The following is a 57,671-nucleotide window of genomic DNA, read 5'->3' on the forward strand; positions in this document are numbered from 1 at the left end:
ATATCGGTGTTAGTACAAAGAACAATAATGAGTGAAATTGGCCTGCTGATGACAGGCGTGTTAGCAACAGGACAACCATCATTGCCCAGTTTACCGGAGCAGCAACCACTTCATATAGAAAATGGCTTGGAAAATTCCATACAAGAGCAGTCATCGCAGGTAATTATAGCTGCTCGAGTTACGCCACCAGAATTTATGGAGATAGATGGAACTTCCTTAGCTACCCCGCCATCGCTTAATATTAATAAAAAAACTCTAGTTGATAAAAATTATCAGACTGTAATTGCAGACAGTATGAGACTTAAAGCCAGAGTTAAAAACTATAGTAATCAATTGCCAATTATTCGCTTTGGTAGCTCAGGGAGTTCGGTTAGAGTCTTACAAAAGTTGTTAATTTCTCATGGTTATGGAATGCGAGTTGATGGGGTTTTTGGGCCATTAACCGAGACTGCTGTCAAAGCATTTCAAAATCGGCGGAGTTTAATAGTCGATGGAATTGTTGGTAATAGAACATGGCGTGAGTTGACAATTTAGATAAGAGTTGCAGAGACGCGATTAATCGCGTCTGTACAAAAATTGCAGAGACGCGATTAATCGTATTTGTACAAGAGTCAAGAGTTAGTAGTATTTACTAATGACAAATGACTAATGACCAATTAACGATACTGATGCTGCTCTAATAAATGTTGTGCTCTCGGCTTGTAAATTAAGTAGAATAAAGCCTCTATATAGCGCAACAAATCTTCTCGTTTTTCTTGGGAACTAAAGTTCCAAAAACCGTAGATTCTTGCTAAAGTGAGCAGCTTGGTGGTGTGTATTTTCCAGGTGTATGTACTGTAAACTCGCTCAATACTTTTCTGAGAAATGGTCTGCCAATAGTCAGGATTATGTTCACACTTAGTGACAAATTCTATGATTTTATCGGCAGTTTCTTCTAAATTTGTAGGGTTGATGTAAAATCCATTCACCTTGTCTTGAATAATTTCTAATGGCCCACCAAATTGTGTAGCAAAGGTGGGTACTCCAGAAATCATAGATTCCAAAATTGTTAAACCAAAAGCTTCAAATAAAGCAGGTTGGACAAATATACCTTGTTGATCAGCAATGACGCGGTAAATTTCCCCAGAATCAGTTTTAGATAAGCGCACACCTAACCAGCGAATTTTACCGTGGAGATTGTACTGGTCAATAATGTGATAAAGTTTGACAATTTCTTCTTTTTCTTCATTGTCGCTTGATTCTTCTACACGCAGTTTACCTGCTACTAAAATCAAGTTACAATGCTCTTGTAATTCTGGACTCTTACCGAAGCATTCTGCTAAACCTGTGAGGTTTTTAATCCGATCCAAACGTGCCATAGAAAAGAGAGGGCGTTTGTTGGGATCGTCAAGTTTACCAAAGATTTGCGAAGGATCATCTAAGGTAAATAGCATTTCTTTAATACGTTGGCGATCGCTCTCTACTCGGTCTTGAGTCCGGGTGTAGGGAAAATAGTAATTTTCATTCACTCCCGGCGGTACCACATTAAACTTAGGACTGAATAATTCAATGCCATTAACAACATGATATAAGTCCGGCATGGTGAAGCATTTATAAGATTCATACTGTCCCACACTATCAGGTGTACCGACAATTTCTTGGTAGGTGCTGCTAATCACAAAATTGGCAGCATTCATGGCAATTAAATCGGCAGTAAATTGTAAAGAGAAGTGATATTTATCTTCCAAATCATTCCAGTACAAATTACTGAACAAATATTTCGATTTTTCTAAAGCATGGGCAATATTACACTGGGTAACTTTCATGCGTCGTGCTAGTAAAAATGCCACCAAGTTACCATCAGAATAGTTACCAACAATTAAGTCTGGTCTACCGTGGAATTCTGCGCGCAGTTCTTTTTCCGCATCAATGGCGTATGTTTCTAAATAAGGCCAAAACTCAAACCGGGAAATCCAGTTTTGCGTCATATTAGGATTAAAATCCCGCAAGGGTACGCGCAAAATCCAGGCGTTTTCTGTACCGTGGACTTTCTCTAAGCGTTGGTTACAAAGAGTACCATCGCTATTGGGTATGAGGCGGGTAAGAATAATTACCTTGGGCTGGACGTTTAGCCCCTCTAAACCCGCTAATCTTGCATCTTCTTGTAGTTGCGTTTCTAAAGACTTAGCCTGATCGAGGACGTAAACCACCTGACCCCCAGTATCGGGTCGTCCTAATACTCCCTCTTGACCAAACCAACCGTGAGGAGACACGAGGACGATTTTAAAAATCATCGGAATCCGAGAGATGAAGGCTTCTAAGGTTTGGGGATCGGGAGAGTCGATTAATTCATCAAGAATATTTAGAGTCTCTTGGGTACGCTGTGCTGTGTTACCCCAACCCGGTTCAAAACCCATTGCTTGTAAGTTAAACCGGAATTCTTCATAGGGTTCATTACTGGGGCGAGAACTGACAAAAGCTAGGGCTTTCTTAACTTGCTGAGAAAGCTGCTGCTGGGATTTGATGCGATCGCTAATTAGCAACTGCACACCATTATATTGATGTAGGCGCAAAAAATTAAATAGGTTTTCTAGCCACTGTTGGGAGTCTTGGAGTAGTTTGCTAGAGAGGTAGCGGTTGAGGAAGTTTACCCCTTTACCAATATTTTTCGGGTCGCGGATTGTGGGAGAGTAGTCATAAAACGGCCCAAAGTCTAGTTCTAGTAAATCACCTTCGTTGGGATGAAATCGGTTGACTATGCGATCGCGCATATCCAAGAGTTCTTGCACAGTCATTTGTTCGACTTTCAGGTCTTCAGTTAGGCGATAAACTTCTTGAGAGGCAATCTTGGGGCGGATAATAAAGCAGAGGTTGGAGTCCTCTTGAATAATTTCTTGAGTATAGTAAATGAGTTGAGCTAAATGTGAAGAACTGCAAAACTCTTCTGATTTTTGGTATTTGGAGCAATACTCGCTATAAACATTAATTATATCGTTACGTAAAAAGTATTTCTTTTCTTGATGACGTAACTCACTAATAAAGGAACGTAAATCGCTTTTCTCTTCGCTTTCTAGGAGTGTTTGGATCAATTCAGACATAGCAACTCCACAAGATAATTTTGTATTTTTAACATCAAGCTAAAGTCAAGGAAAGTATGACGTATAAAGTATGAAGTATGAAATCAGCTCGCTAATCGAGCGAAAAGTCTAGCTACTGGTTACACGAATATTTTGTTTGCAGCACAGGCGCAAAGCTGTCTAGCTAGCCCACAGAAAGGTATTTTTGACATTACTTTCCTTACGCCTCATAGCAATTCTTTTGCATACTTCATCCTTATAAGCAAATATCCTCATAGTACTGAGGCCAGCCTACATACTTTACTTAAAGTATCTATTACTAAGTACTTTTGGCTCTAACTTAAGGCATAGAAATTTACATACTTTTTACAGATGCTATAAGCGTTAGTCTGTCTGGTAAAAGATTTGAGGCTATTTTATTTATTAGGATAATAATGTATTTGTGTTTGGAATCTGATAATTGAGGCTCTATTGCAGATTGAGATGTACTAACTTGAAAATGGGCATGGGAAATATAGATTTCCATGCGTATTTGTGCCGAAACCTGATGTGAATAGCTGTCCAGAACTGCTTGTTTCATAACTAAATATAATTATTGGATTCACTATCAATTAAGTAAATTTTTGTCAGGTATGAACATCAAGCAATCTTTGTTAGCGTCATACAGAGAAACTACTCTATTACTCGATTAGAGGCTATCAATTAGTAAATAAATCAGGAATAGGCTAATGCTGAGTATCAAAATTCTCAACAAAACTTAATTTTTAAATTTTAAAATCAAGCAACCAAATTGTACTTAGATAAACTAAGATTAATTTTTACTTTTAGCTGAAAAACCTCAAGCCAACCTAGCTATAATTACATTACAAAATTATTTGAAGCGGGTCGATTAATATGGCTAACAATACCCAAGACTTGGCTCATGTAGACCACAGCATTGGTAATATGATGATTATCACTTTGCTGGCTTTCTGTGGACTAACTTTTATCATTCTTCTGGGAATCTTCTAATAGTTTATATTGTGACGAAAAATTATGTGGAAGCAGATAAGCTATCTAGTTGTGTCTGCTTCCACTATTTATTTGGGAATATAGCCGCATCAATGGTGCGTTACGGCTAAATTTCATTATCTCTATGTCCCAAATCCTTTCATAGCCGTAACACACCCTACTTAAAATTTACTAATGTACCATTCATACGGCGGTGCGTTACTGCAAATTGAATTTTGAAATTATTAATCAAAATCAGCTTTCAGATGACTGAGAGATTAAACCTGTCTCTATATAGATGGGATGTAGAATTTTTTTGATTTGTGGTAACTTTCTCGCAAAATATAAAGCTCCCAACGCACAACAAACTCCACCAAATAATAAAGAATTAGCAACTCCAATATAACTGGCTAAAGCCCCAAAAAATAAATTTCCAAAAGGTAGAATTCCTAAAAACCCTGTCGTGAATATACTAGTGACTCTACCTCGTTTATTCTCATCTACAAGCACTAGTTGCACAAAATTACTAATCGCAGCTAGAGTTAAAGTATTAGTCATCCCCACAATAAAAATTAACACTAGACAAATTTCTAACCTAGTTGCATGAGAAAACAGCATTAAACTGAAACCAAGAATTATTGTTGAAATTGATATAATTTTTTCCAATCCTATCGCTTGTCTACGAAGAATTAAATAAAAACCTGCTACTATAGAGCCTAATGCCGAAGCTGTCATGATAAATCCCATAGTTTCAGCACTGCCATTTAAGATTTCTTTGGTAAAAACTGGCATTAAGTTCACATGGGTCATCACCATAAAACAAATCAAAACTTGTAAAATTAGTACATATTTAATAGGCAGAAATTCGTAAGAGAAAATAAATCCTTCTTTTAAATTTTGCCAAATATTATATTTTGGCGACATAGATTTAGTAGAAAAAGAATTTATTTTGACAGTTAGAATTGCTGAAATAAAAGGTAAATAGCTAATGCTATCTACCAAAAAGCAGGCAGATGCCCCAATTCTTGCCAAAAACGCACCAGCAATCATGGGGCTTACAAACTTAGCTGTATTAATTAAGAATGAATGAATAGAAATCGCACTATAAGTATCTGCTTTGTTATCGACAAGTCTAGGAATAGTTACCAGACGCGCTGGTAAATCAAAGGCTTTCACAATTCCTTGAAGGATTCCAATGATGATAATCCACTCAACTGTGATCCGTTCGCTAATACATAAAAAAGTGAGAGTTCCAGATAAAACAATAGATACTATCTGTGTAGTTAGTAAAACATATCTTAAGTTCCATCGGTCTAATAATACTCCTATCAAAGGAGTAATAATTAAGCCAGTAGCTTGATTGCTAAATCCCGCTATTCCAACTAACATTGCTGAGTTGGTTAGTTGATAAACCATCCATACTAAAGCAAATTGAGTCATCCAAGAACCGAAAAAAGATACGCTTTCTCCAATTACAAAACAACATACATTTGCGGATTTAAGCGCAGATGGAATCTGAAAAAAACTCGACTTTAGCCTGTTTTTTCCCGAATTTACTTGATTAAGTTGTGCCATATTTCCCTTTTTGGTATTTACACCCTGTTTGATGGAGATTTACTGCTCAGGTTTACCAGCTCGATTTGCACTGAACATGACTGGCTTAGTTGAGGTAACTGACTCATTGTGCCCAAATTTTAGGTTTGCTTAAATTTAGACAATCATAAATTTAGAATACTTATTATTTTTTGACAACAATAGGAATTAAACCAATTAACTCTTGTGGTTATTGGCTGCATACTTAATACTGTAATTTGATAAATTAACCGTATTATATAGGAGATACAATAAAAATCCAATAGAGCGGAACTTAGCCAGGTACAGCGCTCACTTTAGGGATGGAAAGTTATGCGGTGTTGCTCATTCTACTGGACTGACACTAATAATCGTTTCCTACGGACAGTTCCTACAACTCTTGGAAGCCCCGAACGGACTTTCCTCCTCCGCAGACAACCAGTGAATCCAATGGACTTTGCGTTAGCGATAGCTGAGATTTTTTCATAAATCAAATTGGATTTCTCTATAGCATTCATATTTAATTTGTGAAAGCAAAAGTATATTTTTAGCTGATTCTTTCCTGCTCCCTACCTTAATGAGTAATTTCGCAACTAATACATAGATTGATATAGATTCTCATTCTTAAATTAGTAACTTGTAAAAACTCATTTTTTTTATTACATTTGAACGATAGATCATATATCTAATAAATTACTAATTGGCAGCAAAATGAAGCGGGAAATACATTCAGAATCTGACCATTGCTGTAATTGCGGACATGATGCTCATGAGAATCATCATCATAATCATACTCACGAACATGATGAGAATCATAACCATGACCATCATCACGATCATGGTGGAGAATTTAATCTCAAAAATGAGATATTTCCGTTAGTTTTAATTTTAGGTTTGTATATACCTGGTGTAATTTTTGAAGGGCAATTACATAATACTTTCTACTCTATAGGTGAATATTTACTGTTTATCCCTGCTTATTTATTAAGTGGCTGGAGTGTACTAAAAACTGCAGGTAGGAATATAATTCGCGGTAGGGTATTTGATGAAACATTTTTAATGACAGTAGCGACATTGGGAGCGATCGCCATTCATAAGTTACCCGAAGCCGTGGGGGTAATGTTGTTTTATAAAATAGGTGAGTTGTTTCAAGATATTGCCGTCAACCGTTCCCGTAATTCCATTAAAGCTTTATTAGAAATCCGTCCAGATTATGCCAATGTACAAATAGGTGGAGAACTCCAGAAAGTATCGCCAGAGACAGTAAATATCGGTGAAATTATTGTAGTTAAACCAGGGGAAAAGATTCCCTTAGATGGTGAGATTATCGATGGTAGTTCCCAGGTTGATACATCTGCTTTAACCGGAGAATCGGTACCAAGAACGGTAAGGATTGGTGAAACAGTTTTGGCGGGAATGCTTAATAAAATGGGTGTCCTCACAATTAAAGTTACAAAGGTATTTGATGAGTCTTCCATTGCTAAGATTTTAGACTTAGTACAGAATGCCAGAAGCAAAAAAGCAGCAACCGAGAAGTTTATTACTAAGTTTGCCAGATACTATACACCAGTAGTAGTTTTTGCTTCTCTAGCAGTTGCGTTATTACCACCTTTATTTTTGGCTGGTGCTACATCTGCTGAATGGGTTTATCGTGGTTTAATACTATTAGTAATTTCCTGTCCATGTGGATTAGTGATTAGTATTCCCCTCGGCTACTTTGGAGGTATAGGTGGCGCTGCTAAACGTGGAATTTTGGTGAAAGGTTCCACTTTTTTAGATACTTTGACAACAGTAGATACAGTTGTATTTGATAAAACTGGTACCTTAACTCAAGGAGTATTTAAAGTAGTAAATATTAGTCCTGAAAAGGGTATAAATCAGCAAGAGTTACTAGAATTAGCCGCCAAAATAGAATTACATTCCAATCATCCCATCGCCCAATCGATTCGGGAGGCGTATCAGGGAAAAATCGATGCGTCGAGTGTGGAAGATTATCAAGAAATCGCTGGTTATGGAATTAGCGCCAAAGTAGAGAATCAGTTAGTGCTAGCAGGAAGCGATCGCCTATTACATCGCGAGAACATTACTCATGATGTTTGCAATACAGAAGGCACAGTCATTCATCTAGCAGTCAATCATATATATGCAGGGTATATTGCGATCGCAGACGAGGTGAAATCCGACGCTAAACAAGCTATTCAAGCGCTCAAACGCATCGGTATTCGCAAAACCGTGATGTTGACAGGAGATAATCAAGCGATCGCCTCCCAAATTGCTCAACAACTGGGTATAGATTCTTACGAAGCCGAATTATTGCCAGAAGAAAAAGTCAGCGCCATTGAAAAGTTACTCAGCACCACTCCCAAGCATCATACAGTCGCCTTTGTTGGTGATGGAATCAATGACGCACCAGTAATTGCAAGAGCCGATGTTGGTATTGCAATGGGTGGTTTAGGTTCAGATGCGGCGATAGAAACTGCTGATATTGTGATTATGACGGATAGTCCCGCAAAAGTAGCCGAAGCCATTCAAATTTCCCGAAAAACCCGCAGCATCGTCTGGCAAAATATCATTTTCGCCCTAGGAATCAAAAGCATATTTATTGGCTTAGGCATTTTTGGAATAGCAACAATGTGGGAAGCCGTTTTCGCCGATGTCGGTGTAGCACTGCTAGCGATTTTTAATGCAACTAGGGTGATGGGGAGTGGGGATTAGGGATTGGGGACTGGGGACTGGGGACTAGGGATTGGGGACTGGAGATTGGGGACTGGGGATGAGGAAGCAGAGGAGAAATTTTCAATTACCAATTACCCATTACCAATTACCCATTACCAATTACCCATTACCCAAACCCCAAATCTGGAATTAACTGCTGAGAACTTGTAGAACATAAAAGCAATGAAGCGAAACTATGTTCATTGAACACTCCTAACTTCAGTACAGGCGCGAGCGATCGCGTCTGTTTATTTCTCAGCTTCCAGCGTAGAATCTATGAAATCCTCTATTACACGTATCGCTACAACGACGTTAGCTTTAATACTCAGCTATTCACTAAACCCAGTATTCGCCGTACCGCAGACAAGCCATCAGTCTGTTACCGTTGCTCAAGCCAAAAAAGCCGCAGACAATTTAATTATTCCTGGGGAAAGGGTGGGTTTTGTAACACGTAAAACTACCAAACAAGATTTAGTCAAACTGTATGGTAAATCACGTTTAATAGATAAAACTATATCTGGCCCGGAAGGAATTGGTAGTTTTGCTGCTACTCAAGTCAACCTCGGTAAAGAGCGTTCATTTCTAGTAGTTTGGAGTGATAAAACTCGTACCAAACCCCTAGATGTGCGCGATCTCGGTTCTGCTTGGAAAACTCCCGAAGGTTTAGCTACAGGTACTCCTTTAAGTGAGTTACGCAAAAAACTAGGCGACTTCAAACTCTCCGGGTTAGGTTGGGATTATGGCGGCGCAATTTTCTTAGAGACTAGCCGATTATCTCGCTATCAAGGCAAAATTTTCTTCAGTGTAGATGCTGCTTCCAACGCTTACGAAAAATACCCAAACGATTACCAAGCAGTATCAGGCGATCAAACTCTTTCTGCTAGCAACCCTCACTGGAAGCCTTTAGGGATACATATATCGCAAATCATTGTTGTGCTTAATCCAGAGCAGTAGTCATTAATCAGCAAATATAGTTCGTTAAGAAAATTATATTGATAACAAAACCAAAAAACTAGTACAACAAGGCAAAAGTCAAAAGTCAAAAGTCAAAAGAAAGAATTATTATACTGCAAGCTTTTTACTCTTTCCCAATGGTATGTTTATTTCCGCCGTGACGTACTAGTTACTCAACAAAAAACAGAACAATCATTTTGGAGGGGGTTTGGGGGACGCAACCGTCACCCAATCGGGGGTTTGGGGGAGAATCCCCCAATTCTTCTGGCTTCTTTAATCAGTGAAAAATCAACGCTAAATTCTCAGCAAGATTCTACCCTACCAACTATCAAACTGGACGACAACCAGATAGAATATCGTGCAGATTCACCACAGAGCCAATAACTGCGATCGCAGGTGCTTCAAATCCAGTTTTTTCTACCTGCTCAATTATTGTGGCAATTGTACCAATTAATTCTTCCTGTTCTGGTCGCGTACCCCAACGCACTAAGGCGATTGGTGTTTCTAAACTCAAACCAGCACCAGTCAACTGTTCAATAATATAGGGCAGATTGTGAATCCCCATATAAATTACTATAGTTTCCGAACCGTGAGCGATCGCACTCCAATTAACTGCGGGTCGATACTTACCTACTGATTCATGACCAGTAACAAAGGTAACTGATGAACTATACAGCCGATGGGTTAAAGGTATACCTGCATAGGCTGGAGCCGCAATACCTGATGTAATTCCTGGCACAACTTCCACATCAATCCCAGCAGCTACCAACTCCGCCATTTCTTCGCCACCACGACCGAAAATAAACGGATCGCCCCCTTTCAGCCGCACCACAATCGCATTATCTTGTGCTTTTTCAATTAGCAGTTGGGTGGTAACATCTTGCAACAGAGAATGTCGCCCCATCCGCTTACCTGCATTAATTTTTTCTGCTTGGGGGTTAATCATCTCCAGAATTGCTGGACTTACCAAAGCATCATAGATGACAACATCGGCACATTCTAGTAAACCCTTGCCTTTGAGTGTCATCAGTCCAGGATCTCCTGGCCCCGCACCTACTAAATAAACCTTGCCCAAAAACTTGCTCTCCTGTGTTGCTGTGCGGTTCATCTATCTATTAAATCCCCAATTAGCTCGGCTAATTTTGTACTGGCTCCTAGGGGTTGGGCCATGTGAAAATTTACCAGAGGAAACTGTAATTTTAACGTTTCTATTGATTGCGCGATCGCATCGGTTATGCCACCAGCGAATAAAAAATATGGCAAAATCGCAATCTCCCACTTACTCACAGCAATCAACTCTTTCACCCGTGATTCTAAACTAGGAGGTACAGCCCAATAAGCTGTAATTGCTGCCAAATTTTGCGCCATTGCTTCCACAGGCTCTAAAGAATTAGGGCGGCGACTACCATGCGCTAATAAAATCCATGCAGCTGTCTTTTTTTCAGCTATTTGTTGAGCGAGTAAAGTTTGTAAGTTGGGATTACTACCTAAATATGGTTTTAGCTCAATCTTCATATCTTGACCTAAAGCCTGTTGAGCCAGAGCAATTTCATCGGGAATATCTTTCATGACATGAACTCCCGGCAACAGAAATATAGGTAATATATTGATGCGATCGCAACCAGCTGCCAAAGCCTGTTCACCAAATTTTTTGATCTGCTCGTGCAAAGGTTCCGGACTCAGCTCTAAGTAACCTACATCTAACAGAGGTTCCTGGTTATTACTGTTTCTTAGCTTGTCACGCATCAACCCCGCCAACTGCTGCATAGCAATTTCTGGACGCGGATCACGACTTCCATGAGATACCAAGAGATACGCAGAAGGCATGGGCAAAGGTAAAAATTTCAATAGTTGTTTAAATATCTTAATAAATAGTTGTGGGGTAATTGTCATTTGGTAATGGGTAATGGGTAATGGGTAATGGGTAATTGCTATTCTCCCTTTGTCCCCTCATCTCCCTCATCTCCCTCATCCCCCTCATCCCTAATCCCCAATCCCTAATCCCCAGTCCCCAGTCCCCAGTCCCCAATCCCCCCAATCCCTAACACCTCCCCAATTTTTCAACTAACGCACTAATCTGTCGCCCTACTTGAGTACCGCCAGCCCAAATGTGAGAGGGGAGATGTCCCATAGGTGCAGACAAATGAAAATATAATTGCTGCAGCAGAATAGGAGAAGTGGCGCGGGGTAGATTCCAGCCAATATTCGCGCAAAATTTACCATAGTCACCATCAACGCTTTCGTAAATTTGCTTCTGAACGCTGAAACCAAAACGTCCTTTGCTGTACTTCAGCCACAATTCGTCAATTATTTGTAAATCCTCACAAGGCAAATTCTCAATATCACTAGTAAAAAGATAACTACTACTGGGCTTGTTGAGTGCTTCACACATTAATACCCAAGTTAGTTTATCGGCAGATTGCCATTGTTTTGCTGCTAATAAGTCGCGTAATTGATGATAATCAACTCCTACCTCAGAATTTAAGCCGTAATCTGGCTTTTTCACTATAGCTGGAGAAGAATCAAGTTTTATAGCCGAATTAAGCGCCTGCAAAGCTTCTGCAGCAAATTTATAGCGTTGGGGAAGGGCATTTTGCAGCAGTTTATCGAGAATATTACCCAGACGAGTGTTGATTTTACCTTTATTGGGTACATAATCGCGCCACACCCAGCGATCGCTTGTGTCATCAAATAAATCAAAGGGAGAAATTCCCGTTAATAAGTGAATACAACTCACGCCTAAGCTATAAAGGTCACTAGCTGGTAATGCTTTACCTCGCATTTGTTCAGGAGCCATATAACCTGGGCTTCCTACCGTAGTACCAGTATGGAGCAAAGCTGTGGCTGTAATCTGTTTGGCGACTCCGAAGTCAATCAACACTAAATCCTTACCCTTTCCCGCCAGCGATGCTCTACGCATGATATTTTCTGGCTTAATATCACGGTGGATCACTTGTCGGACATGGATAAATTGCAACACTGGTAATAAGTCTTTCAGCAGTTCCCAAATTTGGGTTTCGCTAAAAACCCCTTGCTGTTGCAATTCCTGTGCTAGCGTTTGTCCTGCAATCCATTCTTCCACCAAGTAAAGTTGATTTTCATGTTCAAAATAATCCAACAATTGGGGGATTTGCGGATGCTGCAACTCACTCAGGCGCACTGCTTCCTGGCGAAATAATTCCACAGCCTTCTCAAAGCCTTTCCCGTTGTTTTCTGGAAAACAAAATTGTTTAATAACGTACTTGGTTTTTTCTGGATGGTGTTCGTCTACAGCTAAAAAGGTGATGCCAAAACCACCACGTCCAATCAATTGCAGTAAGTGATAGCGGTCTTTAAGCAATAGTGGTTTACCACATTTGGTACAAAACCTTGCTGTGTCAGAATTATAAGCATACAAACAGCCAATGTTAGGACAGAGTTTCATTACAAAGTAGAGCTTTGCCTGGGTCTACATTATGCATTATTCCCAACTCATACCTGCTTCTTCCCTACTTAAGAGGGAGATGAGCCACTATCCCCAGCCGGAAGCCTCCAAATCGCTGCTTCTTTTGGCTTTTGCAACATTAATTAAGTACAAGCAGATTCATTAGTAGGGTAATTCATTTTGAATTTTGAATTTTGAATTTTGAATTTTGAATTCCCCTCTAGGGGGTTATTGCTGCTGTGCAGAATAAGTATAAAAGCTGTTAAATGCTCCCACTGTCTGAAAACTGTAAGAAGGTATAACTGAATTTAGTTTTAAATTTGTACGGTAAATGCTAAAAAGCAGAAAATCTTGCCGTTCTGTAGTTCCCGCAATAATTCCCCGCATTTGAGGGTTAAAAGAATCTACCGTTTTCTCACAATTGAAATTGATTAAATTTTGCAATATTCCTTGTGTTTTCTTACAAACATCCGTTTTTAAATATTGTGACAACCTCTCTGATGCATAATCTTCATATTGCGTCTGGTTAGGATTTGTGCTTGCCATTGCTATGCCCAATGCGGCTAGTCCTGCAGCTGCTAAATATGCAATAATTGTTGTGGATTTCATGTTTTATCAGCTATGATTTGTTTTAGTCATGAGACTGGAAATAAACTGAGTCCGTTCCGAAAATAAAAATTTTCTGGACTAAATAGCAAAAAGAGTGCTATACTCAGATAGTTAATGGCGAGCGTAGCCAAGTGGTTAAGGCAGTGGTTTGTGGTACCACCATCCGTGGGTTCGAGTCCCATCGTTCGCCCTCTACAGTTACAAGTGTTTTTATTCTCGCTAATTAGTTAGAGAAATATTGTTTTTCTCAATACTAATCAGCTTAACTAGGTATTTAGGAAAAAGCATTTTCATCCTTTCATAATGAATACGAGCATCCTTAAGGAGAAGCTAGACTCAAACCCTTAAATGTCTAGCAATAATTTACCATTCATAACTTAATCAGCATAGAAGATATAAAATCTGCTTATAGCATTAATTTAAATTATTAATTTTTCAATATTTATAAAAAAAATGTTATTTTTCATCACGAAGTTAGACAAGACTGTTAAAGTCCTCTAATTCTCCTGAACCAATAAAACCGACTTCACAGGTCGCTGAATAGGCTTTCTGACAATATTTAGTTTCCCGTAAACAGTTTTGCCATTGTAATAAAGTGAAGACGAACTCCCGCCATCTAGGTTCATGGCTTTTTTTACACCAAGGGTTTTCATGAAATCTGCCAATTCTGATAAGGTCATCCCAGATTTAGCCAGACGGACGTTTGGCTTTTGAGCTACCATCAGCAAAACAATATTGCCATCATCTGTAATCCCTACAGCGCTTCTAGAACTAGGTTGATTAGTACCAATTGCATCTCGTCCATTGCTTTTATCCACAAAGCCTTCTTGTTCTGAAGTGATTTCTGGTAAGAGTCCTGGGCCACCACCTACAGCATCGAGTAACTGACAGCCAGCTAAGGGTGATTCATTGTGCAAGACAATATCGTAAGTGACAGTATCCCCGCATTGATAGCGGCGAAATTCTGCGCGATTGAAAATTTTACTGAAGTAGGGTTTTAAGCTGGGATTATTCACCAACCGTTCATTGTCTTTGGGATTGCCTACTTCACGACCAGAAATAACTACATAAGATGTAGATTTTTGGTTAACTGGATCAAAAAAGCCTGCATTCAAGATTGCCTTGGCTTGATACTGCTGGGCAAATTGTTGGACAGTCGCCACCTTGGGCGATATTGCTGGAGTGACAACAAATTGGCTATCAGTGGGAATTGACAGGATATGAACTATACTTTGCGGTAGGGTACGCTGCTCGTAGCGGATGGTTTTTGGTGGTGAGGGTGGAACGGTTGGTACTACCGATATAGAAGAATGCAACTTAAATAATAGCGGTATCCCAAAACTCACTGTTGTCAAACCCAGCAGCCAAATTTTTCTCACTTGTCTACCCTAATCCTTTGATCAGTTTAATTTTAATGACTTGAATATGATCAGCAAAGACACGCAACATCTTGTTACGGCTAGATTGCATCTCTCTAATAGTTCAACACACAAATATTGACAGGTGTCGATTGGGGAAAGGGAAAAGGTCAAAGGGGAAGGGTTTAAAGGCTTTACCCTTTTCCCCTTACCCTTTCCCCCGCCTGTCAAAAAGACTTTGGCAGACTACTAGACGATTGAATGCTAGTGATAGTTGCGTGTCAAAAGTCATCTAGGCGATCGCACCAGAGGTTGATTCATGTAGCGTTAAAATAAAGGCGATCGCACTTACTAAATAGCTCTGCTTGATGCTGGATAGCTATGAGGCTTTGGGTTGATACCACAGCATCAGCTTCAAAGTTGAGCAGTAGCAATCCCCCTCACTAATTTCTTGCTCATGCTCGGCTATCCAATCATATAATTGTGCAGCTTTGGCTAATGCCACCCGTTCTGACCGATAAAGCTTAGGGCTAGGGCAAAAAGCTTTGCCATTGATGTGTATCGCTGCAATGTGCCAATAGTCGCTACTTTCACCCTCTGGTAAAACTTCCAAAAATCCGCTACTGTAAGGCTCGATTATTCCGATGTTCATCTGCCAATCAATAGAACTACAAAAATATCTATCGTACAGTTGCCTTTGATGGCTTGCCATCGTACTGCTTGGGTAAGCAGTAAATCCGTGTTGCAGAGAAAACAAAGGTGAAAAAAACCTAATGTATTGCAAGTAATTCTCTAGGTATAATTTCCTCTGTCAAATTTGAACAATTTTTGACCAAAAGATACTGTAAGAATAGTCTTGTGAGCAGATGTTAGTACTGACTATAAGTCATATATTAGTAGCATCAATTATCACATAGAACGGAAGTTATACAAGGAGCTATATATGCTGACCACCATGATTTTCTTTTTTGGTTACGCTGCACTATCTACATTATTTATTTCTAGTGTTGAGTAAGGAAGTAAGGAACTTCCAACTAAACAACTACTAGCAATGTCAACCAAGAATGCGACAGATGCGTAGGGGCACAATTATGTTGTGCCCTGAATAATATATTGATGTGTCGCCAACGTGATTCTCAATCAACGCGCTGAGGAACCTGTTTTACGGGTGTTGCGTCCCTCAAAGGAGAATACTGGGCTGCTTAACTAAGTTGTCATCTGCTGTAACTTCTCAAAAATCTAGTACTCAAGTTCTAAGTACAAAGTGCTTTAGTCAACAGAACTGATGGCATTTACAACAACTGAAAATTAATCATAGATTTTAATTGATGATAATTATATATTTTCGCTAAATCTCAATCATTAATCATTATATGTAGCGAAATATATCAACTTGCCTCGCAAGCACTGAATTTCCCATAAGCTTGGTTTTCGAGACCCTCTGCTGAAGCAGCATATAAAAAAACCTGTCGCCTGTTCTGTGACTTTAGATAAGCTAATGAATCACATTGCTCATCATAGATTCATACAATGGTTTCTATAAAAAATTTGCGTAAATGATGATTGAGAATGCAATGTAACCATGCTAAAAATGTGCATTCATAGCTTATAAACAATAAAATCTATAAATTTGAATTGATATATTAGAACTTTGCGGCAGCTATAGGGCAGATAGATAAAATTTTACTTATATAACCAATCTAATATTTATTTAATACTTTTGATTTAGAGTTAACCATTTAGACCTTTATACCTGTAAACTAATTTTAACAAGTTAAGTGATGGTTCCCCGGTTGCCCAGATTCTAGTCTATCCAATCCCCAATTTTTTCTTATATACACAGTAGTTGCAATCGCCATTTCTTTGAGGAATGACGAAAATCTGTGTACCCAAAAACAAACAAATTAACAATTAAGACGTGCAAGAAATAGTTTATTTTCTTGTCTTAATTGCCATACAAAAAAACTTAAACTGCACTTTTAAGGAGACCCTATGACAGAATTTCTGAATCAGTTTTCTCGCCGTAAATTTATCTTAACAGCCGGAGCTTCTGCGGGTGCTGTATTCCTGAAAGGCTGTTTAGGCAATCCTCCTGAAAGCGCTGGTGGTGGTGGCACAGCACAACCAACAGCACAGCAAGTAGCTAATATTAGTCCCGAACAAAAGCCAGAAACTGCTACAGTCAAGCTGGGATATATTCCCATTGTGGAATCCGCACCGCTAATTATTGCCAAAGAAAAAGGCTTGTTTGCAAAGTATGGCATAAACGTAGAACTTGCCAAACAAGCTTCTTGGGGTGCAGCCAGAGATAATTTGGAAATTGGTTCTGCTGGTGGTGGGATTGATGGTGGTCAATGGCAAATGCCAATGCCTCATTTAATTACAGAAGGCTTAATTACCAAGGGAAATCAAAAAATTCCCATGTATGTGTTGTGTCAATTAATTACACATGGGAATGGAATTGCGATCGCCAATAAGCACCTAGGTAAAGGTGTAAGTCTGCAATTGGCTGGTGCGAAGTCCTTATTTAAAGAACTCAAATCCTCTACACCCTTCACTGCTGCTTTTACCTTCCCCCACGTTAACCAAGATTTGTGGATTCGTTACTGGTTAGCAGCCGGTGGAATAGACCCTGATGCAGATGTGAAGTTGCTTACCGTACCTGCGGCGCAAACTGTCGCCAACATGAAAACCGGAACAATGGATGCATTCAGTACCGGCGACCCCTGGCCTTTCCGCCTTGTCAACGACAAAATTGGTTACATGGCTGCATTAACCGCAGAGATTTGGAAGAATCATCCAGAAGAATACTTGGCGATGCGGGCTGATTGGGTAGACAAACATCCCAAAGCTACCAAAGCCATACTCAAAGGTGTTATGGAAGCGCAGCAGTGGTTAGATAACTTTGATAACCGCAAAGAAGCCGCACAAATTCTCGCTGGCAGAAATTATTTCAACCTGCCCTCAGCAGCAATTTTGGCAGACCCATATCAAGGTAAATATGATATGGGTGATGGCCGCAAAATTGATGATAAATCAATGGCTGCTTATTACTGGAAAGATGAAAAAGGTAGCGTTTCTTATCCCTACAAGAGCCACGATTTATGGTTTATCACAGAAAACGTGCGCTGGGGATTCTTACCCAAAGATTACATTGCCAATAATGGTGCAAAAGCCAAAGAATTAATCAATAAAGTTAACCGCGAAGATATTTGGAAGGAAGCTGCGAAAGAATTAGGAATTGCGGCGGCTGATATTCCTACAAATACATCTCGTGGTGTGGAAGAATTTTTTGATGGTGCCAAGTTTGACCCCGAAAAACCAGAAGAATATCTCAAGAGCCTCAAGATTAAAAAAGTGAGCATCTAGAGTTGTAGAGACGCGATTAATCGCGTCTGTAAGTCAAAATTTATTGGTGAATTTTCTTAATTACCAATAACAACTAAAAAACACCAAACACCAAATACCAAACGCCAAATACCCAATTAAGAGGAGATCAAAGTTTATGACTATTGCCCAAAAGCGCCCTGCAAGTCCTAGGTTAGATAACAGCTTTATATCCCGTCTGCAAAAGCAATTTCCCAATATTGTACCGCCAGCGATCGCAATTATTGTCTTTCTGGTTGTGTGGCAACTATTTGCTTTAACTCCTGGCGCAACATTACCAGGGCCAATTCAAGTAATTACAGATACTTGGATATTGATTTTGTATCCTTTCTACGATAAGGGTGGCACAGATAAAGGTCTTTTTTGGCAGATTTGGGCAAGTCTCCAACGGGTTGCAATTAGTTATACACTAGCGGCAATTGTTGGTATTGCTTTGGGTATTTTGATTGGGGTGAATAAAACAATGTCTAAAGCTTTAGACCCCATCTTCCAACTATTACGGACTGTACCTCCTCTAGCTTGGGTACCAATTTCCTTAGCAGCATTACGCCAAAACGAACCAGCAGCTTTATTCGTAATCTTCATCACTGCAATTTGGCCGATATTAATTAACACTGCTGTGGGTGTAACTCAAATTCCCCAAGATTACAACAACGTAGCTAAAGTTCTGCAATTGAGCCGCAAAGAATACTTCACCAATATCTTAATTCCTGCTGCTTTACCCTACATTTTCACAGGTTTAAGAATTGCGATTGGTTTGGCTTGGTTAGCGATTATCGCGGCAGAAATCGTCATGTCCGGTATTGTGGGAATTGGCTTCTTCATCTGGGATGCTTATCAAAACAACAACGTCAGCGAAGTAATTTTAGCTCTAGTTTATATCGGTGTTGTTGGTCTCCTGCTCGATAAATTAATGGCTTGGGTGCAAAACCTGATTTTACCAGCAGAACAGAAATAGTAATTAGGTAATGGGTAATGGGTAATTGGTAATTGGTAATGAATACAACTACCAATTACCAAACACCAAACACCAAACACCAAATAACAATTACCAAAGGACAAATAACAAATGAGCGTATTCGTTGCTGTTGATCAAATTGATAAGGTTTTTGAGTTAACTGGTGGTGGTCAGTATATTGCTCTCAAAGGAATTGACTTACAAATTAAAAAAGGTGAGTTTGTTTCTTTAATTGGTCACTCCGGTTGTGGTAAATCTACTCTGTTAAATATGATTGCAGGTTTAGATTTACCATCTGACGGTGTGGTGACTTTAGAAGGACAAAGAATCACCAGACCAGGGCCAGACCGGATGGTGGTATTCCAAAATTATTCTTTACTACCTTGGCGGACAGTTAGAGAAAATATCGCCTTGGCTGTAGATTCAGTAATGAAGGGAATGCCGGCTGCGGAACGCAAAGCCGTTGTCGAGAAACATATAGATATGGTGGGTTTGCGTCCCCATGCTGATAAACAGCCAGGAATGTTATCTGGGGGACAAAAACAACGGGTAGCGATCGCGCGGGCTTTGGCAATTCGTCCTAAGTTATTATTACTAGATGAACCCTTTGGTGCGTTGGATGCATTAACCAGGGGGAACTTGCAAGAACAATTAATGCAAATCTGCGAAGAAAATCAAGTCACTGCGGTAATGGTTACCCATGACGTAGATGAAGCAGTATTGCTATCTGACAGAATTGTGATGTTGACCAATGGCCCCGAATCGAAAATTGGTGACATCTTAGAAGTAGATATTCCCAGACCCCGCAAGCGCATGGAAGTAGTAGAACATCCCAGCTACTACCGTCTGCGGAGTGAGATGATTTACTTCCTCAACCAGCAAAAACGTATTAAGAAAATTCGGGCGCGGAAAACTGCGAATATTTCCCGTCATGGCTTAGAAAAAGTTAACTTAGAAATTGGCTTCTTACCCCTCACTGCTTGCGCCCCCCTAGCTATTGCCAAAGAAAAAGGCTTTTTTGCCAAGCATGGTTTAGATGAAGTCAACTTAGTGCGGGAAACCAGCTGGCGTGGGATTGAAGATGGGATTGCTGGTGGTTATTTAGATGCTGCTCAAATGCCTTCGGGTATGCCAATGTGGTTAACATTGGGCGGACGTAAAAACCAACCGTTACCTGTGGTGAGTTCTCTGACTATGACTCGTAACGGTAACGCTATTACTTTAGCGAAGCGCTTTTACGACCAAGGTGTACAAAGCTTATCAGACTTCAAAAAATATCTCCTACGTACCCGCGAACAACGCCACACAATGGGCGTAGTGCATCCCGCATCCATGCACAACTTGCTGCTACGTTACTGGCTAGCATCTGGGGGAGTTGACCCCGATATTGATGTGGATATGTCCACCATTCCCCCAGCGCAGATGGTAGCCGACTTACAAAATGGCAGTATTGACGGTTACTGTGTGGGTGAACCTTGGAACTACCGCGCTGCTGTTGAAGGTGTTGGCTTCACCGTAGCGACAGACTTAGAAGTTTGGCTAGGACACCCCGGTAAAGTTCTGGGTGTGCGGGAAGATTGGGCGGAAGCTTATCCCAATACCCACATTGCTTTAACCAAAGCCTTACTAGAAGCTTGCGTTTTCTGTGCAGATCCCAAAAATGCCGAGGAAATTAGAAGGATTACAGCCGGGCGTGAATATGTCAGCACCGATGTAGAGTATATTCAACTCGAAGATCCTGATAATTTAACTTGTGACTTAGACCATCCACTACGGGATTACGCCCATCACCAATTTTATTCCGAGTCGGCAATCAACCGCCCCAGCCGTACCGAACAAATTTGGATCATGAGTCAACTAGCGCGGTGGGGTGATACACCTTTCCCGAGAAACTGGGTAGAAGTTGTAGAAAGAGTTTGTCGAGTCCGCGTCTTCAGTACCGCAGCTAGAGAATTAGGTTTAGATATTAGCTATACTCGCCAACCGATTCAGCTATTTGATGGGACTCCCTTTAACGCCGACGATCCTATCTCCTATCTCAACACCTTGCAGATTAAGCGTGACTTCTCCATTGCTGAAGTCATCCTTGATGCACCAAGAAGAACAGCAGCGTAGGGAGAATTCAAAATTCTCTCTTGGAAAGTTCTGATCGGAGGAAACCTCCGCTCAGACTTTCCGCAAAATTCAAAATTCAAAATAATTTTCCCAGTGTTTAACGTTTGAGGGCATCCTCAGCCCTCATTTTTCCAGGTTTGAGAGGCTCAGAAGTTCATTAATGAGGCTCGGAAGTTCATTAATGAAGCTCGGAAGTTCATTAATGAGGCTCAGAAGTTCATTAATGAGGCTCGAAAGTTCATTAATGAGGCTCAGAAGTTCATTAATGAGGCTCGAAAGTTCATTAATGAGGCTCGGAAGTTCATTAATGAAGCTCGGAAGCTCGTGAATGAGGCTCGGAAGTTCATTAATGAGGCTCGGAAGCTCGTGAATGAGGCTCGGAAGTTCATTAATGAAGCTCAGAAGCTCGTGAATGAGGCTCAGAAGCTCATTAGAGAATACCAAAAACCTAATCGCCCTCTTTTATTCTCTCTGTCTCTGCGCTTCTGCGTAAAACAAATTCCTAATTTCCCCTAAGCAACACCTTAAATTTCTCACCCTTCACCCTTTCTCCATCCCTATGCAAAACCGCAACTTAAGACTAGCTGAAAACCCCAGAGATGCACAAAGAACAGGATATGCAGGTGGAATTAGCACCCGTCAGCCTTTCCTAGAAATTAAAGATGTTTCTAAAGTTTACCCCACCAAAAAAGGCCCCTTCACTGTACTTGATGGCGTTAACCTCAACGTAGAAAAAGGTGAGTTTATTTGTGTAATTGGTCACTCTGGCTGTGGCAAATCAACTCTACTAAATATGGTGTCTGGGTTTAACTTCCCCACCTCTGGACAAGTATTGCTAGAAGGACAACCCATCACCAAACCAGGCCCAGACAGGATGGTAGTTTTCCAAAACTATGCTCTACTTCCCTGGCGCACAGCTTTTGAAAATATTTATCTCGCTGTCAACGCAGTTTACCCCGAAAAACCAGAACAGGAAAAAAGAGCAATTGTCCGCGAACATTTGGCAATGGTAGGACTAGCTGATGCAATGGAAAAGAAACCAATGCAGATGTCTGGGGGTATGAGACAGCGGGTTTCTATTGCTCGTGCATTGGCGATTCGTCCCAAAGTGCTGATTTTAGACGAACCTTTTGGGGCATTAGACGCAATTACCAAAGAAGAATTACAAGAAGAATTACTGAAGATTTGGGGTGATAATCGCTGCACAGTGCTGATGATTACCCATGATATTGATGAAGCACTGTTTTTAGCAGACAAATTGGTAATGATGACCAATGGCCCACACGCAAAGATTGGGGAAGTTATGGAAATACCCTTTGCGCGTCCACGCGATCGCGCCCGCATCATGGAAGATCCACAATATTACAAGCTGCGGAACTATGCCCTAGACTTCCTCTTTAACAGATTTGCCCACGATGACGTAGGGTAAAACGTCCCCTAACACAACAAAGGTTAGCACTCAGTCAAAAGTAAAAGGTTTAGTCTACCACCTGCCTTTTAGTTTTGACTGTTTTTTTATGAAAATGTAGGGGCACGGCATCCACCATTGGTGTCAACTTAACGTGAAACCCTCTTGGTTGCAAGGTTTTACCCTCACCCTGTGCCCCTCTCCCACGAGGCTATCCATTACCCGGATCTTTCTCAACAAAACTACAATTTACTTAAAAATAGCTAGAAAGCTGAGTAGGTATAGTTTTGTCATGGGAAGTAAAAACGGGTAATGGAAGATGGAAAAGTGGGCATCAGAAGAATTGAGACAAGCAGACTTAGGAGATGCAAGAAGAAATAAACGTTTAATAAGGATAGTGGAAGATTTAGCAGCACAACCTAGTGCGAGCATACCGCAAGCTTGTGGAAATGTAGCAGCAACCACAGCAGCGTATGATTTTTGGAATTCACCATACTTTGAAGCAGATGATATTAGGAATGCCCATATCAAAAGTACAGTCTCTAGAATCAAAGAACATGAGACAGTGTTGATGATTCAGGATACAACAAATATAGATTTGACAAAACATCCAGCGACAAGAGGAATTGGTTATCTAGATCATAGAAAAAGCTTGGGATTAAAAGTACATACAGCGTTTGCAGCCAGTACAAACGGAGTACCACTGGGAATCATTAATCAACAAGTTTGGACAAGAGATATAGAAGATTTAGGAATAGCGAAAAAACGCCGTCAACGACAAATACAAGAAAAAGAAAGTCAAAGATGGTTAGATGGATTAGAGAGAACACAAGAGTTTGTGCCCACAGAAACAACAGTTGTCACTATGGGAGATTCCGAAGCTGATATATTTGACTTATTTCGGAAACAACGCCCGAGAAATTCACATTTACTCATCCGGGGAACCCACAATAGAAAAGTCAATCACACAGCCAAGTATTTACATCAAGCAATCCGTGCTACCTCAGTAGGGGGAACATTATTAGTAGAAGTAAAACGTAATCCAGAAGCGGCAGCTAGAACTGCAAAACTAATCATTAAATATGCAACATTTGAAGTAGATGTACCACGGCATCACATAGCACGTTCACAACTTAAACCAGTAAAATTACAGGTGATTTTAGCAGAAGAAAAAAATCCACCAGTAGGTGTTAGCCCGATTAGTTGGCTATTATTAACGACCCTAGAAATTAAGAATTTTTCCGCCGCCATACGTTGCGTCAAATGGTATACCTATCGTTGGTTAATTGAACGCTACCACTATGCTTTAAAAAGCGGTTGTCAAATCGAAGAATTACAACTCGAAACTGCAAAGCGAATCAATATGGCATTAGCTACATATTCAATTGTCGCTTGGCGTTTATTATGGCTCACTTACGAAGCCAGACATAATCCAGATATTAGTTGTGAAACTGTTTTAGAGATATTTGAATGGCAGTCGTTATGCGTACATTTTACTAAAAATCCGATTCCACCTCAAAAGCCACCAACTCTTAGAGAAGCTGTACGTATGATTGCCACTCTCGGTGGTTTTTTAGGGCGCAAAAGCGATGGCGAACCTGGAGTTAAGACTATTTGGCGTGGATTGCGACGATTACATGATATCGCTGCTACTTGGAAATTAGCCCGGCTAACCCACTAGCCAAATCAACAAAATCCGCAAGGGTATGTCAACAACAATCCATATGGATACATATTTTTCTCACTCTGTCAACCACAGCTAAGAATCCTCAACGTGAAATTACTCCTATAAATGGCTTTCAGCTTTGTTAAGAAAGATGTGACTAATGGATAGCCCACAGGGAGAGGGGAGCAAGAGATTTAGTTCCCCTTCTCCTGCGGGAGAAGGGGTTAGGGGATGAGGGCGCGAGGTATTTGTACAACGCCCGCCCTATATAGCTTTTAGCTTAAGTTGACACCCGCTTGGTTGCAAGGTTTCGCCCTCACCCCCAGCCCCTCTCCCTCAGGGAGCTACGGTGTATACACAAGTCCTAAAATCCTTGCCGCATAAGATGCAAGCCTTAGTAGGTAAGGTTTTGAGATTATCAATTAGATTGTCAATAGTCCTAACTTATTGATAAGCATTTAACGGAAAATCAAGGATTTAAAAAATAAATTTTCGTTCTTGTGCGTCAATTTGATTCCCAAACCAAGATGTGTATACACGGTAGCCCTCAGGGAGAGGGGAGCAAGAGATTTAGTTCCCCTTCTCCTTTATTTCTTGGAAATCCTTTAGATCCCCGTCTGAAAAGGTCTTTAATTTTGAATTTTGAATTGTTACGCTGTCTCTGTAGCAGCGGCTTTGGCATCTGCGCTTGATTTTAACCGCGTGATGGTGGCTTTACGAGCGCGATCGCTTTTTTTTACGGCACCTGCTAGTTCATATTCTCGGCTATCTTTGCCATATTTCGACGCTACACCACTAACTAGGCGTTCTGAAGTTTCGCGCATATTCTTTTCTAGGGCTTCTATTTTTTCCTTTGCCGAATCGAGGGTGTTTAACAACTTATTATATTGCTTGAGTTCGTCGCGTAGTTCGCTAGATAAGTCAGTCAAATGCTGCAAACTGACGGCATCACCAAAATCGAGGTTGGGATCAATCGATTGAAACCCGATTGTCTGCTGTTCTATTTTTTCGAGTACGGAAGAAGTTTTTTTGAGGCGAGGCATCAATGCATACCTTTTACTTAACTTTATGCTTATAGCGTCTCTCAAACATACGAGGAGTCGGTTCAGTAAAAATAGCCAAAATCAAGCATTTTTTCAGAAAAAATTTAATTATTCAGTTCGGTAATTACCGTAAAATAATTTATCTTGTTAAAGAAAGTGTTCACCTTGTTAAACAAAGTGTTTGGTTTGTTAAAGAAAGTGTTCACCTTGTTAAAGAAAGTGTTCACCTTGTTAAACAAAGTGTTCGGTTTGTTAAAGAAAGCGTTCGCCTTGTTAAACAAAGTGTTCGGTTTGTTAAAGAAAGCGTTCACCTTGTTAAACAAAGTGTTCGGTTTGTTGACTAGTGATCGCATTTTGTTCACGTACCCAAGCAGGCGATCGCACATTTCCTCTGTTGGTTCAAAATTGCGTGTAGACATCGCCTATCAAGCCTCTAACAATCTTTACTTGCAGATGCGATCGCTCAAAACCCCTGCGATTTCTGTAAACATTATGTAATAAATTTGACTTATACAGGGAAAAAGTTATATCTTAAAAATAGCGTGCGTCGCTCATCGACGCATCTCGCCCGAACCTTGAAAACCGCATAAATCCGTTGAGATGCGTCGATGCCTTATACAGTAAGGTTTTCAGGCTGCAAAATCGATGCTTTTGAGAAAATTTTTGATGATTTTTCAGAGATGCGTCGATTAGGGGGTCTCAAACCCTCTCCTAGTAAGGTTTCCAGAAGTGAACTCTTTCCAATCACATCGCCCCGAAAGGGGATGGAAACGAAATTAAGCATTTTTTTGTCCTTTTTGAGGTTCTTTTCTTTCCAATCACATCGCCCCGAAAGGGGATGGAAACTTGTTTTCAGTTTTGTAAACTAAAATTCCTTTGACTTTCCAATCACATCGCCCCGAAAGGGGATGGAAACCCATAATTTCCACATGAAGTTAGTAGCACAGATAAAGACTTTCCAATCACATCGCCCCGAAAGGGGATGGAAACGCTGGTATTCATCAGGGTAAAACAATTTAATTTCTCCTTTCCAATCACACCGCCCCGAAAGGGGATGGAAACTGCGATAAGGATTTTTTTACTACCTAAATCAACAACTTTCTGCTCGCATCGCCCCTAAAGGATATGGAAACTAGATCCCCGACTTCTTTAAGAAATCGGGGATCTGATCTAAACTTTGCGATCGCAGATTAAATCTTTTACCCCTCACGGGGATGGAAAAAGTTGAAATGTCTAATGAGATCGCATTCAGCAAGAGAATTTTTAGTGCGTATAGTATAAGATTCACACCATATCGCTACTATAAATTCAGTATTGTGATTTCCTATTTTAAATTTAATCAAGGATGGTTCGTAAACTTTTACCCACATCACAAATGATATTAGTCCATATACCCAGTTGGCATTTGCGTTTCAACAGTGTTCTCTGAAATTGGGCGGCTACCATCTATTTCTAGAGTATCTTGAACTTGAAAATTATTCTTAGCAATCGGACGTTGTCCGTCTATCTCCAGAATTTTTTCTACCTCTAAATCATTAGGGTCAATTGGCCTTTTGCCATCTAATGTTAACATCTCATGCTCTGGAAAATCACTCTTACCAATCGGGCGTTGTCCATCTATATCAATTGTTTTGTCAGAATAATTTTCAGACTTAACAATTGGACGCTGCCCATCTATATTCAGCGTTTCCTTAATTTCAATATTACTGGGATCAACTGGGCGCTGTCCATCTATATCAATTGTTTTAGGCGTTTGTGTCAAGTCGCTAGATGATGATTCTAAAGGCATAAATTATAGTATCTTTTAATCGAAAGATATGTTTCTCAAAAAACTTGAGTGAGATAATCAATTACTGTAGTAAATTAAAATTTAAAAATCTTCTACCATAAAAGATAATATATCTCTAACTTGGGATTGATTACTTGATAAATAGTCTCTTAGAGGTTATTTATCAAGTAAAAATAAAATTATCGTAGGATGCGTTAGGCGCTGGTTTCCAATATGATTTGTCACAAAAGAACTATCCTAGCGCCTAACGCATCATCCACGCGGTGGTGCGTTACGGCTAAATATCATTGTCTCTGTGTCCGAAATTCTTTCATAGCCGTAACACACCCTACTTGCTACAACGCGGGAAACCCGCTTGGCGACAACGTTCTGCCCTCACCCCCAGCCCCTCTCCCACTAGGCTAAGGTGTACACACCAGTTATCGCATCACTACCATTCCTCGAATTACCCCACCCTAACCCTCCCCTTGCAAAGGGGAGCCACTGCGTTGCGGGGGTTCCCCCCGTTGTAGCAAGTGGCGTGAGGGAACTAGATTTTCTTGTTTCCCCCCTTGGCAAGGGCAGGGCTGTTTCATTCCACAAGATGAAGGAGTTTGTCAATATCATGAGAGAGAAATCTGTGAGCAATTGTGATGGAATGATAACCATTGCGACGAAGAATATTGAGTGCGATCGCTCTGATAATGGAAAGATTAGCAGGAGCGTTGCCAAGACGGATTGTAGAACAATCCTCTTTGAAAACAACGTCTTTCACCCAGTGAAGGCAGTTTTCGATACCCCAATGACCACGAATACCGAGAGCAAATTCCTTGGCGCTGGCGATCAGACTGCTAATATAACAAACAATTTCATGATATTTCTTACCCTTTCTCGTACCAATTCTTTCGACCCTGACTAAAGATTTTATTCCAGTCCATAACGGGTCAATTCCATTGATATCATGAAAGACTTCTACAGTACGTGTTGTACATCTATCTCTAGTTTTTTCGGTCTCAACTATACGAGAAGTAGGTTTTTTTGTAGCAGCAATACGTTGAATATGACTATGTAGTTTGGGCTGATTATCTTTAACAGCAATGACATAATCATTACCGCCCTCGATAATTATTTGACAAGTTTTTTTTGACAATGTAAGGAATCAAAGCTCAAGACCACACCTTCTAGACCCAATGCTGTGACTAACTCTTGTACAACTTGAATTTCGCTTTTATGCTGGTTCTCAAATTTCTCCATCCCGATAACCAGCCCTTTTTTTCCAGCAAATACTGATACTATGCTCACAAAATTCTGATGAGATGAACTATAGTTTTGTACTGTACCCTTAATACTTTTGCCGTCTATAGCACACCATTGTGATACCTCTAAATCCACATAATTTTTTGCCCATTCATTAAATTTATGAGCCAGTTTATCGAAATCCACTCCCATGACTATACGTCGGATTGTTGAATATGAGGGAACCCCATGTTTTTGAATGCCAAATTTATTTATTAATACTCGACTATGCCTTTTGACGAAATCCCCCCATCCCCGATATCCCACGTATCCATTCATTGTTCCCATTATGACAAATAGCAACACCAGCCACAGTGGATGTCTTCGTCCATCAGTCGTTCTAAAATCTTCCACTTGCTTTAATTGTTCAATCAGATCTGCACCCATATTTTTTCCCCTCAACACTTGCTATTTTACGTGTTTTAGGGAATGAAACAGCCCTGGGGATTAAGGGGGGTAAAACCCGGATCTCAAAATAACTCCGATTTGTGTGTACACCGTAGCCCACCAGGAGAGGGGAGCAAGAGATTTAGTTCCCCTTCTCCTGCGGGAGAAGGGGTTAGGGGATGAGGGCGAGGTATTTGTACAACACGCGCCGTATATAGCTTTTAGCTTAAGTTGACAGGTATGAACGCAGTGGCTCCCCTACTTAAGATTTACTTTATAAATGGTCTCTGAGCGCGGAACATTAGAACATATTGAATATCGTTAATAACAAGCGGGAATTATTAATTCTCAAACTAGCAAAAGTTGATATTGATAAAATTAAACTACCTGCTGCTATTCCTTCTTTAGCTACTGTCGCCTAATATGCCACCAATTGGGATTTCTACCGGACGGAAAGTTCAAAATCAAGACAACAATAGCCCCAAGTTGTGGTTAATGTTAGTGGGGGTAAATCAATATCAAGAAGCTCAATTACCCAATCTCAATTATTCAGCTATAGATTGTCAAGGGTTAGCCGAGGCTTTGACTGAGGCTACCTCACAATTCGCGCAAAAAAATCTCAGAATTTATCACGATTTCGCTGTAGATTTACCATCTTTAGCTAATATTCGTCACAGTCTCCAGGAAATAACATCTGCTGCTGCACCCGGCGATACTATTCTATTTTATTTCTCTGGTCATGGAATTGTAGATGACCAAAGTCAAGAGGTATTTTTATGTTTAGGAGATACGCAAAAATCTGATTTAGTAAATACTGGATTAGCCTTACAAGAATTATTACAGCTATTAGCTAAAGGTGGTGTGCAGCATCAGTTAGTCTGGCTTGATGCTTGCCATAGTGGGGGAATGACTCTGAGAGGTGCAGTCAGAGAGAATTTTCTAAATCCTACCCCAAAATTAGTAGAAATATTACAACAAAAAGCCGCTAAAAGTAAAGGCTTTTACGCTTTACTTTCCTGTGACAATGACCAACAATCTTGGGAGTTTGCCGAATTGGGGCATGGCGTATTTACTTATTATTTAATGCGGGGTTTGCAAGGGGAAGCGGCAAATAATCAAGGTTTAATTTCTGTTGATAGTTTATATCGTTACGTATATCATCAAACTCTACAATATATTGATAAAACTAACCAACAATTACGCTTAATTAATCAGCAAAAAAGAGGTAAAGGAGAAACTAAACTTTATAGCGAATATCCTTTACAAACACCGAAGCGCATTGTTGAGGGAGTGGGGGAATTAATTTTAGGGAAACGTCAAAACAGCGACTCGGGTTTACACCGGCGTTTAGGAATTGTAGTTGAGGGGTTAGGAAATAGCCAGATTACATTAGATATTAGTAAATTTTTGGGCAATACGGGAGATTTTACTGTAGAGTATCTGCCAGCAAGTAAAGCATCGGCAGAAAATATTAAAGCAGCGATCGCCCATCACTTGCAACAGCCCCAAGCCGAACTCACCCTGTTATATCTGCGGGGACGCATTGAAGAAACGGAAGCTGGCGAGTGGTTATTGCTGGGAGAAGATACCCGCATTAAACGTTCTTCTTTCAAGCAACTATTATGCCAATGTCCCAGCCAACAAGTAATTATCTTTGATTGTCCTGTGGGAAGCACATCCCTAGGCGATTGGTTAGAAGAGTTGCAAATCGACTCCCATCACGGACAATGTTTAATCGGCTACACCTCACCCAAAGCAGCACCAGAATACTTCGCACAAAAATTCTTAGATATTTTAACCAGTGCAGCCAAGCCAGAAGGCTTATCTGCGGCTGGGGCGATCGCTCAGTTACAATTATCTTTAGCCGATAGCCAAACTCCTCTCCATGTCTGGTTATCTGGTACTCAAGGAATCATCGAAATCCTCACCGCCAACACTGACATTCACCCCAAACAACAAACAGTAGGCTTAGATTTGGGTGTCTGTCCTTACATGGGTTTAAATGCCTTTGTGGAAGCTGATTCTGCATATTTTTACGGTAGAGAAAATGTCACTCAGCAACTCATTCATCACCTACGCGATCGCGCTTTTTTAGCCGTCATCGGTGCTTCTGGTAGCGGGAAATCCTCTGTAGTTCAAGCTGGGTTAATTCCCCAACTCCGCCAAGGTAAACAAATTCCCAATAGCGAACAGTGGTTAATTAAAACCATTCGTCCCGGTGCAAATCCTCTCCAAGCCTTGGCTAAACTTGGGGAATGGGGAACAGGGAATGAAATTCAGCATTCTTCTCACCTCGTCATGGAAGGAATACTCCACCAAGGGATAGAAGGCTTTGTTTACTGGCTGCGTACTCTCCCACAACCGATGACGGTGTTAGTGGTAGATCAATTTGAAGAATTGTTTACCCTTGCACCTGCACCAGACAGAGACTTATTTTTGCAACTATTATTAGGGGCTGTGGAGTATGCAAGCGATCGCTTTAAATTAATTATCACCTTACGGGCAGATTTTATCGCTCGCTGTTTAGAATTTCCCCCCTTAGCTTCAGCTTTGCAGATAGCGAGTGTGCTGGTTCCCCCTAAACTGAGTTTAGACGACTATCGTCGCGTCATTCTCAACCCAGCCGCCCAAGTAGGATTAAAAGTTGAACCTGAATTAGTCGAAGTCCTTTTACGAGAATTAAATCAATCTGTTGGTGATTTACCATTATTAGAATTTGTCCTAGAACAATTATGGCAACATCGCACCGATGGTAAATTAACCTTGCAAACTTATCAAGAACAACTAGGAGGAATTAAAGGAGCATTAGAGCGAGCGTGTCAGTCTGTATACGAAAGTTTACCACCAGAAGCACAAGAATGTGCTAAGTGGATTTTCTTATCTTTAACTCAGTTGGGAGAAGGAAAGGAAGACACCAGAAGACGCATCTATAAATCAGATTTAATTGTTAAAAAATACCCAGTCAACCTGGTAGAAAAAACTTTAAATGCCCTGACAACTGCAAAGTTAGTAGTAGTAAATATAGAAGCAGAAACAACAAAAGAACCCCAGGGAAACAAAGGTACAAACATCAACGCCTCATTTCCTATTACCCATTCCCCAATCACAATTGAAGTCGCCCACGAAATTTTAATTCGCCATTGGTCAACCCTACGCTGGTGGTTAGAAGAAAATCGCGATCGCCTGCGTAAACAAAGACAAATTACCCATGCTTGTCAATTATGGCAGCAAAGCGGCAAACAAACAGATTTTCTATTACAAGGAGTCAGGCTAGCAGAAGCGGAAGACATTTATATTAAATGGACTGACGAATTAGCCGCAGATGTCCAAGACTTTATCAGCGCTTGTTTAGCCGCACGTAAACAGCAACAAATCCAAGAAAAAAATCGACTCAAACAAGCACAAAGGGCTGTAGTTGCTTTGAGTATTTTGGGTATTGCTGCGGTAAGTTTTGGCGGTTTAGCTTATTGGAAATCTCAAGCAGCCCAATTAAGAGAAATTGAAGCTTTAAATGCCTCTACCAAAGCCAATCTTTTATCGCATCAACAACTAGAAGCCCTCTTAGCTAGCGTCAAAGCTGCTAAACAACTAAACAATACTATTGGCGCACCAGCAGATATCCAAACTCAAACTTTTAACACCTTACAACAAACAATTTCTAGTTCCCAAGAACGCAATCGTTTCCAAGGACATAACGCCGAAGTTTTGACTGTTAGTGTTAGTTCGGATGGGCAAACAATCGCTTCCGGTAGTTACGACCAAACAATTATTTTGTGGAAACGCGACGGGACAAAATTACGAGTCCTCAATGGACATCATGGGGCTATTCGCACTCTTAGTTTTAGCCCAGACGGTAAAACTTTAGCCTCTGGTAGCTTTGATAAAACTGTTAAAATCTGGCGAGTTAGTGATGGTAAAATACTCCAAACTTTCCCAGGACATCAAGCAGAAATTCTCAGCTTATCTTGGGCAAAAAATGGGCAAATCATCGCCACTGGTAGTGCTGATGGTACGGCGAGATTATGGAATGTTAATGATGGTAAATTAGTGAGAATATTTCCCCTAGGTAACACTTGGGTAAACAGCGTCAGCCTCAGCCTTGATGGTCAACTACTAGCGATCGCTACTAAAGATGGTAAAGTCACACTGTCACGCACCACTGACGCTTCAGTCTTCAAAACCATCTCAGCCCATCAAGCCGCAGTTACCAGCGTCACTTTCAGCCCTGATGGGGAAACCTTCGCCTCAGCCAGTGAAGATAAAACCGTTAAACTCTGGCGCAAAGACGGGACATTAATTCATACCATAGCAGCCCACGAAGCTGAGGTTTTAAATGTGCAGTTTAGCCCTGATGGAAAAATTCTCGCCTCCAGCAGTACAGACAGTAGCATCAAACTCTGGAACACAAGCGACGCAACCTTACGCCAAACCATCCTCGGACACACCATCGCCGTTTATGGAGTCAGCTTCACACCCGACAGCCAAACCCTAGTTTCTGCTGGTGCTGACAAAACCGTGAGACTTTGGCAAGTAGACAATACTTTATGGAAAACTCTCTCTACCAGTCAAGGTCAAGTTTACAGCGTCAGCTTCCACCCCAACGGCAAAACCTTAGCTTCCGCCGGGGAAAATACCAATATCAAAATTTGGCGACTAGATACTGGGACTGTCAGCCAAACTTTGCAAGGATACGCTACCTCTATTTACGGTCATAGCGCCCCAATTTACAACCTCGCCTTCAGTCCCGACGGTGAAATTTTAGCATCCGCCAGCAGCGATCATTTTATTAAACTCTGGCGTACGCGTGACGGTTATATGATTAAAACTCTCCAAAGTCATCAACAGTCAGTCAATAGCCTCAGCTTTCATCCCCAACAGCCAATTCTCGCATCCGCCAGTGCAGATAAAACCGTAAAAATTTGGAATTTTACCAAACAAACATTAATTACCACCCTCACCAGCCACAGTGACGAAGTTCTCAGCGTCACCTTCAGCCCAGACGGACAAACTCTTGCTTCCGCAGGTAGAGACAACACCATTAAACTCTGGAGAGTCAAAGATTGGCAATTACTTCACACCCTCACAGGACATACAAACCCCATCAACGCCCTAGCTTTCAGCCCCGACAGCCAAACCCTAGCATCAGCCAGTAGCGATAAAACCATCAAACTTTGGCGGGTACAAGATGGAGTATTACGCCAAACTCTCAACGGCCATAATGATGCAGTCTGGGGCGTAAGTTTTAGTCCCAACGGTAAATTTATCGCCTCCGCCAGTAGCGATAAAACTGTAAAAATCTGGACAAGTACAGGTACACAATGGAAAACTTTTCTCGGCCATCATGATGCAGTTTTAAGCCTCAGCTTCAGCCCTAATCATCAATTTTTAGCCTCCGCCAGCTTCGATGGTACAGTCAAAATCTGGCGTTTAGACAACGCAGAACTGCAAACCCTCAATCTGCATTCTCTACTGAACCGCAGTTGTACTTTATTACATGATTATTTAACAACTAACTCGCAACTCAGCCACCAAGAAAAATATGATTTATGTCCACATTAGGATGCCATATTTGCATTGGCATGGTTACGCGTGTTTATATCCCCGACTTTTTTTAAAAGTCGGGGATCTATGACCTATCATAATTTGCGTGGTGGACTAAGTAATACCATTTTGAAAAAAGAACGCGACAGATAGGTGGGGGCACGGCACCTGTAAGATATTTGAATATACCAAAAGATTGTGGATGCCGTGCCCCTACATGGAATTTATCTGTCGCAAACATTATTTGAATTGGTATAAGTCAGTGGAAATAAACCAAACTATGTTAAGAAACGCAAATAGGCTTGAAATCCTTACCAATGACCAATGACCAATGACCAATGACAGCCTCAGCCAGTTATCTTTAATTTCACCGACCTACTTATTAGTAACCAGGTGTAGATTGATTTTGATTGACAACTGCTGGGTTAACATTTGCACCAGGCTGAGACAAAACATTATTAATATTGAAAAACTCATCTCGCCGTGGCGGTCTAGGCCCCTTTGGCCCCTTGGGTTGGACACCATTCGGCCCTGGTACAATCACATTATCGATAGGATTTGTGGTTGCGCCTTCAACTGGAACTGGGTTTTCGCTGGGGTTTACTGATGTTATTGGCAAATTCTGAATTTCCACTTGATTCAATTTCACCGGATTAGCCAAGCTAGGCAATGCACTGAGTAAAATTGTTGGTACTGCGATCGCCAAACTTAAAATTTGTTTATCCATAATTAACCAATCTCTTTTCATCTCTAGTAATTACCTCTAGCTACATCACCGACAATCATCCCCATTCTCGGATAATGTAGGCTATTACCCTATTCAGTTGATGGCAACAACTGACTACAAATCCCAGTTCACCCATTCCTGATTCCTGGCTAAAATTTCCTCAGATTAGGACTCAAAGGCGACAAGCAACATAGTAATTTTGCCGCAAATGTTAATCCTGCTTGGTGTGCGCGCTTCAGATGAAAGAATTGCTGCTGGTGGTGTTCTGGAGATGGTTATTTGGTATTGATATTCTCACTTTCTAGTCTTAATCTATTTAATTCAACATTAAGCGTAAATTTATGGATATTAAAAATTCAGTTGTTCTAGTTACGGGTGCTAATCGTGGGATTGGTGAAGCTTTTGTCAAAGCCTTATCTGATGCAGGCGCTTCCCGAATCTATGCAACGGCGCGCAACATTGATTCTCTCAAAGAAATTGTTGCTATTAGCTCCACAAGCATTATTCCCCTAGAGTTAGATATTACCAATCTCGAGCAAATTGCCCAAGTAGCCGAATTAGCCCAGGATGTGAATTTACTAATTAACAATGCAGGTGTAGGTAGTGGAGGTGGATTTTTCAAATCCAACAGCGTAGAAATGGCACGTTGGGAAATGGAAACTAACTACTTTGGCTCACTCTACATGATTCGGGCCTTTGCACCAATTCTCAAACAAAATGGTGGTGGTGCGATCGCCAATATACTTTCCATTGCATCTGTAATAAATATGCCAATGTTTGGTTCCTACAGCGCTTCCAAAGCTGCATTACATTCCCTCACCCAAGGGGTACGCGCTGAACTAGCCGCACAAGGAACCTTAGTCGTAGGCGTATTTCCCGGGCCAGTAGATACGGATATGGGTAAACAGGTACCCTTAGATAAAGTTCCACCCAGCCAAATCGCACTTTCTACACTGCAAGCAATCGAACAAGGAATTGAAGACGTAAGCCCCGATGCCACGTCACAACAGGTATTTGCTAGTATTCAGCAAGATGCCAAAGCTCTAGAAAAACAGTTTGCCACACTATTACCACAATAGATGGGCATAGGGCATTGGGCATAGCGCATGGGAAAGACAAATTTTTATGGCAAGGTTTGTGCCAAAACTTGGTGTGAATAGCTGTCTTGTAAGTAGGGAACTCGCGCCCTCATCCCCTAACCCCTTCTCCCTGGAGGAGAAGGGGAATTGAATCTCTTGCTCCCTTCTCCCTGAGGGAGAGGGGCTGGGGGTGAGGGCAAAACCTTTGCACAAAGCGGGTTTGGTGTTAAGTTGACACGTATGGACACTTGTAATGTGGATGCCGTGCCCCTACCCATCTGTCGCGTTCTTCTTTCAAAATGGTATTACTTACATACTTGGTGGTGAAACTTGTTTCATTGGGACTACTTCCTCTGCTGACAAAGCAATGGAATATTTTTTTAAAGCGTCAGAATACGCTTGCTGATTGAGAATATATCACACAACTTGGCAGAGGTAGTATGTCCGGTGACAGGGTTGGTATCATCGCCAAAGTTCCAGGTGTAGGTGAGGTCATTACCAGGGTCAGAGGCGATCGCGCTGAATGTGGCGTTTGTACCTTCTCTAATATCTGATTCTACTGTAATGCTGTCGATGGTGGGGGCGATGTTGTTGACGGTGATGGTGACTGTGGCTTCGTTTGAGATGGCGTTATTGTCAAGGATGATGTAGGTGAAGGTGTCTGTGCCGACGAAGGTGTTGTTGGGGGTGTAGGTGAGGGTGCGGTCATTGTTAATAATGATGCTACCGTTATTTGGGGCTGCGCCTAGTTGTACGGTGCCTTCTGCATTGCTGTCATTAGCTAGGACGTTGATGGCTACAGGTTGTGCTTGGTTGGTGGTGGCGGTGTCGGAGTTGGCGATGGGGGTAATGAGGTTATCGTCAAGCAGCATGACGTTATCGATGATGATTTTCGCATCTTTGGCACCGAAGCCCAGGAGGTCGAAGTACAGAGTGGCGGCGGTTCCAGGGGTGATGCTGCTGATGTCGATTTTGACGGTGCGCGGTGTGTTGAGGGCTATTTTGTCGCCGGAGGTGTTTGCACCTACTATCTTGACTTTATCGCTGAAGTATGAATTACCAGATTGCTGGAGGTTGAGGAGGGAGTCGGTTTGGGTGAGTCCGCTTGATGTGCCGAGTAGGGGGGTGAGGGTGCGGGCATCGAGGAGGGCGACTTCAAAAGCGTCGCTGGGGGCGAAGGAGTTGGTTCCTAGGTGGGTGTCAAGGATGGTGAATTGTAGGTATTTGGCGTGTTGGGGGATAATGAAGGATTGGGTGAAGTTGCTGTTAAATGGCGAGTCTTCGGTGAGGACGGCGGCAGAATTGAGGATGGTGGCTGCGCCGCGTGTTGTCCAGCCATATTCGGGTTTGCTGGTGTCAGTTTCGGAGAAGTTGCCGTTGGTGATGTCTGCTAGGAGTATTGCTGTTAGCGGTGCTTGCAGGGTATTCCCCCCATCTCCCCATCTCCCCATCCCCCCATCTCTGCTACGGATGGCGTTGATCATTTGCAGGTTGAGCCATGATGGTAGTTTACGCACGCCTGGGGACAGGGTGTTGTTCATCAGGTCGTAGGGGTGTACCTTGGAGTCAAGGTGGCTGCCGTCTCTTGTGAGGGTGGCGGTGATGTTGTTGGCTATGAAGGTTTTGGTGTTGTTGAGGGTTTGGATGTAGCGGTCGAAGCCGGGGTTGCCGGAGATGATACCTAGTAGGTGTCCGGTTTCGTGGAGGATGGTGGTGAGCAGGTCGTATTTACCGAATGCGTCGCCTGTGGTGGCGCGGTAGGCTGTGTCGGTGAGGGAGGAGGCGAATTCGCTGTTGTCGAGGGGGGTGGGGTCGATGAACCAGCCAATGCCGTTGGCGTTGTGGTCGATGAGGATGGTTCCACCGTTGGGGCGACCAAGTGCGTCGAATTGGGTGATTTGGGCTTCGGCTAGTTGTCCGGTGGGGAGGTCGGCGATTTGGAAGTTGATGTTAAAGGTGGGGTCAAAGAGGTCGAGTGGGTTATCTTTATATGTGTTGGTTAATGCAGAGGTGTATAGATGAGTATAACTGCTAGGGAGTTGTTGCAGCGATACGCTGCTGGGGAGAGAGATTTTAGTGGAGTCGATTTGAGTAATGTTGACTTGAGGGAAGGTAAATTGAGAGGTATTAATCTCATTGGTGCCAATATTAGCAATTCTAGACTCTCTTGGGCTGACTTGCGGGATGCTAATTTGAGCAAGGCTAACTTGAGTGGTGTCGAACTTAGTAGTGCCAAACTGAACAACGCTATCCTTAGCGATACCATCTTCAAGAATGCCTCTATGGAACTTGCTCACCTTGAAGGCATCATTCTGGTGGGAGCTGATTTGAGCGGATCTCTCATTCGAGAATCTGGTTTGAATGATGCCAACCTTGAGGGAGCTAATCTCAGAAATACCTGTTTGCAACAATCCAGTTTTTTGAGAGCTAATCTCAGGAATGCCAACTTGGAAGGGGCCGATTTGCTCGAAGCTATTCTTGATGAAGCTAACCTCGAAGGGGCTAATCTCACCAGACTCTACTCGGTTTATGGCAGTAGTTGGTATCACGCTAATCTCAGAGGTGCTTGCATCCAAGAAACCGATTGGAGTATGTGTCGTTGGGACAATACCATTTTGCCTGATGGTAGAGTCGTCACTGATGAGGACTGAGAATGTTGACGTATCGGGAAAGTGCGATCGCAATCTCCCGTAGCGCGGTAGGCTGTGTCGGTAAGGGTTTGGGAAAATTCGCTGTTGTCGTTGGGGGTGGGGTCGATGAACCAGCCTACGCCGTTAGCATCATCATCGATGAGGATGGTTCCACCGTTGGGGCGACCAAGGGAGTCGTAGTGCGATCGCAATCTCCCGTAGGTTGGGTGGAGGCTTTGCGGAACCCAACGCATGATATCAAGAAAATAGAAATTATTTAAATAACCAAATATTTAATTCAACGCTCAAAATCAACGCTTCAAATATTGTATAAAATGTTGGGTTACGCTACGCTGCACCCAACCTACGAATCTTAAGCAAGCTACGCGTAGCGTCTTTGCAGGAGAAAGGGTAAGGGTTAAAGGTTTTTTCTTGCCCCTTTTCCCCTTCCCCTTTTCCCCTTAACCGACAAGTATTGAGTCCCTATCCAGAGATGTGAACCACTAATTCTCTCACATGACTGCGCTGACGATGTTCCCAAACATAAATACCTTGCCAAGTCCCCAACACCAAATGACCGCGATTAATGGGGATATGTTCTGAAGTGTGAGTCAACGCTGAACGGATATGTGCCGGCATATCATCAGGCCCTTCCGCATCATGAATGTACTTGCCTGATTCTGGTACAAGTTTTGCCATAAAATTAGCCAAATCCACCAGTACATCAGGGTCAGCATTTTCTTGAATCACTAAACTAGCGGAAGTGTGGCGTAAAAATAAAGTACAAAGACCAGTTTCCACACCCGACTCGGCAACAATGGCTTCAATTTTTGAGGTGATATTTTGAAAAGATTTGCCAGTAGTGGAAACTCTAAGTAGCTTTTGGTAATGAGTCACGTCGCTTTGCTCCGAATTCAAAATTTAAAATTCAAAATTCAAAATTCAAAATTAATAGCATCCGTAAATAAATCTCTTAGTACCGCGAGTGAAGCTTGGCGGTCTAGAGCATGAATTCTTTTTGTTTTCGGTCATCTGCAATGAATTAAAAGTCCACTGAGCGTCAGAATACGCTTGCTGATTGAGAATATATCATACAACTTGGGAAGAGGTGGTCTGTCCGGTAGCTGTGTTACCAGAGATTGAGTGGCTTCTATCTTAATTATGTGTTGCTTGATGTTGGAGTTGAGGTATGGAAAAGGAGAGGATTACTGCTGAAGACTTGCTCAGACTTTATGCTGCTGGGGAAAGAGATTTTAGTGGAGCCAATGTCAGTGGAGAGCTTATTGGACTTGACCTCCAAGGAATCAACCTTAGTAATGCTTACTTACTTGTCTATTGTGAGCGTTCCAATTTGAGCAACGCCAATTTTCAGAGTGCTGGAATTGGGGACTGTGGGTTTATGGAAGCTAATTTGAGTGGAGCCAATCTCAGTGAGGCTATTTTGTCTGAATCCAACTTCGAGGGAGCTATTTTGATGGGTGCTGATTTGAGAAGATCTCAGATGATTCGCACCTCTCTGGGAGGTGCTAACTTGGTAGATGCCGACTTGAGAAGTGCTAACTTGGAAAGCGCCGACCTAGCAAGTGCTAGCTTGGTAGATGCCGACTTGAGAAATGCCAACTTGGAAAGCGCCAATTTGGCTAGGGCTAATTTGACTGGAGCTAATTTGGTCGGATCTGATTTGAGAAATACCAAATTGCGAGACGCTAACTTGAGTTACGCCAATTTGGCTGGGGTTGATCTGAGTGTAGCTATTCTCTGCAATACGCTTATGCCTGATGGCACCTTCCGAGATGATCATTGTGTTTGAGTGCGATCGCCCAGCATTTGTAAAAGTAAATTATCTATAGTATGGCAATAATCGGCACTAGAGTATTCTTTACTATATTCGTTGAACAGATGCAAAATTAAAAATCCCAATGACTGAGGAATTAGAAAGAGCCGATAATGATTCACCCTGGAAAGAAATATTAGAAGCTTACTTTCCCCAAGCTATGCATTTTTTCTTTCCAGAAACCGCCATACTAATTGATTGGGAACGTCCTCATGAATTTTTAGATAAAGAGTTTCAGCAAATAGCGCGTGATGCTGAACAAGGAAGAAGATACGCAGATAAATTGGTCAAAGTTTGGCAAATTCAAGGAGAAGAAATTTGGCTATTAATTCATGTAGAAATTCAAGCCAAACCGGAAGATAATTTTGCCCAAAGAATGTTTTCTTATAATCTGCGAATATTTGACAAATTTGGCAAACCAGCAATTAGCTTGGCGATTCTGTGCGATGCTGACCCCAATTGGCGACCAAATCACTACAATTATAATTATCCTAATACCAGGCTAAATTTTGAATTTGGCACCGTCAAACTTCTTGATTATCAAAACCGTTGGGCAGAGTTAGAAGCCAGCAATAACCCATTTGCAACGGTTGTCATGGCACATTTAAAAACACAGCAGACAAGTAAAAAACCAGGCGATCGCAAAACTTGGAAATTTAGCTTAATCCGTCGATTATACGAACAAGGGCTGCAAGAAAGAGATATTCGTAACCTCTATCGATTTATTGATTGGGTTATGATTTTACCAAAAGCATTGGAAGCGGAGTTTTGGGAAGAATTTAAGCAATTTGAGCAGGAGCGAACTATGAGCTATGTAACCACTGGTGAACGTATTGGCTACGAACGGGGACAAAAGGAACAATCGCAAAGTCTCATCCTCCGGTTACTACAAAAACGGGTAGGAGAATTACCGCAAGAAGTTCAAGAACGCATTAAATCCCTTTCTCTAGCGCAATTAGAAGCACTTGGCGAGGCTTTGCTAGATTTTACAGGACTAGAGGATTTACTTAGCTGGTTAGAAGCAAATCCTGCCGATTAGGATTTACGTAATGCGATCGCTCCTAACTCATAGAAAAATATTGCATCACAGCATTTGCGATCGCTTCATTGCCATCTTTAGCAATAGGTTGGGATAGCTTTGGTTGCAGCAGAGGTTGATGCAGAAAATCCCATGTTCCTTGGAAAAACTCCGTTGGACTGAGAATTTGATGCGGATGATAATTGCTCAAACCTTCCACTAAAAAAGCTGCTTCTGCAAAACCTTCACGTGTCACAGTAGCAATAGGTACTTCTAATTTAATAGCCTCCGAAAAAGTACCGTAACCAGGTTTAGACAAAACTCGCGCACAAATAGGCATAAAATCTACAGGGCGGTATTTACGGTCAGTAATTTTCACTACATTGGGTAAATCTGGTGCAGATTGGTCAAAAACAATGAATTGCCAATCGGGGAAAAGGCGCAGGTTATTGTAAGGAAGCTGCTGTACACCTAAGCCGCCGAAAGTCAGCAGAATTGTCTTTTCCACAGGTGCAGTAATTCCCCAGATGGAACGCAAATCATCAGCAGCGTAACGAGGTGAACCACCTGTTAAACCCACATCAATAATATTAGAGAAAGCAGACATTGGTTCATGGAAAGGGAGACGATAGAGGCGATCGCATTTTGAATAACACTCACTAATCCAATCGGCAATTGCCAAAAATTCCCCACCCCAATCACGATAGATCAAATCCCAGCCAAAGTTACTCATCGACCAGCAGGGAATATTTGCAGCCTTAGCAATTACAGAAGCGAGGAAGGGGATATCCGCCAAGATGAGATGGACGCGATTTTGACGAATAAAGTTGACTTCCGATGCCACTAGGGAATTTTGCTTCTGTTTAATTTCCCTTAATTTGTCTAAAGTCGCAGCTTTATCCATTGTCAAGCTATCTGCTTGGATGACACCCAAATCAAAAGCCCTGGGACGATGGATAAAATCACCTTCGATATAGCATTCTAGTAACCACCGCGGCGCAGTAGTCACCATAATTAACAAAACTTCTGGACATAACTTTTGAATAGTAGCGGCAACTGATGCCATACGACTAGCATGACCAAAACCGTGGTTAGTAATAGCTATGTATAAAATTGGGCGTTCCATAAGCAAATCACAGCAGAGAACAATGGGCAGAGGGTAGTGATTGTCTACACTCCTCTAATACCCAGTTTCTTTACCGTAATCTAAGAGGTTGTTTGAAAAGTTTTTCCCTGTGATTTTAATTGCACTGTTACCCCCCTTAATCCCCCCTTGTCAAGGGGGGAGACCGGAAAATCCAGTTCCCTCCCCTTTCTAAGGGGAGGGCTAGGGTGGGGTAAAAAATATTTGATACACTACTACAGACTTTTCAAACATCCTCTAAGACAAAGATATTGACACACTCTCCGCAATTGAATTTACCTTTGCAGCAATCCATCTAAATTCCAGGGCGGAGAATTTTCTCTGCGACTTGGGGAAACCATCGCTGAAGGAAAACCAGCAGTTTTGTTTTACCAATGTGCATCTCATAGCGATCGCGCCTAAAATTATGCCAGAATTCATCCGCCAATGCTTCCGGTGAAATTTTCCCTTTACCCCTACCTTGAGTCATTGGTGTATCAACTAAAGGAGCAATTATTTCAAATACTTTAATTGATGTGGTTTCCAGTTGCCAGCGCAGGGCTTTAGTGGCAATATGTAATCCGGCTTTACTACCGCAATAGACGGGCGCACTTTGTTTCGGTACTAATCCTAAGCCAGAAGAAACATTTACAATAGCAGCGTTGGGCTTGGTCAACAAATGGGGTAACATCAGTTTAATTAATTGCAATGGCGCAATTAAATTGGTGCGTAATTCTTCTTCAATTAACTTAGTGGAAATCTCTGGATTGATAAATTCGTAGTTATATTGCATCCCAGCATTGTTAATCAAAATATTCACATTTGGGTAACGCTTAACAAGCTGTTGTAAAGCATTTAAATCTCGTAAATCAGCAACTTCAGTAATAATTCCCGGCAAAAGTTTTTTGACTTCAGCTAATTTCTTGCCATCACGTCCAGTAATAATCACTGTATTGTGGGCTTGCAGAAATTTTCTAGCTAATGCCAAGCCAATTCCTGAAGAACCTCCAGTAATTAACACTGTATTGCCTTGAGTTGAAGTAGCAGATTTTGGTACTGATAGCTGAACAGCAACCGCCGCCACGAGAATTTGAGCAGCACTAAACCAATAGGGTGTATCTGGGCTAATGTTTTGATATAACCAACCAGCTAACAACGGGGCAATCATTCTAGCTAATGCTTGTACTGTTTGAATATTGCTGTTGATGCGTCCTTGAATTTTTTCACCAACAGTTTTGGACATCAAGCCAATTAAGGAAGTTTCGGCTAGGGGCTGTCCAATGCCCACAAGTACAATACTTGTATAGAGAACTATAACCGAGCCTGTGATGGCGAATACAGCAGATAAACTAAAAGCCAATCCGGTGATTAACGCCCCAGAAAATGCCATCCGGACTTCGCCCCATTTAGGCAATAACCAGGGAATAATTATTATTTGATCAAAAACGCTAATGACACCAAATAAGGCAAATAACGGGGCAATTTGTGGGGCTGGCCAATTAAATTGCTCATTTGCTAAAGCAGGTAAATTAGAAATGAGGACAAACATCGCCATATTCATCATCAAAAAGCTCAACATCAGCCAGCGCAGTTGAGGTATTGTCAAACAGGCTTGCAATTGAGTGAAGGGATTCAATTGAGCAAAATCAGGTTTAGGGGAACGCTGGGTTGGTGGTAAAGTTTCCGGCATAGCGAAATACCCCCACACCAAAGCTATAACAAAAGCGATCGCCACAACATACATAGGTAAATTCGGATGAATACCCGACATTACCCCACTCACAACCGGGCCGATAATTAGCCCTAAAGCCATCATCCCACTCACCCAGGAAAAAGCACGAGTCCGTTGTTGAGGTGTGGTAGTATCTGCGATCGCAGCAAAGGTCATACTGGCTGTACCATCGGTTAACCCTACAATTAGCCAGCCTGCAAACAGTACAGCTAATGCGCCCCCACAGCCAAAGATAAAATATCCCAAACTAGCCCCTAAAAGGCTAATCAGCATCATCCATCGCCGCCCATAAGCATCGCTAAGATAACCAATTCCTGGCAGTGTCAAAAATTGGGCAAGTGAGAAAGTGGCATATAATAGCCCAACTTCCCACGCTGTGCCACCATAAAGCCCCACCAACGTCGGCATAATTGGATTTAGGACACCGAAGCCCAAAAATGCCAGAAAGCCTGTGTAGAGGATAAAAGTATGTAATTTTGTCTTCACCATTGCCAGTTTAGAGCGATCGCATTTCATAACATCTTTTTAGATGTAATTCCCCACAATGGCGAAGTCATTAACCTATGTTAATTCGGCTGGAGAATTTTCCGAATCCGACTGAGCGACACAGGCGAAATACCTAGATAAGAGGCAATATGATATTGCTTAACTCTGTGTTCTAAATTCGGATATTCTTGCAAAAACTTTTGATATCTTGTTGTGGCATCATCTAGCAGTAATTCCGCCTCTCGCCGCTCTTTTTTAATAAATAAAGCCTCAACTAATTTATGATTAACAGCTTGCCAACATGGATGTGCTGCACATAGTTGGACATATTGACTATAATCTGCAACTAGTAATAATGAATCTTCTAAAGCTTCAATAAAAAATTGGGCTGGTTGTTTTAAAATCAGCGCACTATAGGCAGTCACAAAATGATTTTCTGGACAAAATGATTTGGTGAATTCAGTACCTGCCGCATTCACATAATAAAGACGAAATATCCCCGCCACCACAAATCCAATTTGGCTAGGAATTTCCCCCGCACACATCAAAAACTCTCCGGTTTTGAAACTTGATGGTTGAAAGACTTGGGTTAATTTTGCGAGTTCATCCCCGGGAATCTCAACCAGGGTTCGTAAAACATGACTCAGTTGCAGATAGGCAGGAGAAAACATAACCATAACTCTACTAAGAAACGCTCCATCTCTTGCTTCGTCTGTTATTTTGGCAAAGAAATTGAGTGGAGATCAGAATTTCTACCACAAGTAAGACCCACAAAGAAGCTATTATTTGCAACGATCGCACCTAATAGTATCGAGAGGACTTCATGCAAATTCAAACACCAGACTGGGTTAAGCACGCGGTTTTTTACCAAATTTTTCCCGATCGCTTTGCTAAAAGTAAACAGCCTCGCAAACGCTTATTGCATGAGGCCCGGTGGGAAGATTGGGAAGCCATGCCAACGCTGCAAGGTTACAAAGGTGGCGATTTATGGGGCATTCTGGAAGGTTTGGATTACATCCAGGATTTAGGAATTAACGCTATCTACTTTACACCCATCTTTCAATCTGCGAGTAATCACCGCTACCATACCCACGACTATTATCAGGTCGATCCACTGTTAGGAGGCAATGAAGCATTTAAGGAATTACTAGACGCAGCCCATCAGCGCAACATTAAAGTTGTGTTAGATGGAGTATTTAACCACTCCAGTCGCGGCTTTTTCTTTTTTCACGATGTTTTAGAAAATGGCCCCTATTCTCCTTGGGTAAATTGGTTTAAAGTGGAGGGCTGGCCCGTTTCACCTTACAACGGTGAATTTCCAGCCAACTATGAAGGCTGGGCGGGGAATCGGGCTTTACCAGTATTTAACCACGACAACCCCGAAGTCAAAGAATATATTATGGAAATTGCCGAATATTGGATTAAATTCGGCATTGACGGCTGGCGGTTAGATGTACCATTTGAAATTAAAACACCTGGGTTTTGGCAAGAATTTCGCGATCGCGTCAAAGCCATTAATCCCGATGCTTATATTGTGGGTGAAGTCTGGGGAGATTCCCGCGAGTGGCTAGATGGTACGCAATTTGACGGCGTAATGAATTATCTATTTGCCGGGCCAACCATCGCCTTTGCCGCAGGCGATCGCGTAGTCTTAGATCAAGTGCAAAGCCGTGACTATAAACCATACCCACCTTTGTTTGCAGCTGAGTACGCTGCCCAAATTCAAGAAGTATTGCAACTTTACCCTTGGGAAATTCAGCTAACGCAATTAAACTTGCTAGCCAGTCACGATACCGCCCGATTACTGACAATTTCTGGTGGTGATCTAGCCAGTGTAGAACTAGCAACTCTCCTCTTGCTGACATTTCCTGGTGCGCCTAGTATTTACTATGGTGATGAAGTCGGTTTACCTGGTGCCATAGATCCTGATTCTCGCCGTGGCTTTCCTTTAGAAGCTACCTGGAATCGTGAAATCCTCCAGACTCACCGCCAATTAATCGCCCTCCGCCACACCTACCCAGCTTTGCGGACAGGCGATTACCAAGTAATTTATGCCCAAGGCGCACTGTATGTATTTGCCAGAACCTTAGGCACAGAAGAATTAATTATTGCTGTGAACACAGGTACAGCATCAACCAACGCAAATATTGACATTAATAATTTGCGTACTCAACCCAACAAGCTGGTATATGGCAATGCTGAAATTACCTGGGATAATCAAGGTGAAAATCAACAGCTTTCCCTATCTCTTCCCCCACGCGCCGGTTGCATCCTCAGCGTCAGTTAATAACGCATGAAATAATTTTCATCACACTTATTCTTAGGGTGGGTAGTTTTATTGCTCAAGCCCTTATTTTTTTACGTTGTTCACCCACCCTTGTTCCCAACTCCCAAGTGTTCTGTAATTTTTGAATTTTGAATTTTGAATTTTGAATTGATTTGTCCCCAACCCCTTCTCTACCCAAAGATACATAAACATCAGTAGCTAAAAAAAACTACCATGATCCTAAGAAGCACTAACCAAAATTAATTGCATGAGTTACTATATTGCTCCTCGGTTTTTGGACAAATTAGCTGTCCATATTACCAAAAACTTTCTAGATCTCCCTGGCGTACGAGTTCCCTTAATTTTAGGGATTCACGGACGTAAGGGAGAAGGAAAATCTTTTCAATGTGAGTTAGTCTTCGAGAAAATGGGTGTAGAGGTAACTCACATATCTGGTGGTGAATTAGAAAGTCCAGACGCGGGAGATCCAGCACGTTTAATCCGTCTGCGCTATCGGGAAACCGCAGAATTAATCAAAGTGCGCGGTAAAATGTGCGTGCTGATGATTAATGATTTGGATGCGGGTGCAGGCAGATTTGATGAAGGAACGCAATATACTGTCAATACTCAGTTGGTGAACGCCACCTTGATGAATATTGCCGATAATCCTACAGATGTGCAATTACCTGGAAGCTACGATTCCACACCGTTACGTCGAGTACCGATTATCGTTACAGGCAACGATTTTTCTACCCTTTATGCACCATTAATTCGGGATGGTCGCATGGAAAAATTTTACTGGGAACCTGATCGCGACGACAAGGTAGGAATAGTCGGCGGGATATTTGAACAGGATGGACTTTCCCAGAGGGAAATTGAACAGCTAGTTGATACCTTCCCCAATCAATCGATAGACTTTTTTAGTGCATTGCGATCGCGCATTTATGACGAACAAATACGCAACTTCATCCATCAAATAGGATTTGAGCGTGTTTCCCTGCGGATAGTCAATAGCACTGAAGGGCCACCAGAATTTAAAAAGCCAGATTTTAGGCTATCTCATTTACTTGAATCTGGTAAGTTGATGGTTGGCGAACAACAACGAGTCGAAAGTTCTCAGTTAGTTGACGAATACAATCGCCTCAATCGCGGTAAAGGTTATCAAGCTGCACCACCTGTTACAGGAACACCAACAACTCAGCCATCCAGCAATGGTGTAAATAAAGGCGCAACTAATCACAACTCGCAAAAACCAGAAACATTAAGCCCCCATTTAACCCTAGAAACACAAGAACAAATCCGGCAAATCTTAGCGCAGGGTCACACAATTAACATTGAACACGTCGATGAAAGACGCTTCCGCACAGGTTCCTGGCAAAGTTGTCTCAATACCCACATCGATGCTCACTCAGATGCCATCTCAGCTTTAGAATCATGTCTAACTGAATATGCAGGCGAGTACCTACGTTTAGTAGCCATAGATCCCAAAGCCAAGCGCCGAGTAATGGAAACAATTATTCAACGTCCAAACGGGAGGAATTAAGGACTGGAAGCGGGGATGAGGGAGATGTAGACGCGATAGCGGCTTCCCGAAGGGTGGGAGATGAGGGAGATGAGGGAAAAAGCACAAGTTCTCACTTCCCATTACCCATTACCCATTACCCATTACCCATTACCCAATCCCCATTCCCCATTACCCATTACCCATTCCCCATTACCCATTCCCCATTACCCAATCCCCAATCCCCAATCCCCCATGCCCCATGTAAAATGGAGTTGACGTACATTACTCGTAGCTAAAGTGTCAGACTCTCTACCTTTACGCGATCGCTACCTGGCTTTAATTGATGAAATTGTGGACACTACCCTTAAGGGCAAGATTAGCTCTGTGGAGCAGGTGTATCAAATACTGCTTAAAGGGGTGAATCCTGGTACGGGGGAAGTGTTTGAGTTAGTGTTGAGCGATCGCCTCGGTGCGATTCAAAGCCAGGTAGACGGTGAAAAGGATGAGCTGAAAAAAGCTAAGGCTACTCGTTCTTTAAGAGCCATGAAAACCATTCACAGTCAATGGCTGAGATGGCAAGAACACAACAAAGCTACAGAAGCGATCGTCTCTGCGGTAAGAGAAATTACTACAGCTGAAGCCGAGGAAAGGTTGGCAACATTTTTGAGGTTTACTGACCCCAATCAAAAATATCCCCTGAATTCCCAACAGCTACAGCAACTGTCAAAATCTTTACAGCAATTTGCTCAAGCAGATTCCGATTTACAGCAAATATCCCAAGGAATGAACCGGGGTTTGGCTGCTTGGCAACGACTGCAAGAACACTTAGTTAGCTGGATGTACGAGCAAAATCAATCACTAGGGTTTGGTGCCGTAGCCGGAGAAAGCGGCCCTTGGGCAACTTGGGCAAAGCAGGTTACTAGCCCATTACCCCAAGGATTACTGCGTACCTTAGCATTAGAGCAATCTGCTATTGAATTTGCCACACAACAGCGCAGTATTACCCTGGGTGATTGGGTAGAAATGGCATTTATTCTGCAATATTTGCAACGGGGTTTAGTTAACTGGTTTGACCAACAACCTTACAATATCCAAGCTGGGTCAAAGTTATCAATTTCCACCTACTTAACCTTTGCGGTGCTGTGGAGTCAGTTAGCCAGTGGTTTCCAAAATATAGCCACTGTGTATAGCAATGCGGCATCTCAAATCATGCTGCAAATTCTGCGTAACTTTGCTGTGCGTCCTTATTTTCCCCTTTACGGCGGAATTTTCGCTTCCTTTTCCGGGAATTATTTACGGGATGCCTTAGATTATCTCGATGAACCACTGCGCCAAGTAGAAAAAACCCAAGAGAAGGCGCGAATATTAACACTTTTAGGTTATTCCCAACGAGCTTTAGGGCAATATCAACGCTCCATCGACTTCCATCAACAAGCATTAGAAATAGCCAGAAATGCAGGCGATCGCCCCTGTGAAATTGCCAATCTCAACCACCTCAGCCGTACCTACGTCCAAGAACAAGATTATGTAGAAGCGATTAACAACAGCCAACGTGCATTAATCCTCAGCCGACAAGCAGGCGAGCGCACTGGGGAAGCCAACGCCTTAATTAATTTAGGCTACAGCGAAGTTATGCACGCCCAAGAATTAGAGCAAGTAGAGCCAGAAACCTACGAAATGGCAATTAACTATTTGCAACAAGGCTTAAAGTTATCAGAACAATTAGGTGATATTCAAAGTAAAGCTTTGTGTTTCAGTAGTTTAGGAATAGCCTATCTTGTGATTGGGCAACACCAAGATGCGATTAAATATTTAGAAGAAGGTTTTAAGACAGCGCAGACATCTGGTGATTTATATCTGCAAGGACGCAATTTAGCTTATTTAGCTGAAGCTTATTATCAACTGCAAAATTACGAAAAAGCAATTTACACTGGCGGTTTAGGAATGTATTTGCTAGAGCAAATTGCCTCCCGTGAATGGCGACAACCAGCCGGATTACTCACAATTTTACAAGGACAAATAGGAACAGAATCTTTCCAAAATTTTTTACAACAACACCGTCCCAAAATCATCGCTATCATCGGCGTAGATGGCTACGATCATATTCCCCATTTGTTAGCAGTTTATAGGGACGATAGGTAATACCGACTAGGGGCAAGGCATTGCCATGCCCTCTAAAATATATTGATATTTCGCAAACAATTTGAATTGATATTATCTTTCTCCAATCAAAGTAAACGCCGCCCAATCACCCGGGGAAGGAAATTTCTCCTTTGTCTTCAACATCGCTTGACGCAACGCCAACGCCTTATCTGGTTGAGTTTGCAAACTCTTATAAAATTCCACCATTAAATATTGTGTCGGTTCATCCGGTACTTGCCATAAGGAAACCAACACACTGGGAACACCCGCAGAAATCAAAGAACGGGACAACCCAATTACACCATCACCGGAAAGTTTCCCTTTCCCCGTTTCACAAGCACTGAGAACGACTAATTGAGCATTGATTTTTAAATCTAATATTTCCTCAGCCGTGAGTAAACCATCATCTTTACCTGAAGGTGCAAGTGCAATCCAGCTACCCAAACCCTGATAATCATCCGCCCAACCGTGAGTAGCTAAATGAATTACATCAACTTTTGATATGCTTTGCAGAATATTTGCTTTAGTTGCTTCTTTACCAATAATTACTTTAGCTTTTAATAAATCAGCAATAGTCTTTGCTTCAACTTCTGCACCTGGTAGCGGAATTAACTTTGTTCCAGCTTTACCAGGTTCCGTAGAAACTACAGGCATAGTTGGATTACCGACAATCAGAGCATTATGATAATTTGTTGTGCGACCTTGCTCTAAATGATGAGTAAAATCTAACACTTGGATAGATGGAGCAGTGAGGATTGTATGTTTTTCCATCAAATATTTACCAGATTCATCACGTAATGCCGGAAAAGGTGCGAGAAATAAAGAATTTTGAGGAATAAAAATAACTCTCTCGCTAGGGTTTTTTGGTAATAAATCAGCAATATCTCTAATTAGAATGTTGTGCAGTTTTTGTAAGGGTGTTTTTACTGTTGCTGCATCAGGATTTACACTGGCGACAATACCGCCACGACTCCTTCCTGCTCCAATTCTGTTGCGGCTATTGGTGACTAATTCATCTAAGGTTGTATTATCTTTTTGCCACAGGGGTTTAAGGTCAACTTTGCGGAACGTGACTTCACCTGTAGGCTTGACAACCCAGATATAAAGGTCTGATTCTTCAACTTGTTGTTTACCTGCTACTTTGAAATTATCATAAATAATTGAATATTGAATGAGAGTAGCATTTTGCTGTTTGGCAATTTCTTTAATTTCAGCAATTGTCGGTGCTTGTGGTGATTTATCCACCTGTTTATTATTAGTAGATACACGAGATGCTAACAACTCAACAAACGCCCTGGCGCGACCACGTTCGGCTACTTCTAAAGCTGCATCAGTTTTATTTTGGGCGATGAGGACTTGCTGTAAAGTTCTGTAGATGCTGCTTTGGGTGTCAAAAAGTGAAACTTTGCTATGATCGGGTAATTTGATATTTCGCAGATATTCCCACACCTTAATGCCGTCGAACAGAGTTTTTTCTGCTGCGCTTAGATTACCGCTTTTATAAAAAGCAAGTCCCAGATTGTTTAAAGACTGTCCCTCACCTAAACGGTCTTTAATTTCCCGGGCAATTACTAATCTCTGCTGCTGATACTCAATGGCTTTTGGGTAGTCTCCTAACTGAAAGTAGGCAATACCGAGATTACCCAGCGCTTTTCCTTCGCTATTACGGTCTTTAAATTCAAGGGCGATCGCTAAACTCTGCTGATGGTGCTCAATAGCTTTTTTGTAGTCTCCCAAAAAAAAGTAAGCAACACCGAGATTACCCAGTACTGTACCTTCGGCTTGACGGTCTTTAATTTTTTGGTAAATAATCAGTGCTTGTTGCCAAGATTGCAATGCCGCTTCCAGTTGCCCGGTTTGATACTGTTGATAACCTTGGTTAAACGTGCGATTCGTTCGCTCGAAATGAGTAGAAATACTCAGGGATGAGTGACAGGTAAAAGAACTGGGTAACCAGAACAAAACCTGATAACTGACTGACCATGAAGGTGATTAACTCAGAAATCCTAGAGTACGGAGTTAAAAGTCCTTCCCCGTAGGTGCAACGGTGAAAGCATCACCCCCAGGTTTGCGACTAGCCATCAAAGCCTGAAGCGGGGTGAAAAGGAGGTAAAACTGGCAGCCTAAAACTGGTTCCCTTCGAGCAAGAACCTATGAGTAGCGAAAGCGAAGATGTGCCCAAACCATCGTTACAAGGAACCTCCGTAATAAGGCTGGCACGGAGGAGCCAAAAGGCAAAAGGATAAGGGGCTAGCAGATGTTTAGCTGACTAGCAGCACTCCCAATAAACCCGGTGGATAGCATCAACTCTAAAGGCTCAACCAATTGTCAATCGGAACGAAGTAACAAAGCTGTTTGCTCTTGGGTGGTCGATACCAAGCAGGTGCTAACCGTATGCAGCAGCTAGGAAAGATTGAGTTAGAAGCGAACGCCTTGGGTAATGCCAGGGATATGCTGACAAACTCACGGTGATTTGGAATGTAAAGTCATATTATGTAATGAATAAGTCTAAAACACGACAAGTCATAACTGAATCAAAGGAAGCAAGTGCCCCTCCCTTGAAGGACAAAGCAATTCCCCTAAATCAGGATGATAAATCGATGGTGGAATGGAGGCATATTAACTGGCGACAGCTAGAAAAACGTGTCTTTAAGTTGCAAAAAAGAATTTACAGAGCCTCATTACGTGGTGAAGTCAATGCAGTTCGCAGACTCCAAAAGACGTTGATGAAGTCTTGGTCAGCAAAATGTTTAGCGGTCAGGCGGGTAACACAAGATAACCAGGGCAAGAAAACGGCGGGTGTGGACGGTGTTAAGTCACTGACCCCAAAGCAACGTTTCGCCTTAGTTGCCAAACTAAAACTAGGCTCAAAGGTCAAACCTACCAGGCGTGTATGGATTCCAAAACCTGGTAAGGAAGAGAAAAGACCATTGGGTATACCCACAATGTATGACCGCGCCTTGCAAGCCCTCGTAAAAATGGCACTTGAGCCAGAATGGGAGGCTAAATTTGAACCGAACTCATACGGGTTCAGACCAGGACGCTCATGTCATGACGCTATTGAAGCAATCTTTAACAGCATCAATAAGAAGCCCAAATTCGTATTAGATGCTGATATAAGCAAGTGTTTCGATAAAATCGACCACTCGGCACTGCTAAAAAAATTAAATACATTCCCCACCATTCGCCGACAAATCAAGGCTTGGTTAAAAGCGGGGGTGATGGATAACAAGCAGTTTCAAGAGACATCTGAGGGTACACCGCAAGGTGGGGTCATCTCCCCACTCTTAGCAAATATTGCCCTCCACGGAATTGAAGAAAGAACTAAACAATTAGCCCAGACACTAAAGCTATACTACCCTAACGGGAAGATAATGGCAGCAAAGGATAAAATTAGTTCTCTCACTGTTGTGAGATATGCCGATGACTTCGTGATTCTCCATGAAGACATAACCGTTGTCCAAAGATGCCAGATAATCATATCTGAGTGGTTAAAAGACATGGGTTTGGAATTAAAGCCATCAAAAACACGCCTAACCCATACCCTCCACAAGTATGAAAATGAAAAACCAGGATTCGACTTTCTCGGTTTTAATATTAGGCAATTCCCCGTGGGTAAATACCACTCAAAACAAGGCTTTAAAACAATCATCACCCCCAGCGAAGAAAAGCAAAGGATACACTACGAAAGAATAGCTAATATCATCTATGACCATAAGGCATTGCCTCAGAAGGCACTAATTGGAAAATTAAATCCAATAATCAAAGGATGGTCTAATTACTATTCAACGGTCGTAAGCAAAGAAGCTTACTCCAGGTTAGATAATCTCATGTATCCAAAGCTGAAAGCCTGGGCACAACACCGCCACCCCAACAAAACAGGGAAATGGGTGTCAAAGAAATATTGGCACACAATCGGTGGTGATAACTGGGTATTTTCCACCCCGCAAGAAGGCAAAAACCCAATGCGACTTTTCGACCATGCCGACACCTCAATAGTTAGGCATATAAAAGTAAAAGGTGAATCCAGCCCATACAATGGCGACCTAGTTTACTGGAGTTCAAGAATGGGTACACATCCTGAAATGCCCAAAAGAGTGACAACACTTTTGAAAAAGCAGAAAGGAAAATGTACTCACTGCGGATTGTATTTCAAAATGGAAGACCTCCTAGAAGTAGACCACATATTACCCCGGAGTCAAGGGGGAAAAGACGAATATAAAAACCTTCAGGTACTTCACAAACACTGCCACGATTCAAAAACAGCCAAAGATGATTTGGGTGGAGGTATGCACTTGGACAAGCACCAAACCACTGAGGAGCCGTGTGAGGGGAAACTCTCACGCACGGTTTTGAAGACGAGTCGCTCTGGTGACGGAGCGGCTTAGTTTAATAGTCTTTCAGCTTCTACTTTACGCGCATCTGGAGTTTGCGCTAACGCTTCTTGTATTCCCACAATGGCGCTGCGGTTGATTGGCGTTTGTCCAATAGTGGTAAGTAAAGTTATGAGGGTAACAAGCGCGATTTTGTATAACTTCATGGTTGTTACTGCGGTAATTCTGTCAGTAACATATATCTCTGTGATGCTTTAGGTTATGCAGTTTTGGTGAAATTTTGTTATTGGTTATTGGTTATTTGTGATGTACGCGGGTAGGGGCACGGCACCGATAAGATATTTGATTTGCCAAAGTCTGTGGATGCCCATTGGTGTCAACTTAAGCTAAAAGCTATATAGGGCAGGCGTTGTACAAATACCTCGCGCCCTCATCCCCTAACCCCTTCTCCCGCAGGAGAAGGGGAACTAAATCTCTTGCTCCCCTCTCCTGGTGGGCTATGCATTACCCACATCTTTCTTTACAATCTTAAAACCCTTGTTCTATAAGCATCTTAGAGAATGAGAGTTTAGGCAGGCTTGACAAATTCGCGTGTATTCTTCTCGCTAAAAATGGGGTTTTATTGAGAATTAAGAACGCAAAAATCATGGTTCTAGAGACGAGAGTTAACACCCTTGAAATGTTAAGAAAGATGTTTATAATGGATAGTTCTAAGGGGAGGGCTAGGGTGGGGTAAAAAATATTTGATACACTACTACAGACTTTTCAAACATCCTCTAAGCTAAAGCAGTAATGTGGGGAGAAGTTGAGAAAGGCGTGTTGTGGGGTGATTGCTTTACAATGTCGGCTAACAACCCCAGTCCCCAATCCCCAATCCCCAATCCCCAATCCCCAATCCCCAGACTTGAGATTAAACAGGTAAGCTACTGTTCCACATATCGCGATGTAGTCGCCACTGCCCATTTTCTTGTTTCCAGACAACGATATACTTACCTTTGTCTACCATTTGCCCATTGCGATCGCTCAATAAATATTTTCCTACTTCAATGGCTGTATTGCCGTGACTTTCTACCTCCTGGGTTTCTAGAGTTGCTTGGCTAATATTCAGCCGAAAAATTGCTGACCAGAATTCTTTAATCCCTTGTCTTGTACCAATTAAATCGCTGTGGGTGGGGAAAATTTGAGCATCTTGTGTGTACAGGTTAGCTAAACTTGCAGCATCACCCTGTGCAAAAGTCTGCATAAAGTTCTTGTTGGCTGCGACAATTGCATCACGAATGCTGAGAGTTGTTGTAGTGATCATGGCTTGCAATTTGGATATGATAATGAACTTGAGAATATAGTTTCGGTCAAAGCCTTTTTCGGGGACTTCCAAGTAAAAAAACATTCCATTGGTATTGTTCACGCTTGACTGTGAACTGTGAACCGTCAACAGTCAACGACTTAAACGGAATAATTTATTTTTTGGAGTTCCCTCGCTTAAATCAGTCGATATTTTTTGCCCAGTTTCTCTAGGACATATAATGTGCGATCAATATTTTCATAGGTGTGTGAAGCATTCAAAATAAAACGAATGCGACCTTCAGAAGGCTTAACGACAGGATAGATCACTGCGACAGAATAAATTCCTTCTGAGAGTAAATCTCGATTAAAGGCCTGTAAAGTCTCTGGTTCAGGAATAAAGATAGGGATAATGGGACTTTGACTATGACCTAAATCAAAACCCATTCCTGTCAGCTTTTCCCTCATGTAGCTATTTTTTTGATGAATTTGTGCAATTAATTCGGGATTAGCAGCTAATTCATCGAGTGAGGCTAAGATAGCAGCTGCATCTCCTGGTGTTAAGCAAGCTTGGAATAGGTAAGAATTAGCGCTCCATTGCAGTAAAGGTATATATTTACTTTTACAAGCGATAAAACCACCGATGGAAGCTGTCGATTTTGACAATGTAGACATGATAAAGTCTACTTCTTCCGTTACCCCTAGTTCCTGACAGTAGCCTGCACCCTGATGTCCATAAAAACCAAATGTGTGCGCTTCATCTACGTAGAGATGAAAATTGTATTTCTGCTTGAGTTGGACAATTTCCTTTAAAGGCGCTAAATCGCCACTCATAGAATATGCAGATTCGACAATAACGATGACGTTTTCGTACTGGTGCCGATATTTTTGCAGTTTCTTCTCTAAGTCTGCAACTGAGTTATGCTTGAACGAGGCAAACTTCTTCCCAGAAAGTTTGATGCCATCAATAATTGAGGCATGGGCTTCACGGTCGAAAAGTAAAAAATCATTGGTTCCTGGTAAAGCAGAGATCACACCTAAATTGGTGCTGTATCCTGTGGGAAACAATAAAGCCGATTCTTTACCCACTAAAGATGCAAGCCTTCTTTCTGCTTCTTTATGCAACGAAGACATACCCCCCGACAAAGCAGAAGTCCCGCTTCCTGTGCCAAATTTTTGTACGGCTTTGCAGACTTTATCAATAATCTTCTGATTTCTGTTTAAGCCAGTGTAGTGATTAATACACCAAACAATGCAATGATGCAAAG

Annotated in this window: 39 protein-coding genes, 1 tRNA gene, 1 pseudogene and 1 CRISPR repeat array (1 of these 42 only partly in view); of the genes and pseudogenes, 19 read left to right on the forward strand and 22 right to left on the reverse strand. The window is 41.8% G+C overall.

Annotated elements, in window-relative coordinates; genetic code table 11:
* The first annotated feature begins 27 nt into the window (after window positions 1-27).
* Window positions 28-534, forward strand: a complete 507-nt coding sequence (locus AACU25_RS12400) for a peptidoglycan-binding domain-containing protein (protein WP_096575997.1) — start codon at window positions 28-30, stop codon at window positions 532-534.
* Window positions 535-656: 122 nt separating this feature from the next.
* Here the strand turns inward: AACU25_RS12400 and AACU25_RS12405 are convergent, their stop codons facing one another.
* Together AACU25_RS12405 and AACU25_RS12410 are read right to left on the reverse strand one after the other, a co-directional pair.
* The gene (locus tag AACU25_RS12405) at window positions 657-3,077 is read right to left on the reverse strand and encodes a sucrose synthase (protein ID WP_096575999.1); all 2,421 of its coding nucleotides are present in this window, start codon (window positions 3,075-3,077) and stop codon (window positions 657-659) included.
* Window positions 3,078-4,301: 1,224 nt separating this feature from the next.
* On the reverse strand, window positions 4,302-5,621 hold the full coding sequence (locus AACU25_RS12410; RefSeq protein WP_096576001.1) for an MFS transporter: 1,320 nt from the start codon (window positions 5,619-5,621) through the stop codon (window positions 4,302-4,304).
* Window positions 5,622-6,329: 708 nt separating this feature from the next.
* On the opposite strand from AACU25_RS12410, the gene AACU25_RS12415 reads away from it, so the two are divergent.
* Together AACU25_RS12415 and AACU25_RS12420 are read left to right on the forward strand one after the other, a co-directional pair.
* Window positions 6,330-8,333, forward strand: coding sequence for a heavy metal translocating P-type ATPase (locus AACU25_RS12415; protein WP_096576004.1), 2,004 nt, complete (start codon window positions 6,330-6,332; stop codon window positions 8,331-8,333).
* Window positions 8,334-8,609: 276 nt separating this feature from the next.
* Window positions 8,610-9,287, forward strand: coding sequence for a hypothetical protein (locus tag AACU25_RS12420; protein ID WP_096576006.1), 678 nt, complete (start codon window positions 8,610-8,612; stop codon window positions 9,285-9,287).
* 328 nt (window positions 9,288-9,615) lie between these two features.
* Here AACU25_RS12420 and cobA read toward each other — a convergent pair whose 3' ends face one another.
* The 4 genes from cobA to AACU25_RS12440 form a co-directional block, all read right to left on the reverse strand.
* On the reverse strand, window positions 9,616-10,395 hold the full coding sequence (gene cobA, locus AACU25_RS12425) for a uroporphyrinogen-III C-methyltransferase (protein WP_096576009.1): 780 nt from the start codon (window positions 10,393-10,395) through the stop codon (window positions 9,616-9,618).
* Window positions 10,392-11,114: a CbiX/SirB N-terminal domain-containing protein gene (locus tag AACU25_RS12430; RefSeq protein ID WP_096583694.1), complete on the reverse strand. Its 723-nt coding sequence runs from the start codon at window positions 11,112-11,114 to the stop codon at window positions 10,392-10,394. The genes cobA and AACU25_RS12430 overlap by 4 nt, the downstream gene beginning before the upstream one ends.
* A gap of 214 nt (window positions 11,115-11,328) precedes the next feature.
* A complete protein-coding gene (locus tag AACU25_RS12435) occupies window positions 11,329-12,711 on the reverse strand; it encodes a serine/threonine-protein kinase (protein WP_096576011.1) in 1,383 nt (460 codons plus the stop codon).
* Window positions 12,712-12,939: 228 nt separating this feature from the next.
* Entirely contained in the window at window positions 12,940-13,320 is a 381-nt protein-coding gene (locus AACU25_RS12440; RefSeq protein ID WP_096576014.1) for a DUF4359 domain-containing protein, read from the reverse strand.
* A gap of 117 nt (window positions 13,321-13,437) precedes the next feature.
* Between AACU25_RS12440 and AACU25_RS12445 the strand changes: the two genes are divergently transcribed.
* Window positions 13,438-13,510 (forward strand) — tRNA-His (locus AACU25_RS12445).
* Window positions 13,511-13,817: 307 nt separating this feature from the next.
* On the opposite strand, the gene AACU25_RS12450 is transcribed toward AACU25_RS12445, so the two are convergent.
* Complete coding sequence (locus tag AACU25_RS12450; protein ID WP_096576016.1) at window positions 13,818-14,699, reverse strand: phosphodiester glycosidase family protein; 882 nt, start codon at window positions 14,697-14,699, stop codon at window positions 13,818-13,820.
* A 358-nt stretch (window positions 14,700-15,057) separates the two neighbouring features.
* Complete coding sequence (locus AACU25_RS12455) at window positions 15,058-15,330, reverse strand: hypothetical protein (RefSeq protein WP_045869735.1); 273 nt, start codon at window positions 15,328-15,330, stop codon at window positions 15,058-15,060.
* A gap of 1,340 nt (window positions 15,331-16,670) precedes the next feature.
* On the opposite strand from AACU25_RS12455, the gene AACU25_RS12460 reads away from it, so the two are divergent.
* The 5 genes from AACU25_RS12460 (at window position 16,671) to AACU25_RS12480 (ending at window position 24,227) form a co-directional block, all read left to right on the forward strand.
* Window positions 16,671-18,047 carry a CmpA/NrtA family ABC transporter substrate-binding protein gene (locus AACU25_RS12460; protein ID WP_096576019.1) on the forward strand — a complete coding sequence of 459 codons (1,377 nt, stop codon included), beginning with the start codon at window positions 16,671-16,673 and terminating at the stop codon, window positions 18,045-18,047.
* 136 nt (window positions 18,048-18,183) lie between these two features.
* Window positions 18,184-19,023, forward strand: coding sequence for a nitrate ABC transporter permease (gene ntrB / locus AACU25_RS12465; protein WP_096576022.1), 840 nt, complete (start codon window positions 18,184-18,186; stop codon window positions 19,021-19,023).
* Between the two features lie 111 nt (window positions 19,024-19,134).
* Window positions 19,135-21,138, forward strand: a complete 2,004-nt coding sequence (locus tag AACU25_RS12470) for an ABC transporter ATP-binding/substrate-binding protein (protein WP_096576024.1) — start codon at window positions 19,135-19,137, stop codon at window positions 21,136-21,138.
* A 559-nt stretch (window positions 21,139-21,697) separates the two neighbouring features.
* Window positions 21,698-22,567 carry a nitrate ABC transporter ATP-binding protein gene (locus AACU25_RS12475; RefSeq protein WP_190446104.1) on the forward strand — a complete coding sequence of 290 codons (870 nt, stop codon included), beginning with the start codon at window positions 21,698-21,700 and terminating at the stop codon, window positions 22,565-22,567.
* 298 nt (window positions 22,568-22,865) lie between these two features.
* Window positions 22,866-24,227, forward strand: coding sequence for an IS4 family transposase (locus AACU25_RS12480; protein ID WP_096576029.1), 1,362 nt, complete (start codon window positions 22,866-22,868; stop codon window positions 24,225-24,227).
* 635 nt (window positions 24,228-24,862) lie between these two features.
* On the opposite strand, the gene AACU25_RS12485 is transcribed toward AACU25_RS12480, so the two are convergent.
* Entirely contained in the window at window positions 24,863-25,255 is a 393-nt protein-coding gene (locus AACU25_RS12485) for a hypothetical protein (RefSeq protein WP_096576032.1), read from the reverse strand.
* A 312-nt stretch (window positions 25,256-25,567) separates the two neighbouring features.
* Here AACU25_RS12485 and AACU25_RS12490 point away from each other — a divergent pair, with 312 nt between their 5' ends.
* Complete coding sequence (locus tag AACU25_RS12490) at window positions 25,568-25,753, forward strand: hypothetical protein (protein WP_339382019.1); 186 nt, start codon at window positions 25,568-25,570, stop codon at window positions 25,751-25,753.
* A 238-nt stretch (window positions 25,754-25,991) separates the two neighbouring features.
* A CRISPR array of direct repeats spans window positions 25,992-26,388; the repeat unit is 36 nt; unit sequence CTTTCCAATCACATCGCCCCGAAAGGGGATGGAAAC.
* Window positions 26,389-26,636: 248 nt separating this feature from the next.
* Here AACU25_RS12490 and AACU25_RS12495 read toward each other — a convergent pair.
* Together AACU25_RS12495 and AACU25_RS36905 are read right to left on the reverse strand one after the other, a co-directional pair.
* A complete protein-coding gene (locus AACU25_RS12495; RefSeq protein WP_096576037.1) occupies window positions 26,637-27,044 on the reverse strand; it encodes a hypothetical protein in 408 nt (135 codons plus the stop codon).
* A gap of 571 nt (window positions 27,045-27,615) precedes the next feature.
* Window positions 27,616-28,676 (reverse strand): annotated as a pseudogene (locus tag AACU25_RS36905) (ISAs1 family transposase); the annotation flags it as partial.
* A gap of 453 nt (window positions 28,677-29,129) precedes the next feature.
* Between AACU25_RS36905 and AACU25_RS12510 the strand changes: the two are divergent.
* Complete coding sequence (locus AACU25_RS12510; RefSeq protein WP_096576039.1) at window positions 29,130-34,265, forward strand: nSTAND1 domain-containing NTPase; 5,136 nt, start codon at window positions 29,130-29,132, stop codon at window positions 34,263-34,265.
* A 364-nt stretch (window positions 34,266-34,629) separates the two neighbouring features.
* Here the strand turns inward: AACU25_RS12510 and AACU25_RS12515 are convergent, their stop codons facing one another.
* Entirely contained in the window at window positions 34,630-34,974 is a 345-nt protein-coding gene (locus AACU25_RS12515; protein ID WP_190446087.1) for a hypothetical protein, read from the reverse strand.
* 341 nt (window positions 34,975-35,315) lie between these two features.
* Here AACU25_RS12515 and AACU25_RS12520 point away from each other — a divergent pair, with 341 nt between their 5' ends.
* A complete protein-coding gene (locus AACU25_RS12520; protein WP_096576043.1) occupies window positions 35,316-36,053 on the forward strand; it encodes an SDR family oxidoreductase in 738 nt (245 codons plus the stop codon).
* 380 nt (window positions 36,054-36,433) lie between these two features.
* Here AACU25_RS12520 and AACU25_RS36910 read toward each other — a convergent pair whose 3' ends face one another.
* The gene (locus tag AACU25_RS36910) at window positions 36,434-37,594 is read right to left on the reverse strand and encodes an Ig-like domain-containing protein (RefSeq protein ID WP_096576045.1); all 1,161 of its coding nucleotides are present in this window, start codon (window positions 37,592-37,594) and stop codon (window positions 36,434-36,436) included.
* A gap of 477 nt (window positions 37,595-38,071) precedes the next feature.
* Here AACU25_RS36910 and AACU25_RS36915 point away from each other — a divergent pair, with 477 nt between their 5' ends.
* Entirely contained in the window at window positions 38,072-38,704 is a 633-nt protein-coding gene (locus AACU25_RS36915; RefSeq protein ID WP_096576050.1) for a pentapeptide repeat-containing protein, read from the forward strand.
* On the opposite strand, the gene AACU25_RS12530 is transcribed toward AACU25_RS36915, so the two are convergent.
* On the reverse strand, window positions 38,599-38,937 hold the full coding sequence (locus tag AACU25_RS12530) for a hypothetical protein (protein ID WP_190446095.1): 339 nt from the start codon (window positions 38,935-38,937) through the stop codon (window positions 38,599-38,601). The two genes, AACU25_RS36915 and AACU25_RS12530, sit on opposite strands and share 106 nt — an antisense overlap.
* Before the next feature lie 229 nt (window positions 38,938-39,166).
* Window positions 39,167-39,580 (reverse strand): secondary thiamine-phosphate synthase enzyme YjbQ, encoded by a 414-nt coding sequence (locus AACU25_RS12535; protein ID WP_086765720.1) that lies wholly within the window; start codon window positions 39,578-39,580, stop codon window positions 39,167-39,169.
* Window positions 39,581-39,872: 292 nt separating this feature from the next.
* Between AACU25_RS12535 and AACU25_RS12540 the strand changes: the two genes are divergently transcribed.
* Both AACU25_RS12540 and AACU25_RS12545 read left to right on the forward strand, forming a co-directional pair.
* A complete protein-coding gene (locus AACU25_RS12540; RefSeq protein ID WP_096576054.1) occupies window positions 39,873-40,493 on the forward strand; it encodes a pentapeptide repeat-containing protein in 621 nt (206 codons plus the stop codon).
* 109 nt (window positions 40,494-40,602) lie between these two features.
* Complete coding sequence (locus AACU25_RS12545) at window positions 40,603-41,556, forward strand: DUF4351 domain-containing protein (RefSeq protein ID WP_096576055.1); 954 nt, start codon at window positions 40,603-40,605, stop codon at window positions 41,554-41,556.
* 22 nt (window positions 41,557-41,578) lie between these two features.
* On the opposite strand, the gene AACU25_RS12550 is transcribed toward AACU25_RS12545, so the two are convergent.
* The 3 genes from AACU25_RS12550 to AACU25_RS12560 form a co-directional block, all read right to left on the reverse strand.
* Complete coding sequence (locus AACU25_RS12550) at window positions 41,579-42,661, reverse strand: glycosyl transferase (RefSeq protein WP_096576058.1); 1,083 nt, start codon at window positions 42,659-42,661, stop codon at window positions 41,579-41,581.
* A 313-nt stretch (window positions 42,662-42,974) separates the two neighbouring features.
* Window positions 42,975-44,906, reverse strand: a complete 1,932-nt coding sequence (locus tag AACU25_RS12555) for an MFS transporter (RefSeq protein WP_190445573.1) — start codon at window positions 44,904-44,906, stop codon at window positions 42,975-42,977.
* 50 nt (window positions 44,907-44,956) lie between these two features.
* Window positions 44,957-45,547: a cyclic nucleotide-binding domain-containing protein gene (locus AACU25_RS12560; RefSeq protein ID WP_096576061.1), complete on the reverse strand. Its 591-nt coding sequence runs from the start codon at window positions 45,545-45,547 to the stop codon at window positions 44,957-44,959.
* Between the two features lie 152 nt (window positions 45,548-45,699).
* Between AACU25_RS12560 and AACU25_RS12565 the strand changes: the two genes are divergently transcribed.
* The 3 genes from AACU25_RS12565 (at window position 45,700) to AACU25_RS12575 (ending at window position 50,788) form a co-directional block, all read left to right on the forward strand.
* Window positions 45,700-47,163 (forward strand): glycoside hydrolase family 13 protein, encoded by a 1,464-nt coding sequence (locus AACU25_RS12565; RefSeq protein ID WP_096576063.1) that lies wholly within the window; start codon window positions 45,700-45,702, stop codon window positions 47,161-47,163.
* 247 nt (window positions 47,164-47,410) lie between these two features.
* Window positions 47,411-48,685: a RuBisCO small subunit-like domain-containing protein gene (locus AACU25_RS12570; RefSeq protein WP_096576065.1), complete on the forward strand. Its 1,275-nt coding sequence runs from the start codon at window positions 47,411-47,413 to the stop codon at window positions 48,683-48,685.
* 258 nt (window positions 48,686-48,943) lie between these two features.
* Window positions 48,944-50,788, forward strand: a complete 1,845-nt coding sequence (locus tag AACU25_RS12575) for a tetratricopeptide repeat protein (protein WP_096576067.1) — start codon at window positions 48,944-48,946, stop codon at window positions 50,786-50,788.
* A gap of 72 nt (window positions 50,789-50,860) precedes the next feature.
* Here AACU25_RS12575 and AACU25_RS12580 read toward each other — a convergent pair whose 3' ends face one another.
* Window positions 50,861-52,750, reverse strand: a complete 1,890-nt coding sequence (locus AACU25_RS12580; RefSeq protein ID WP_096576069.1) for a CHAT domain-containing protein — start codon at window positions 52,748-52,750, stop codon at window positions 50,861-50,863.
* A 536-nt stretch (window positions 52,751-53,286) separates the two neighbouring features.
* Between AACU25_RS12580 and ltrA the strand changes: the two genes are divergently transcribed.
* Window positions 53,287-55,176 (forward strand): group II intron reverse transcriptase/maturase, encoded by a 1,890-nt coding sequence (gene ltrA, locus AACU25_RS12585; RefSeq protein WP_199347133.1) that lies wholly within the window; start codon window positions 53,287-53,289, stop codon window positions 55,174-55,176.
* On the opposite strand, the gene AACU25_RS12590 is transcribed toward ltrA, so the two are convergent.
* The 3 genes from AACU25_RS12590 to AACU25_RS12600 all read right to left on the reverse strand — a co-directional run.
* Window positions 55,173-55,328 (reverse strand): hypothetical protein, encoded by a 156-nt coding sequence (locus AACU25_RS12590; protein WP_339382020.1) that lies wholly within the window; start codon window positions 55,326-55,328, stop codon window positions 55,173-55,175. The genes ltrA and AACU25_RS12590 overlap by 4 nt on opposite strands.
* 704 nt (window positions 55,329-56,032) lie before the next feature.
* Entirely contained in the window at window positions 56,033-56,527 is a 495-nt protein-coding gene (locus AACU25_RS12595) for an SgcJ/EcaC family oxidoreductase (RefSeq protein ID WP_199347524.1), read from the reverse strand.
* A 74-nt stretch (window positions 56,528-56,601) separates the two neighbouring features.
* A protein-coding gene (locus tag AACU25_RS12600; protein WP_096576072.1) for an aminotransferase class I/II-fold pyridoxal phosphate-dependent enzyme crosses the window boundary here: on the reverse strand, window positions 56,602-57,671 show its 3' portion. It continues 259 nt past the right edge of the window; the window shows 1,070 of its 1,329 coding nt (coding positions 260-1,329); its start codon lies beyond the right edge, outside the window; it ends in the stop codon at window positions 56,602-56,604.

The sequence above is a fragment of the Tolypothrix tenuis PCC 7101 genome, from assembly GCF_963874875.1.
GTDB classification, from domain to species: domain Bacteria; phylum Cyanobacteriota; class Cyanobacteriia; order Cyanobacteriales; family Nostocaceae; genus Aulosira; species Aulosira tenue.

Coding starts and splice junctions, on each gene's coding strand:
- AACU25_RS12515 (WP_190446087.1), bottom strand. CDS start 34,974: ATGGATAAACAAATTTTAAGTTTGGCGATCGCAGTACCAACAATTTTA.
- AACU25_RS12435 (WP_096576011.1), bottom strand. CDS start 12,711: ATGAAACTCTGTCCTAACATTGGCTGTTTGTATGCTTATAATTCTGAC.
- ltrA (WP_199347133.1), top strand. CDS start 53,287: ATGAATAAGTCTAAAACACGACAAGTCATAACTGAATCAAAGGAAGCA.
- cobA (WP_096576009.1), bottom strand. CDS start 10,395: ATGAACCGCACAGCAACACAGGAGAGCAAGTTTTTGGGCAAGGTTTAT.
- AACU25_RS12405 (WP_096575999.1), bottom strand. CDS start 3,077: ATGTCTGAATTGATCCAAACACTCCTAGAAAGCGAAGAGAAAAGCGAT.
- AACU25_RS12590 (WP_339382020.1), bottom strand. CDS start 55,328: ATGAAGTTATACAAAATCGCGCTTGTTACCCTCATAACTTTACTTACC.
- AACU25_RS12555 (WP_190445573.1), bottom strand. CDS start 44,906: ATGAAATGCGATCGCTCTAAACTGGCAATGGTGAAGACAAAATTACAT.
- AACU25_RS12545 (WP_096576055.1), top strand. CDS start 40,603: ATGACTGAGGAATTAGAAAGAGCCGATAATGATTCACCCTGGAAAGAA.
- AACU25_RS12475 (WP_190446104.1), top strand. CDS start 21,698: ATGCAAAACCGCAACTTAAGACTAGCTGAAAACCCCAGAGATGCACAA.
- AACU25_RS12415 (WP_096576004.1), top strand. CDS start 6,330: ATGAAGCGGGAAATACATTCAGAATCTGACCATTGCTGTAATTGCGGA.
- AACU25_RS36915 (WP_096576050.1), top strand. CDS start 38,072: ATGAGTATAACTGCTAGGGAGTTGTTGCAGCGATACGCTGCTGGGGAG.
- AACU25_RS36910 (WP_096576045.1), bottom strand. CDS start 37,594: ATGAACAACACCCTGTCCCCAGGCGTGCGTAAACTACCATCATGGCTC.
- ntrB (WP_096576022.1), top strand. CDS start 18,184: ATGACTATTGCCCAAAAGCGCCCTGCAAGTCCTAGGTTAGATAACAGC.
- AACU25_RS12455 (WP_045869735.1), bottom strand. CDS start 15,330: ATGAACATCGGAATAATCGAGCCTTACAGTAGCGGATTTTTGGAAGTT.
- AACU25_RS12520 (WP_096576043.1), top strand. CDS start 35,316: ATGGATATTAAAAATTCAGTTGTTCTAGTTACGGGTGCTAATCGTGGG.
- AACU25_RS12485 (WP_096576032.1), bottom strand. CDS start 25,255: ATGCCTCGCCTCAAAAAAACTTCTTCCGTACTCGAAAAAATAGAACAG.
- AACU25_RS12540 (WP_096576054.1), top strand. CDS start 39,873: ATGGAAAAGGAGAGGATTACTGCTGAAGACTTGCTCAGACTTTATGCT.
- AACU25_RS12510 (WP_096576039.1), top strand. CDS start 29,130: ATGCCACCAATTGGGATTTCTACCGGACGGAAAGTTCAAAATCAAGAC.
- AACU25_RS12480 (WP_096576029.1), top strand. CDS start 22,866: ATGGAAAAGTGGGCATCAGAAGAATTGAGACAAGCAGACTTAGGAGAT.
- AACU25_RS12410 (WP_096576001.1), bottom strand. CDS start 5,621: ATGGCACAACTTAATCAAGTAAATTCGGGAAAAAACAGGCTAAAGTCG.
- AACU25_RS12530 (WP_190446095.1), bottom strand. CDS start 38,937: ATGCGTTGGGTTCCGCAAAGCCTCCACCCAACCTACGGGAGATTGCGA.
- AACU25_RS12495 (WP_096576037.1), bottom strand. CDS start 27,044: ATGCCTTTAGAATCATCATCTAGCGACTTGACACAAACGCCTAAAACA.
- AACU25_RS12430 (WP_096583694.1), bottom strand. CDS start 11,114: ATGCCTTCTGCGTATCTCTTGGTATCTCATGGAAGTCGTGATCCGCGT.
- AACU25_RS12460 (WP_096576019.1), top strand. CDS start 16,671: ATGACAGAATTTCTGAATCAGTTTTCTCGCCGTAAATTTATCTTAACA.
- AACU25_RS12570 (WP_096576065.1), top strand. CDS start 47,411: ATGAGTTACTATATTGCTCCTCGGTTTTTGGACAAATTAGCTGTCCAT.
- AACU25_RS12440 (WP_096576014.1), bottom strand. CDS start 13,320: ATGAAATCCACAACAATTATTGCATATTTAGCAGCTGCAGGACTAGCC.
- AACU25_RS12560 (WP_096576061.1), bottom strand. CDS start 45,547: ATGTTTTCTCCTGCCTATCTGCAACTGAGTCATGTTTTACGAACCCTG.
- AACU25_RS12470 (WP_096576024.1), top strand. CDS start 19,135: ATGAGCGTATTCGTTGCTGTTGATCAAATTGATAAGGTTTTTGAGTTA.
- AACU25_RS12565 (WP_096576063.1), top strand. CDS start 45,700: ATGCAAATTCAAACACCAGACTGGGTTAAGCACGCGGTTTTTTACCAA.
- AACU25_RS12420 (WP_096576006.1), top strand. CDS start 8,610: ATGAAATCCTCTATTACACGTATCGCTACAACGACGTTAGCTTTAATA.
- AACU25_RS12400 (WP_096575997.1), top strand. CDS start 28: ATGAGTGAAATTGGCCTGCTGATGACAGGCGTGTTAGCAACAGGACAA.
- AACU25_RS12550 (WP_096576058.1), bottom strand. CDS start 42,661: ATGGAACGCCCAATTTTATACATAGCTATTACTAACCACGGTTTTGGT.